The organism is Mycolicibacterium madagascariense (genome assembly GCF_010729665.1).
GTDB lineage: Bacteria > Actinomycetota > Actinomycetes > Mycobacteriales > Mycobacteriaceae > Mycobacterium > Mycobacterium madagascariense.
The window spans coordinates 1,655,270-1,711,623 of the sequence record NZ_AP022610.1 but is presented as its reverse complement, the minus strand read 5'-3'; the positions used below and the strand labels follow the sequence as shown (position 1 = coordinate 1,711,623).

Here is a 56,354-nt window from a genome sequence, read left to right as displayed (position 1 = left end):
AGGCACCTGGCGCGTACTACGCGAAAGATGGTGCTGCGCTGACGTTCTCGGAGCTCAGCCAGGCCGTCAGCTGGCTGTACGGTACGTCACCGCGCGGACTGGTCGGGCCGCTGCCCGCCACGTAGACGAGACACCCGATGGGAGTGCCATGACACTGGAGGAATTGCTCGCGCGAGAATCCGTGCGCGACACCTACGCCCGCTACAACCACGCGGGTGACCGCGGGCGCCTGGCGGAGTTGGCCGAGTGCTTCACCGAGGACGGTGTGCTCGAGGTCAAGGATCGCTTCAGCGCACACGGCAGAAGCGAGATCGCGGCCACGCTCGGCGAGGTGGCCGCTCAGTTCCCCCGCACGGACGCGCCGCCGCCGGGCACGCATCACATCATGCGGCACTACGTCGCCAACCTGCTGTTCACCTCGATCGCGCCCGACCGGATCACCTCGGACGCCTATTTCGCGGTGTTCCTGGTCGACGCGGTCGACCACTGGGGTCGCTACCGCGACGAGTTGGTGCCGGTCGATGGCCACTGGTTGTTCGCCCGGCGTCGGGTCTCGATCGACGGGAAGCGGCCGGGGTCGACGGCGTGAGTCAGGGCGCCCCGCCGGTCAGCCGCTGGCCGGGCCGAACGACACGTCGCACTCTGATGCCTGGCAGGTGACGCTCGGCAAGTTCGTAATCGTTGTCGTCATGAAGAATGACGAGATCCCGCGCCGCCGCGATACCGCAGATCAGCAGGTCGACAACGGATAGGGCACGCACTGCACCCGACCCCGCGAGTCGGTGCTGTGCTGAATCCATCCATCGCCATACCGATTTCGGCAACGGCACGTCGGGGTAGACATCGCGAAACATCTCGTTCATTTCATCGAACTCGGCACGATTCCGGGCTGACCGGCGGAACTCGGCTCGTTGCGGTTCACACGAACCAATGGCGCCACTGACGAGCGAGGAGTGCCAGGCCTCGGTGAGTTCCGGGGTGACGCTGCAGACGCCACACTGCAGATGAGTTCACCAAGAACGAGATCAAGCCCCGACGGTCTTTTCGGCGGCACGTACGGCAAGACTGCTCTCGTAATCCCAGTTCTTTGACTGCTCGCGAGACCCGGCCAGGGCCTCGATACGGCGAAAACGCTCGACGAAATCGCGCATCGCGAGGTTTACGGCATCCTTCTTGGTGCGCACACCGGCGATCCGCATGACTTCGGCCAGCGCTTCATCGTCGAGGTCGATTTGTGTCACCGCCACCTGAACACTCCAACTGTTGGCAATGTATCAACTTGGCATTCATTACCAACATACCGTGACTCCGCGTTACGGGGTTCTTCATCTCAGGGCGCCCCGCCGTCGGCGAAGATGGTCTGCCCGGTGACGAAGGCAGCGACGTCCGACAGCAGGAAGGCGATCAAGGCACCGATCTCGTCCGGCTGGCCGGGCCGCCCGAGGGCAGCGTCGAAGCCGAAGTCCTCCACCAGCGCCCGCTCCAGCGCCTCCTCGTAGGGGTAGCCCTTGCTCTCGGCGACATATCCCCGAATGGCATGCAGCGCATCGGTTTCCACTGCCCCCGGTGCCACGCTATTGGCGCGGATGCCCGCCTTGCCGTGCGTGCGGGCGATGCCTCTGGTGAACGTGGCGACCGCGGCCTTGAGGCTGGCGTACGGAAGTCGCGGCTCGTGCGGCGAGCGCGCCGAGTAGGCCGCCGTGGTGACTATCGCGCCGCCGTTGACCGTCAGGTGCGGCAGCGCGGCCTGCACGCTGCGCGTCGTGGCAAGCAACACGTCGCGGAACGCCGTCTCCCAGGCGTCGTCATCCGAGTCGATGGGCATCATGCCCGCGGTGCCCATCGTGATCGCGATGCCGTCGAGCCTGCCAAGGATCCGAACCGCCTCCTCCACCGCGGCCACGGCCGCTCCGGGTTGACTCACGTCGGAGGACAGTCCATGCGCCGCCGCGGCACCCGCGGCGGCGACGTCCTCGGCAGCCCGTTTCGCCCGGTCGGCATCGCGTCCGACCAGCACGACGGAGGCGCCCTCGCGCGCCAGTGCCCGCCCCGCCGCCAGCCCCATGCCCGCCGTTCCACCGACGACGACGTACCCCTTGCCCACCATCTGAAGATCCACCGGTCACACCCTCATCGCGCGAAGAAGCTCAGCGGGCGCTCGACGAACTCGAACACCACGCCGTCGGGTGACCGCAGGAACGAGATGTGCAGGCCCTCGATCTTCGTGCCCGGCAACGGACACCACACCGGATCACCCATGCGCTGAACGTGATTCGGCAGCTCGGCCATCGCGGCGTGGACGTCCTCGACGCGCAGCGCCGCGCGGTAGAGACCCTGGCGATTGCCACCCCACGGCACCGGATCCTTGCCACGGGTGTCGGGATGCTGAACGACGCACAGACTGAACTGCTGAGCGTCCTCGGCGAGCACATACCGTGCGACGACGCATTCCTCCGGCTCCGCTGAGCCGCCCGGTGTGAGTCGATCGGTAGCGATCTTCGCCGCGGCGGGGGCCTCGACCTCGATGAAGCCGATCGCCGTCAGGAACTCCCCCGTGGCGACGGCGTCGATGGCGGCGATGCGGATGCCGGCGAACAGCGCACCCGGCTTGTCGCTCGGCGCCTCGGCGATTTCGACGACCACGCCATCGGGATCGACCAAGAGCACCGCCTCGGCGCCCGAGATCAACCCGTCGACGGCGTCGCTCGTGGCGATGTCGCTCTCGCGCAGGGTCGCGATGGTGGCGTCGAGATCGGCGACGGTGAGCAACGCCGATCGAATGCCCGGCCGGGTCGGGTCGGTGCTCGAATCCTGCGCGAGCTTCGGATCGAAGTACTCGATGGCCTCGAGGGCACACCCGCCGCGACCGCCCCGCGAATCGTAGAGAAACGATGTCGCACAGAAGGTTTCGCCGTCGAGGCCCAGGATGCTGCCGTCGGTGGCGACGCTCGGATCGGTCCGCATCCGTGCCGAGAGACCGAGCCTGGCCGCGTAGAGACCCTCGGTCGCATCGAGCGATGCGCAGTTCAGGTTGACGTGCAGGAAGCGTCGGGCGAGGTGGTCAGACCCCACTACAGCACGACCGAGTCGATCTTGAACTGAATGATCTCGTCCTCACTGAATCCGAGTTCGGCCAGGAGCGCGTCGGTGTGCTCCCCGTGTTCTGGGGCGCGGTCCAACGTCAGCGGTGTCTCGTCGTACTGCACCGGGCTGGCAGCGAGGGCGAACTCGATGCCGCTGGTGTTGGTGGCGTGCGGCAGGTAGCCGTTGGCGATGACCTGGGGGTCACTGTGTACCTCGTGCGCCGTGTGCATGACGTCCCACACCCCGTCGAACCCGGCGAACGCCTTCTCCCAGTGGGACAGATCCTGCCCCTCGAACGCCGATCGGATCTCGGCGATGCACTCCTTGCGATTGGCGAAACGCACTGCCGCACTGGCGAAGCGCTCGTCGCCGATCAAGTCGGTTCGGCCGAGCCTGGTGCAGAAGTCCGACCAGAACCGGTCGGCCTGCAGCAGCACGAACGCGATGAAGCGGTTGTCACGGGTCTTGTAGATGCTGGCCACCGGGTTCGGCATCTCCGCGAGGTCGAACTTCGGGATGTCCTGACCGGTGACGCCCGATCCGACGATGTCGGGTCCGAGTTGCCAGATGGCGGCGTTCAGCAGAGACACGTCGACCACTGAGGGTTCACCGGTGCGCTCGCGCTTCAGCAGTGCCGCGGCGATGCCACCGGCGATGGCCAGCCCGCCGTAGGAGTCACCGAATGCCGGCCGCTGGATCGGCGGATAGGACCCCTTGCCGTCGGAGTACGCATCGGCGATGCCGCCGCGCGCCCAGTACGCGGCGAGGTCGAAACCCCCCTGGGAAGCCAAATCGCCCTTGGTGCCGTACCCGTGACCCCTGGCGTAGATGATCTTGGGGTTGCGGGCCCGCACCTGATCGACGTCGATTCCCATGCGCGCCCGGGAATCCGGGAGGAGGTTGGTGACGAAGACGTCGGCGGTCTCGATCAGCTTCATCAACAGCTCGAGACCTTCCGGGGACGAGGTGTCCAGGCCGATGCTGCGCTTGCCCCGGTTCGGCTGCTCGATGAAGTGGTTCACACCGCCCGCGCCGGTGACGAGCCCGGAGCTGATCAGCCCCCGTTGGGGGTCGCCGGTCTCGGGATGCTCCACCTTGATGACGTCCGCACCCCAGTCGGCAAGGACGGCACCGGCCGCGGGGACGAACGTCCACGCCGCCAACTCGACGACACGGATTCCGCTGAGAATGTCAGACATTGGTTCCTTCGCTTCGCAGATCGATTAGTAGGCAATGACTTTGGTCTGGAGATGCTGTTCGAACCCCTCGAGGCCGTTCTGCCTCCCGATACCGCTCATCTTGTATCCGCCGAACGGCGCGTCGGCCCCGTAGAAGATGGCACCGTTGACGTTCACCGATCCGGTGCGGATCCGCCGGGCGACGGCCATCGCCCGGTCGGGATCACCGAGCACGGTGCCCGCCAGGCCGTAGATGGAGTCGTTGGCCATCGCGACGGCGCCGTCGTCGCCGCCGTCGTACGGCGTGATCGTCACGACGGGCCCGAAGATCTCCTCTTGGAAGACCCGGTGATCCGGCTCGACGTCCGCGAGAATCGTTGGTGCGACGAAGTATCCGCGGTCCAGCCCCTCGGGCTTGCCGCCACCGACCGTCACCCTGGCACCCTGCTCCTTGGCCACCCGGATGTACTCCATGACGCGGTCGCGCTGCTTCGCCGACACCAGCGGACCGCAGAAGTTGGCGGGATCGGTCGGATCGCCGACGGTGACACCACCGAACATGGCGGTGGCCATCTCCACTGCCTCGGCGTACTTGTTGCGCGGCACCAGCATCCGCGTGGTCAGCGCGCAGCCCTGACCGGAGTGCATCAGTGCCCCGATGCACCCGGGCACCGTCGAGGTCAGGTCCGCATCCTCCAGCAGCAGATAGGCCGACTTGCCGCCCAGCTCCATCAGATTGCGCTTCATCGTCGAGGCGGTGAGTCGCTGAATCAGCTCACCGACGGCGGTCGACCCGGTGAACGAGATCATGTCGGTGCGCGGATCGGTCAGGAGGCGCTGCGCGACGTCGTTGTCCGACGCGGTGACGATGTTCACCACTCCGGCGGGGATGTCCGTCTTCTCCGCGATCACACGGCCCCAGCGCAGCGCGGTCCACGGGGTCTCGATGGGCGCCTTGAGGACCATGGTGTTGCCGGTCGCCAGAATCTGACCGACTTTGTTGCTGATGATCTCGACCGGGAAGTTCCACGGCGTGATGGCGCCGACGACGCCCATCGGCTCCTTGACCACGACGCGTTGATAGGGCACGCCCATGAGAGCGGCCTCGTCGAGCTGTCGCTCCCAGGCGAATTCGGAGATGAACGCGGCCGGCCAGCGGATCGCCTCCGCGAGCGGCCAGTCCAATTGCGCGATGTAGGTCATGCCGAGCGGAGCCCCCGCTTCGGCGACGACCTCGGCACGCATGTCCTCCTTCTCCTCCTGGAGTGCATCGTGCAGTTGCATCAGACAGTGCTGACGGAAGTCGTGATTGGTCGACCAGTCGGTCGTGTCGAACGCCCGTCGGGCGGCGGCGATCGCGGCGTCCATGTCCTCGGCACCGGCATCGGCCGCGACGCCGAGCACCTCCTCGGTGGCCGGGTTGACGTTGTCGGCGGTGGTACCGGACGACGACTCCCGCAGCTGGCCATCGATGAAGAGACGGGTCTCAGGATGGAAGCTGACGGTGGAGGCGGCGATGGGTGAAGCCGTCATTGGCGGTCCCTCTCACAGAAGTGGCGGTGTGGGCTATTGTAACCGTTTATAGATAACTGTTTAGCTGATTCGGCCGCACAGGCAGATCAACGTCCAGGAAGGGGAACTGGTTGTCCGCCCCGGTCGACAGTGCCGCAACCGGCCACCGCCACGACGAGTATGCCTCCGACGTCGCCGTGTATCGCGAGGAATTCCGACGTTGGCTTCGGGAGCTGACCTGGGCCGACGAATGGCGCTCGGCGGTGTTCGACAACGCCGAGGACGAACTCGCCCAGCACGCCGCGATCATGGGCCGCCTCCACGAAGCCGGGTGGAACAGGTACGGCTGGCCGCAGGAGTTCGGCGGACTCGGAGGCAACGAAGTCCACCGCGCGGCCTACTTCGACGAGTTGGCCGCCGCGATGCTGCCGGTACCCGAACAGCATTGGACCCTCGAGGTGATCGGGCCGGCGACCTACACGTATGCGCCCGAGCTGGCCGCCCAGGTCCTACCCAACTACCTCCGCGGCGCCGAGTGGTGGGGGCAGTGTTTCTCCGAGCCGGAGTCGGGCAGCGACCTCGCCAGCCTGCGCTGCCGCGCCTCCGACGACGGCGCGGGTGGGTTCGTCCTGAACGGTCAGAAGATCTGGACCAGCCAGGGCCCGACGGCGACGCGGTTCATGGTGCTGGCGCGCACCGGGACGCCCGAGAGCAGGCATCGCGGCCTGAGCACCTTCCTCGTCGACGCCGACACCCCAGGGGTCACCGTCCGTCCGATCACGCTCGCCAGCGGACGCCGCGAACTCGCCGAGGTCTTCTTCGACGACGTCCGGGTGCCGCGTGACCGCCTCATCGGCGACGTCGGCGCGGGGTGGGGCGTCGTGATGTATCTGATGCAGTACGAACGCGGCATGTACGGCTACGCGGTGACCACCACGGCGTTGACCGAGCTGGGCAGATTGCGCCACGAGATCGTCGCCCACGGCGCCTCGCAGGCCCATCGCGAGCGTTTCGCGCAGACCTACGTCGCCGTCCTGGCCGCTCAGGCGCGCGGCGCCACCACGGTCCGGACGCTCGCCGACGGTCGGATGGTCGGGCCGGAGAGCAGCGTGGACAAACTGTTGTTCGCCAGGGCCGAGAAGGACATCAACGATCTGGTGCTCGACGTTCGGCGTGACTGGGTGATCGCCGGGGCCGGCGAGGGCGATCACACGGAGCTCGACGCCGTCCGCGCGAAGTGGTGGTACACCCGCGCCGCCACGATCATGGGCGGCAGCGCCGAAGTGCAGAAGGGCATCATCGCCGATCACCTGCTCGGGCTACCGAAGGAGAAGCGGTGAGCACACCCGACGAATCGTGGGCGATGGTCGAGGAAGCCGTGTTCCGGCTCTTCGACGAGGTGGCTACGAAGAACCCCGGCGGCCACGTCGCGATCGGACCGCCGCTGGCGGAGCTCGGCTGGTCCGACATCGAGGCGGAGTATCCAATTGCCGCCTGCGAGTTGCTCTTTCGGGCCGAAGGTCGGTCACTCGCCCACACCGACAGCCTCGCCAAGGTGATCCTGGCCGAGTTGGCGCCAGCCGTGGGCACCGACGTCGTCGGCATCGTGCTACCCGCCGTCGCGCTGGGCTTCACACCCTCCGCCGACACGCAGCAGGTCGACGGCATCGTCCTGGGGCCGATTCCGAGCACCGGGCGACTGGTGGTTCCGGTGGCGGGCGCGTTGGGCACCGTGTCGCTCGAGGTCGTCGACGCCGAGCGGCTCGTGGGCACCCGGATGGACACCTTCGACTCGTCTGCCCATTGGACCCGGGTCGGCGGGCCGCTCGACGGGGACGTGGTCCCCGCGACCGCGGAGTGGAGCCTGGCGATCGCGGCGGCGCACCGCGCGCTGGCCACCGAACTCGTCGCGCTCGCGGACGAGGCGCTGCGCATCGCCGTCGAGCACGTCACCGTGCGCGTGCAGTTCGGCTCGCCCATCGGCGCGTTCCAGTCGCCGCGCCACCTCCTCGCCGAGGCGAAGGCGAACCTGGAGGGCGCTCGTGCGCTGCTCGACGAGACGTGGCGTTACGGCGGGGAATTCTCGGCCCTGATCGCCAAGGCCGCCGCCGGACGGGCCCACCGCACCGTCGCGGACGCGACCCTACAGGTATGCGGCGCAATCGGATTGACCATCGAACACGATCTGCACCGCTACGTGACCCGTGGCTTCCAGCTCGATGCGCTCTGCGGTTCACATCAGCAGATCGAGGCGCTGCTGGCCCAACGCCTCATCGACGACTCGTCCGAAGGCGCGCTTCCCACGCTCGCCGGTTGGTCTGACTAGAGCCCGAGCAGAGAAGGAATCACCATGCGCCGCAACATCTTCGAAGACGTCCACGACGACTTCCGCGCCACCGCACGCGCATTCTTCGAACGGGAGTGCGTGCCGAACGTCGAGAAGTGGGAGAAGGACGGCAAGGTCAGCCGCGAGGCATGGCTGGCCGCCGGCGCCGCCGGCCTCATCGGGTGGGAGTTCGACGAGAAGTACGGCGGTCTCGGCGTCAAGGACTTCCGGTTCAACCAGATCATCTCCGAGGAGATGTTCCTGACCGGGTCGGTCGGCATCGGCCTCGGCGTGCAGAACGACATCTTGATGCCCTACATGCAGAACCTCACCACCGACGAGCAGAAGGAGCGCTGGCTGCCCGGCTTCGTCACCGGCGAGCTGATCGGCTCGATCGCGATGTCCGAACCCGCAGCCGGGTCGGATCTCGGCGGCATCAAGACGACGGCGCGCGACGCGGGCGACCACTGGGTGGTCAATGGTCAGAAGACCTTCATCAGCAACGGCCTGCTGTCCAAGTTGGTGCTGACCGCCGTCAAGACCGAGCCGTCCGAGCGTCACAAGGGCATCAGTCTGCTGATGATCGAGGACGGCATGGAGGGGTTCAGCCGCGGCCGCAAGTTGGACAAGATCGGCCAGTACTCCGCCGACACCGCCGAGCTCTTCTTCGAAGACGTCAGGGTGCCCAAGGAGAATCTTGTGGGTGAGCTCAACCGGGGCTTCTACCACCTGGTCGGCAACCTGCCGAGCGAACGGGTCGGCGTGGCCTGCTACGCACTACCCGCGGCTCGTCGCGCCCTGGACCTGACCAAGCAGTACGCATCCGAACGCACCGCATTCGGGCAACCGATCGGCAAGTTTCAGGTCAACCGGCACTTCCTGGCCGAGATGCAGACCAAGCTCGACGCCGCCCAGACCTACCTGGACCAGTGCGTGCTCTCGGTGAACGACGGCACGCTCAGCGATCAGGATGCCGCGGGCCTGAAGTGGTGGACCTCGGAGGTGCAGTGGGAGATCATCGACCGCTGCCTGCAGATGTATGGCGGGTACGGCTACATCAACGAGTACGAAGTGGCCAGGCTGTGGCGCGATTCTCGGGTTCAGCGCCTCTACGCCGGCACGACCGAGATCATGAAGGACCTCATGGGACGGGCGATGGGGTACTGATGATCTTCGTCACTGACGCACACGTCACTGCAGGTTCCTGCCAGGAAGTCGTTTAACCTGACAAATAGTTAGCTGTTTCTATCGGCGTCACTCGTGGAGGTTGTCATGGAGGTCACCAGTCTTCGGGAACCGAAGATGGCCGATCGGGTGGCCACGGTCTTGCGGCGGATGTTCATCCGCGGCGAGATCACCGAGGGCACCATGCTGCCCCCGGAGTCGGAACTGATGGAGCGCTTCGGGGTGTCGAGGCCGACGCTGCGCGAAGCCTTCCGGGTGCTCGAATCGGAGTCGCTCATCCAGGTGCAGCGTGGCGTCCGCGGCGGAGCCCGCGTCACCCGCCCTCGGCGCGAGACCCTGGCCCGGTACGCCGGGTTGATCCTCGAATACGAGGGCGTCAAGGTCAAGGACGTCTACGACGCCAGGGCCGCCCTCGAGGTGCCGATGGTCGAGCGGCTGGCACGGGACCGCGACCCCAAGGCAATCGCCGAACTCGAGGAGATCGTCGAGCGCGAAGCCCAGTTGAACCCCGGCAGCGACGCCGTCGACCAACTCACCGACTTCCATGCGGCGATCGCCCGGCTGTCGGGTAACGACACCCTGCAGATCGTCAGCGACATGCTCCATCACATCATCGAAAAGGCCAACCGCTCACTGCAACCCACCGCGGGTGCGCGAGCGGAGCAGGCGGTCCGGCGGTCGTCGAAGACCCACCGCATGGTGCTGGACATGATCAAGGCGGGCGACGCCGACAAGGCCGGCGAACTCTGGAAGCGCCACCTGCAGAAGGCCGAGGAATTCGTCCTCACGGGCTCGGAGATGTCCACGGTCGTCGACCTCCTCGAATGACCGACGTCGACACCGGTGTCGACGAGGTCGACCACCGGGACCTCGAAACGCCCGACTCGATTCAGGTGCGGTTCGGGATGACCTACCTCGAATCCGACGTCGCCGCCGCGACTGCGTCGATCGCCATGGAGATGAATCGCTACCGCAATCCCTTCACGGCTGCGCCGACGGTGGGGCCGCTCGCCATCCTGGTCGACGCGGCAGCGGGGATCGTCAATCACTACCGTCGGCCGCCGGGCCACTGGACGGTGTCGAGCGAGTTGTCGATGGACGTGGGTCTCGACGGTCTCGGCGACCTCGACGGTCCCGTGCTGGCGACCGCACACGCACTCAGTCCTCTGGGCACGACATCCCTGGGCATCTGCATGCTGAGCTACGACGGAACCGTGATCGGCAGCGGCACCGTCCGTTCCTTCTTCGTGGCCGTCGAGGCCCGCTCGTCGGAGTGGCCGGCCGAGACACTGGAGCTCACCCACGAGACGCCGATCGCCGATCGCATGGCCGTGCGCGTGGCATCCGACGCCACCGGCCACGTCCTGTCGCAGCGGGTCGACCCCTGCCTCAACAACGAGATCGACATCGTGCACGGCGGCGTCGCATCGGCCGCCCTGGAGTTCGCGGCATCGGCGGCGATGAACGAGGGCCGCGCCGACACTCCCCTGCAGACCGCATCGCTGCGGGTGAACTTCCTGCGCCCCTTCGTCGCTGGGGCGCGGACCCGTTACGTGGGAGCGGCGGTGCGCGTCGGCCGCAGCAGTGGCGTCGCCGACGCGCAGGCCATCGGCGACGACGGCAAGGTGGCGCTGGTGGCGCGGGCCACCGGCTACCGCTGAGCCGAAATCTTCTCTCGGGCAACGCCACGACGTCCTCAGTAGGACTGCATGCGGATGAATGCCGCAGCCACCAGACAGTCGTCCCAGCCGGTATCGCGCAACTCCACCCGACAACCCACCGTTTCGGTGTCGACCGCGCTGAACACGGGCGTCGCAATGAACGGACCCACCCGGCCGGGCGCGACAAGGGACATGCTCAGGGAATCGACCCACAGTTGGTCGGTACCCAGCGTCTCGACGGCGTGTTCCAACGCCACCGCCTCGGCCACGACCAGCATCGGTGCGTGGTGCAGTCGCTCGGCACCTGGGTCTTGCAACCGCGGGATCTCGAGTAGGCCGTCGAAGCGGCGCCGAGCCGAGTAGGCATGCCACAGTGGCGGGAGCGCACCGGCGCCGGGAAGGACGGCAGCCGGTTCGGGAAAGCAGAATCGTTGCGGTGTCGTCCCGACCACCGCCCAGTTGGCGCTGCCGAAGCCGATCCGACGCTGCGGCTCGTCCGCGTCGGCGATCGCGGCCTCGGTGAACAGTTGCGAGCGGGCTTCGGCGGTGATCGCCCCCGCCGACAGCACCCGCTCCACGTCGAGCGCACAGTCGACGACGGTGACGTCGACCTGCGTGACGGCGCGGACGTGCATCGACTCGACGTTCACCACCGCCGCGTCCAGCATCCCTATCGCCAGCGGAGCCGCCATGACCGCGCCCGCGGACGTGCGAAGGTCCTCCCTGAGCCGCAGTACGTTCTGCGCATGCGTGCGATCGATCGCCTGGGGGCACGAGCCGAGGTAGGCGTAGCTCATGAGCACGCCCCGGCTGGGTGCCCAGTCGCCTCGCGGATCGGGCGCAGCATCGTGTCTTTCTGCAGTGTTGGTCATCGGCTGACCCCGTCCCGCAGACTGCGCCGCAGGATCTTTCCGGTCGCGGTCTTCGGAATCACGTCGACGATCTCCACTTCGCGCGGATACTTGTAGGCGGCCATCCGAGCCCGGCAGAAGTCGACCAGCTCGTGCGGCTCCACCGTAAAGCCATCGCGCAGAGAGACATACGCCTTCACCGTCTCACCGCGGTAAGGATCGGGTATGCCCACCACGCCAGCTTCGAGAATGGCGTCGTGGGTGTACAGCACGTCCTCTACCTCCCGCGGCCACACCTTGTAGCCGCTCACGACGATCATGTCCTTCTTGCGGTCGACGAGGTAGTACCAGCCGTCGTCGTCGACGTAGCCGACGTCACCCGTCAGCAGCCAGCCGCCCTTGATCGCGGCGGAGGTCTCGATCTCGTTGCGCCAGTAGCCCGGAACGATCTGAGGTCCGCGTACCGCGAGCTCGCCGAGCTGCCCGGCCGGCAGCGCCGCACCTGTCTCGTCGACCACGCGCACCTCGGCGCTCAGCACCGGGACGCCGACGGACAGCGCCTCGGTCTCCGCACCCACCGGCGCCCTCGTGCCCATCGGCACGCTCAGGACCGGCGACGTCGTCTCGGTCATCCCGTAGACGTTGTGGACGTACACGCCAAAGCGAGTCTCGAAGCGCTCCACCGTGGCGGCTGGGATCGGGGCACCGCCCGAGGCGATCGTCGCCAGCGACGACAGCGCGTCGTTCGTGACGTCAGCCGAATTGGCCAGAGCGATGAAGACCGTGATGGCACCGACGGTGAAGGTCGGCGCGTACGCACGGATCATGTCGAGTGTCACGCCGATGTCGAAGCGGTAGGACAGCACCAGTGACGCGCGCGCGGCGATCGCAACCGCGATGTGCCCGGACAGTCCGGTGACATGGAACAGCGGGGCCACCCCGAGAATGACGTCGTCGGCACCGAGACCGAACCAGTCGCGGTAGGCCGACCCGCCGGTCGCCACGTTGTGGTGAGTGTTCATCGCACCCTTGGGCACACCGGTGGTGCCAGAGGTGTAGGTGATGACGGCGACGTCGTCGGGCGTGACCATCAGGACTTCAGGCGTCTGGCCGTCGAAATGGTCGACGAGATCGGTGAGGTCGTCGGTACCCACCGGAGTCGAAAGCCGTTCGGCGGGAAGGACGCGAGCGTCGTTCGCATGCTGAAAGTCGACAGCACTCGTGGTGATCACCCGCGTCACCGACGATCGATCGAGAGTCGTGGCGAGATCGTCGGAATACAGTTCGCTCAGCGCGAGGAACGTCGTCGGGGTCGAGTCGGCGATCAGCTTGTCGATCTCGCGCGGAGTCAGCATCGGATTGATGGCGACCGCGATGCCGCCCAGCTTCCACGCTGCAATCAACGCGATGACGTACTGCGGAACGTTCTGCAGGTACAGCGCCAGACGGTCACCGCGGGTGAAGCCACCGTCGGTCAGCGCCACGGCCAATGCATTGGAGACCCGGTCGACGTCCCCCACCGTCAGGACGCCGTCGAAGTATGCCAGCATCGGGCTGTCCGGAGCGTCGGTGACGTTGCGGCGGAACATGTCCAGGACGGTCTCCGACATCTGCCGACTCAACCCGTGTGCAATGTCAGGCCTTGGGCATTGAAGAAGAATCCGCCCGCGGTGACCAGCGCCGTGCGCGCATCGGGCACCTGACGGTCGCCGGCGAGCCCCTGGAGTTGATGGACGGCCTCGCGGACGTGACCGGAACCCTGCGTCGCGCCTTCGGACAGCGACCCACCGTGCGGGTTGATCGGAATCCGGCCGTTGATCAACGCGCGCTTCTCTTCCGGAACCCAGTGCTCCCGAAGGAAGTCGCCCGCCTCTCCCGGCTTGCACCACCCCGCGTTCTCGATCCAATTCAGCGTGATGGGGGTGAAACCGTCGTAGGGGAAGTAGACGTCGACGTCGTCGATCCAGAAGTCGCCCTTGCGCTTCAACGTGTCGACCACCACCTGCTGACCGTGGTGACGCAGGCTGACGGTCTGGTCCTCTTCATTGTGTGCGACCTGTCCGAGCACCGCGGCGTTGATCAGCACCGGCGGCAGCGGCAGATCGCGGGCCCGTTCGGTCGTCGTGACGATGAAGGCGTCGGCGCCGTCCACCGGCACGTCCATGTCGAGCAAACGCAGCGGCCAGCGGATCATCCGAGAGGCGAGGTAGTCCTCCATCGTCATCGGATCACGCTTGGCCGCAGCGGGATTGCGGGCCGCGTTGGTCCGGTCGTTGATGGCGACCAGCCCGAAGTCCTCACTGGTCGCCCCGTACTCGTACATGTACCGCGATGCCCACGCGGTATAGCCCACCGCAGCGGCGACCGACTCCGGCCCGGGGTGTGGATCCGATAGACCAGGAGTGGCAATGCGGCGGAACGGGTCCTTGAGCGAGGAGGTGGTATTCCACGCCGAGCGGTAGGCGGCGTGGTACACCAGCGCCACCTCGCAAAGCCCACTGTGAACGGCCGCAGCAGCCGTCGCGACGTGGTCGACCATCGGAATCGTCGGATTACCCGACCAAGTTATTTCCGGTAGCCCCAGCGCTGCCTGCAGGATCTCCGCGTTCGGCCAACTGCCGCACAGTCCGTCGACGTCGGCCGCAGTGAGTCCGCACTTCCGGATCACGTCGATGCACGCCTCTGCGGCCAGCGAGGTCTGACTGCGTTCGAGATTGCTCGCGACGAAACCGGTGGTCGAGGCACCGGCGATGGCCACGTGGTCCTTCATGGGATTGCGCGACGAGTTGCTCACGCGCCGGCTCCGGCCAGGACGAAGACCGGCATCGGCGCACCGTTTCGCTCCCGCCAGTCGAGGCGCACGGCCTGACCAATCCGGATGTCGTCGTTGTCTGCGTCGGCCACGGTCGCGGTAAACCGCAGTCCCACCTGCTCTTCCAGCTCCACGGTCACCACCGGATACGGAGTCGAATAGTCGACGCCTGGAGCGGGGGGACCCTGGTGGAGAAAGACGTTCATGAAGATTTCGCCGTTGCCGGTGACCGGGGTGGCGGTGACGTTCGCCGACCAGCACTCGGGGCACACCGGCTTTGGCGGGGCATGCCAGATCGCGCAATCGTCGCAGCGGTTCACGAGTAGCTGCTTGCGCAACCGACCACGGTAGTGCGCCGCGTTGTCATGCGTGATCGGCTCTCCCGGAAAGCGCTGCACCAGTTCACCATTGGACGGGTATGGCTCTTCGCGACGATGCCCGGTCACGGTTAGACGATACCGCTGCTGAGTTTCATGCCGTTCTCGCGGAGGAAGAGGCGCTTGGTCTCGTCGTCGAGGCCGTCGACCTTGTTCCAGAAGTCGGCGGGCTCGCGCAGACCCTCGGCGTGCGGCCAATCCGACCCCATCAGCAGGGTCTCGGTGGAGCCAAGCTTCTCGATGAGGCCGATGGTGTCGTCCTCCGGGTAGGGCACCACCCGGACGTGTCTCTTGAAGATCGTGCTGGGCCGCTCGGTGAGCTGTCCGCCCAGCCACGGGCCGCCCCGAGCCATGCCGCGGCTCTTGTCCATGTGACGGATGAAGTGCGGTACCCATTCCGCACCGAACTCGCTGACGAGCACCTTGATGTTCGGGAAGCGCCCGAAGACGTTGTCGAAGATCAAGGCCGACAACGTATCCGTAATTGGGCGCTCACCGTAGGTGTTCTGCCACTGCCACGCCGAGAACTGGAACGGCGGCTTCAGTTCCCAACCCCAGTGGGAGGCGACGTTGTCCTGGTAGTGGAATTCAGAGATGTGGTAGCACACCACGGCCCTGGCTTCGTTGATGCGCGACCAGATCGGATCGAAGTACGGGTCGCCGGGTGAGCGGCCGTAGGCCGGGCCAGCGGGCAGCACGATGAATCGGGCGCCGGCGTTCAGGACGCGCTCGAGTTCCTCGACGGCACGGTCGAGGTCGCGGAAGGACAGCATCGCCGGAGCGTAGATGCGGTCCTGGTGCGCGAAACCCCAGTCCTCGTCGATCCACTTGTTGAACGACTCGAGGTTGTCATACAGGGGCTCGATCCCCGTCAGGTACTGCTCGGCGAACAGTGCCCAGCCACCCGGATACATGATGGTCCGCTCGATCTGCTGCTCGTCGAGTTGCTTGAGGCGCGCCTCCTTGTCCAGGTACTCGATCTGCATTGGTTCATAGAACCGGTCGGCGTCGGTGGCATCGCCGGATGCGCGCTGCTTCAGCATCTCCACCAGTGAGCCCGGGACGTAGGCCTGATCCATGTCGTTTTCGAGTGCGGTGACGAGGCGATCGTTGGCGAGCAACATCTTTCGCCCGCTCGGCGCGATGATGGTGCGCACGGCGGTGTCGAGCTTTGCCTTCGGCATGAACCGCGAAAAGCAGTCCTCGGCCTCGTAGGAGTGTTGGTCGAAGTCGGTCAGCCGATAGGGAAGTTCGCCGACGCTGTTTTCGATGAGTGCCACGGTGTTGTCCTTTCCTTGGGGCTGACTATACATGTATAGCTGAGTGTCGGAGAACGTTCAGTCGATTCGTTTTCCCTAGTGACCAGTGAACTTCGGAGCGCGTCGCTCCAGGAACGCCGCCTTGCCCTCCTGCGCGTCATCGCTGGGTCCGACCCAGAGCACCGCCTGCTGGGCATCCCCGAGCGAGGAGTCCAGGGTGGATTCCAGACCGCGTCGCATCATGGTCTTGACGGCCCGAACCGCCAGCGGTGCGGCAGCCACGAACCGCTCGGCGAGCTCGATGGAGCGCGACTCCAATTCGGCGTCGGGCACGACCTCGGTGGCCAATCCGAGGGTCGACGCGGTAGCGGAGTCGTAGATCTCCGACAGCGCCACCATGCGAAATGCCCTGTCATAACCCATGGCCCGGGGAAACAGCCAGGCACCGCCCTCGTCAGGCAGCAGACCGGCCCGGCCGCTGGTGTCACCGAGTCGGGCGCTCTCCGCCACGATCCGCAGATCACAGGCGAGCGCGAAGGCGAGTCCGCCGTTGACGGCGATCCCGTTGACCGCACACAGCACCGGTTTGTCGAGCTTGGTCAGGGCCGTGATGACCGCGTGCGAGTCCTCGCGCAGTTCGCGTGCGCGCCCCACCTGCTTGGTGAGGTCGTCGGCGAAGCCCGCGTCGGGCGAGACGTCGCCACCGGCGCAAAAGCCGCGGCCCGAACCGGTGAGGATGAGCACCCGCAGCGCGTCGTCCAAGCGGAATCGCCGGATGCCGTCGAGCATCTCGGCGCACATCCGCGGGGTGTAGGCGCCAAGCCGGTCCGGACGGTTGATCCGCAGACGAGCGATCCCCTTGCCGATCGTCTCGAAGATGGCATGCGGTTCATCTGCGTCGCTCACACTCGTACCCCCTGCGGAATGGCGCGCGCCGTCAGCAGCCCCTCGCCGAGCGCACGCATCGCATGGTGCCATCCGCCATGGAGCGCATCCAGGGTGCGCGCCCGTTTCACGTAGTTGCCCAGCGGATGCTCCGCCGTCAAACCCATTGCGCCACACACCTGTAGACAGGCGCGGGCGGTCGTCTCGACGGCCTGGCCGGCGTAGGCCTTGGCAACCGTGGCATCCCACGGGGTGCCGCTGGCCCAGGCGATCTGGACGAGTTCGGTCGCGGCCGACAATTGAACGTATGCGTCGGCGAGGCGATGGCGCGGCGTCTGATTGGCCCCGATCGGCCTTCCGAATTGCCGACGCTGGGTGACCTGGTCGACGGCGATGCCGAGCATCGCTCGCCCATTGCCGATCAGCTCGCTAGCCAGCGCCCTGCGCGCCGCCGCGGTGGCGGCTATCCCATTGTCCGTGTGGTCTTGAAAGGCGTTGGCGCTCAGACGAACTCGACGAAGCCGCGACGCCGGGTCGAAACCCCTGACCTCCGCGGCCGAGTCGTCGACGGGCACCGTGAACACCGCGTCACCGACGAGGACGACGTAGCAGGCGCCCGGTTCCGGCTCGGCCAGCGCGACGCCGTCGACGTTCAGGCGTTCGCCGATCACCGTGCTCGTCGCGCTTCCGAATGAATGTACGACGACCACCGGCCCGGACACGGGGGCAACCGCGTCGACCACGATGCGGTCGAGGGCCCCCGACGCCGCACCCGCGCGACCCTGCTCGGTGAAGAGCAGTTCGATCGCCGCGGCTGGATCGTCGGAAACCACCTCTGCCCAACCCAACTCGTCGAGTCCGGACACCACTTCGCCTGGTGACCGCAGGAGTTCTCGAATCGAGCCGGCCAGCAGCTCGCGGGTGTCAGCGTCCACCGGAACCCTCCTTCGGCAGGCCCAGGATGCGGTCGGCGATGATGCTGTGCTGGATCTCGCGGGCTCCGCCGTACACCGACGACGCCCGCGAATACCACCATTCGTCGCGCCATCGGGCGTCGTGCGGCTCGTCACCGAGCAGGACCTGGGTGTCCAACACCGCCAGCGACGCGTCGAGGACGTCCTGTTCCGCCGAGGACAGCAGCAATTTGTCGACACTGGTCTGCGATCCGACGGCTTCGTGGGCCGCGAGCTTGCGCAACGTCGACGACGTCCTGGCTCGCAACGCGGCCAGACTCAGGTATGCCCGGCCCACGGCAACCGCGGCCAGCGGGTCGGCACCGGAGACGTTCGCAGACTGCAGCATCTCCTGCAGATGACTTGCGGTGGCGGCCATGCGCATCCAGGCGTAGTTGCCGCGCTCGTATTGCAGCAGATCCATCGCCACCCCCCACCCGCCGTCCACCGCTCCAATGACGCGGTCGCGATCGACGGGAACGTCGCTGAAGAAGATCTCGGCGAGTTCCTCGCGTCCGGCGGCGAGGGCGATCGGCCTGCGCTCCACACCCGGCTGGTCGAGATCGACGAGCATCATCGTCAAACCGCGGTGCCGACTCTCGGCAGTGCCGGTGCGGGCCAGCAGCATGATCTCGTCGGCGCGCGAGCCGTAGGAGGTCCAGATCTTCTGGCCGGAGACCCGAAAGTTGCCATCGGCGTCCGCAACCGCCCTGGTACGCAACGCAGCGAGGTCACTTCCCGCCTCCGGTTCGGAGAATCCCTGGGACACAGTCGCTCACCGCGTAGCGCGGCCGGCAGTATCTCGGCGGCCAGCGTCGGGGCATGGTTGACGACGGCCGGTCCGCACACCTCGAGGACGTAGAGATGGTCCGGAATGACGTGGCCGCACAATGCCAGTCGTTCGTAGATCTGACCGCGGATGGTGGCCGAACCACCGCGGCCGCCGACCTCTTCGGGCCAGCCCCACCGCACCCACCCGCCGTCGTAGAGCCAGCCGAGCAGTTCTGCTGAAAACGCCTTCTGTTGATCGGAGTCGACGCTGGGCTCGCGAAGGTGAGCCAAACGTTCCGAGGCCGCGTCGAGCGCGTCGGCGAAGGCGTCCAGGACTTCATCTGCGTCGGTGACGGCGACGTCGACAGTTGTCACGCTGACCTCGATTCGAACGGGTGTGGAGTTCTTCACACATAGCCGGACTATACATGTATAGTCGGCTCGTCCCGAGTGAAACCACAGCGGCCGAAAAAAGCCCGTGAAGCATCGAGCGTGATGGAGTGACCATGACAACCAGCGTCGACCTCGAAGGTCGCCTCTTCATCGACGGCAAGTTCGAGGAATCCTCCTCCGGCCGCCGCTACGACGTCATCAATCCGGCCGACGAAACGGTCGTCGCGAGCGCCGCCGACGCGGGGCCCGAGGACGTCACCCGCGCGGTCGACGCCGCGGTCACGGCGATCGACACCACCGACTGGACCACCAACCACGCGTTTCGGCAAAAGGTGCTCAAGCAGTTTCAGGACGCGCTGCGCAACGAATCCGAGCTGATCAAGCACGTGCTGGTCTCCGAGGCGGGCACGCCGGCGCTAGTGCATCCCACGCACGTCGACGCCATGATCGAGGACATGAGCTACTTCAACGGGCTCATCGGAACCTGGCATTGGGAACGCGATCTTCCGCCGTACGAACTGCTTGGCATGCAGAGCAATCGGCGGGTCCGCTACGAGCCGTTCGGAGTCGTCGGCGCGATCACGCCATGGAACGCACCCTTCATGACCAACATCTGGAAGGTCGGCCACGCGCTGGCGACCGGCAACGCGGTAGTGCTCAAGAGCGCCCCCGACACCCCGCTGACGGGTGCCCTGATGGCTCGGATCGCCGCGGAACAGACCGAGATCCCCGCGGGTATCTTCAACGCAATCAGCTCCGCCGACAAGGCAATTGCCGGGGAAGCCCTGACCACCGATCGGCGGGTGGGTCTGCTGCACTTCACCGGCTCGGCCGCCGTCGGACAGCGCATCGCCCAGAACGCCGCGGTCGGGATCCGGCACGTGGTGCTGGAACTCGGCGGCAAGTCCGCCAACGTGCTGCTGCCCGACGCCGACCTGGACATGGCCTGCGGACTCGGGGTTGCCATGTGCATGAACAGCAGCGGTCAGGGTTGTGCGCTGGCCACCCGGATGGTCGTCCACGCCGATATCTACGACGACGTGGTCGGACGCCTGCAGGCGTTCGTCAGCGGGTTGCCGTGGGGCGATCCGAGAGACCCGGGCAACCTGGTCGGCCCGATCATCCGACTCGAACAGCTCGAGCGCATGGAGGGGTTGGTCAACCGCGCAGCCGAGGCCGGCGCCCGCATCGTCGCCGGCGGCAAGCGCGGTGATCGCGGCGGCAGGGGATTCTGGTTCGAGCCCACCGTCGTCGCCGACGTCGACGAGAATTCCGAGATCGCTCAGACCGAGGTCTTCGGCCCGGTCCTGTCCGTGATCCGCTACGACGGCGACGACGACGAGGCCGTGCGGGTAGCCAACAACAGCGAGTACGGCCTGTCCGGATACGTCCAGTCCCGTGACGAGGACCGGGCCTGGTGGGTCGCCGAGCGGTTGAAGGCGGGCACGGTCAACATCAACGACTCGTTCTATCTCTCGCCCGACGCCCCGTTCGGCGGCTACGGGATCAGCGGTCGCGGCGTCGAGCACGGCGAAGATGGGTTCCGGGAGTACCTGCAGGTCAAATCCATTGCCAGCCCGGCCAAGAACTGAAGGAGACACAGCAGATGAGACTCGCGGACAAGGTCGTCGTCATCACCGGTTCCGGATCCGGATTGGGCCGTGATGCCGCGCTGCTCTTTGCCTCGGAGGGGGCCACGATCGTCACCAGCGACGTGGTGGCCGGCCGCGCGCAGGCAGTGGCCAAGGAGGTCGAAGCGGCGGGCGGAACCGCCCACGGGCTCGACGCGGACGTGCGCGTCGAGGCCGACATGCAGCGGCTGGTCAGCGAGGCGATCGACCACTTCGGCCGCATCGACGTGATGTGGGCCAACGCAGGCATCCCCGAGCCCGGCTTCGGCATGAAGGGATTCATCGACTCAGAGCTGGACGACTGGAACGACATCTTCAGCGTCAACGCCACGGGCATCTACCTGGCGTGGAAGCACGCGGCACGATGGATGGTGACCAACAAGCGCCAGGGCAACCTGCTCGCGACGACGTCGGCGTCCGCGTTCGTCGCCTACCCGGGGTTCCCGATGTACACCGCGTCCAAGGCCGCGGCGAACGGGCTGGTGCGTTCTGCGGCAATGGAACTCGGCAAGTTCGGCATCCGAGCGAATGCGCTGTGTCCCACCCACGGCATGTCGGTGAACTTCGCCCTGCCGCCGGAAGCCGACGTGCTCGGCAAGTCGTATGAAGAGATGTCGCCGTGGGACCCCGACAACAGGGCGATGCCGCTGCGACTGGACCGTCCCCCGGTCATCCGGGACAACGCCTACCTTGCGTTGTTCCTGGCCTCCGACGAATCCGCCTACATGTCCGGACAGACCATCCAATCCGTCGACGGTGGACAGTTCGCCCGCACATCGATCGTCTTCCCGACCGACACCGGCGAGAGCGGCGACATCACCGCCGGAGCCATTCCCGACGAACTGCGTGAGCAGATCGATCGTTGATCTAGCGGTCGCGGCGTCCCTGCTTCTGGGCCGTACCCGTAAAGTACGGAACCGAGAGTGTCGAATCGACGAATGACGGGGGACGAATGGCGGACAAGAAGCCTTCTGCCGTCCGCGCTCCGTTGGACCGCCCGCGCATTGCGGCCACGGCAATGGAGATGATTGACGAGGTCGGCGTCGAGAAGCTGACGATGCGCGCAGTCGCCGCCCGCCTCGACGTCTCCGCGATGGCGCTCTACCACCACGTCGAGGACAAGGACGAGCTGCTGCGGCTCGTCGGAGACGACGTCCTCGGCCACGTCGAACTCCCGGATCCAGACTCCGGGGACTGGCGCGAACTATTCGTCTCCACGTCGATGGCGGCGGTCGATGCCCTGCTCGAGGTGCGGGGGCTGAGTCCGGTGCTGCTGACGTCGAAGATGCTGCCCAACGCACGACGGCTGGTCAAGTTCTGCATCCATCAATTCGAACGCGGCGGGCTGAGTCGCGCTGCCGCGCAAGAGGTTTACGCGGGTGTTCAGACCCTGGTCCTCGGGCGGCTGTTGATCGAGGAGAGTTCCAACTTCCACGTCAGCGCCACCCCTCATCCCGACGACGAAATCCGCGACTACATCGCGACACTGCGGTCACGGGCCGCCTTCTACGGCGCGCTGACGGCGCTGGCCGACAGGGTGCCGTCCTAGCGCAAGAGCGCGCGTCCCACCAACCTCGGTCGCGGTAATGGTCGCTGACGTCCGACGAGGTTGTCACGGTCTTGGTGATGGCAACTGCAGCGATGGTATACACGTAAAGCCACACCTTACGCCCTACCGTTGCGGGCGCGACAGCGAGAGAGAAGTCACGATGACGTCGAACGACACCGAAGCGATGTATGGGCTACCCGATGAACTCGTCGTCACCGCCGACGGACCGATCCGCATCGTCACCCTGAACCGTCCCAACAACCTCAACGGTGCCACCCGGGTCTTGCATCAGGCGCTCGCGCGGGTGTGGTCCGCGCTCGCCGAGGACGCCGAGGCGCGGGTGGTGATCCTGACCGGCAGCGGGTTCGCGTTCAGTGCGGGCGGCGACTTCGGATACATGCAGGAGAACATCGACGACGCCGAAATGCGTACGCAGACCATGCTCGAGGCGCGCGCCATTGTCCGCGGCATCGTCCGGTTGCCGATCCCCGTGATCGCCGCGGTGAATGGCCCCGCGGTCGGCCTCGGTTGCAGCATGGCCGTACTCTCGGATCTGGTCCTGTTGTCGGACAACAGCTTTCTGGCCGATCCTCATCTGCGGATGGGTCTGGTGACCGGTGACGGCGGCATGGTGTGGCCGCTACTCGTCGGACTGGCGCGTGCCAAGGAATACCTGTTCCTTGGCTCGAAGATCCTGCCGGACAAAGCCGTTGAACTGGGCTTGGCCAGCCGCGTGGTCCCCGCCGCGGACCTGATGACCGAGGCGCTCACCCTTGCCCATCGCTTGGCCGAGGTGCCGCAAGCTGCGCTGCGGGACACCAAGCTAGCGCTCAACGGTTACGTCGAGGCGCAGCTGGAGAACGCCTTCGAGAAGGCCTTCAAGGGCGAGGAGGCGAGCATGGGTTCACCGGAGCACGCCGCAGCGGTGACCGCCGCGCGCACGAAGTCCTCGTGACGCCGAGCGTGAGCTCAGCGCCTGCGCTCGCGCAACACGTACTTCTGAACCTTTCCCGATGCGGTGCGTGGAAACGCGTCGACGATGCGAAGTTCCTCCGGCCACTTCGGTTTCGCCAGTCCGATCGCCGCGAGGTGCGCCGTGAGATCGGCCAACGCCGGCGTGCCCGATCCCCTGGGCACGACGAACGCGACGGCCCGCTCGCCGGTGTTGGCATCGGGAACCCCGACGACGGCCACCTCCCCCACTCCCTCGCACGTCAACAGCGCATTCTCCACCTCGGCGGGCGAGACGTTGTAGCCGTTGCGGATGATGAGATCCTTCGTCCGTCCAGTGATCGCGAGATGACCTGCGCTGTCGAGGATTCCGAGATCGCCGGTCGCGAGCCAGCCATCTGCGTCGAACGTTCCATCGTTCTCCCGCGCGTCGAGATAGCCCACACAGCGGTCCGGCCCCCGGCTGTAGATCTCACCCTCGACACCCGTGGGCGCGGGCGAACCGTCGGGCCGCCTGATGACCACCTCCACACCCGGCAGCACCCGTCCGTCGGTGCGGCGAAGCTGCTCCGCGCTGTCGGTGATCAGACCGCTGCTGATGGTCGGGTGCTCGGTGGATCCGTAGGACCGCAGCACGGTGATACCGCGTCGAGCGGCCTTGTCCACCAACACCTCCGGCACGATCGATCCGCCGAGGACGACGTAGCCCATGCGCTTGGCGATCTCATCGGTGAAACCGGGATGATCGATGAGGGCGGAGAGGAAGACCACCGCGCCGCCGCCGGGGGCGAGTCGCTGGCGCGCACAGACGTCGAGGATGAAGTCGATGTCGAAGGCGTCGACGTAGTTGATCGGCTCGCCGCGCAGCAGCGGCCCGAGCAGCCCCATGGTCATGCCCGCGGCATGAGCGATCGGCGATGCCATGATCTGCGGCGTCATTCCGCGAGGCACGATGGCCGCCAAGTGCAGACGCACCTCGGCCCCCAATGTCCGATGGGTGTGCAGCACGGCCTTCGACCGGCCGGACGTTCCCGACGTGAACGCGAACAGACAGGGACCGTCGGGTTCGACGCCGGTGATCGTTGGCAGCGGCGCGGCGGTGCACAACTCCTCGAACGCGATGGCGTCGGGGACGGGCGGGCTGCCGCACAGCACCACCGTCGTCAGGCCCGGCATCGCGGACCGTGAATCACGAAGCTCGTCAAGGTAGTTTCGGCTGCCGTGTCGGGCGGTCGTCACGAGCACCGAGGCGTGCACCGTATTGACGATGTCGATGAGTTCCTTGCGGCCGTAGAAGCCGGCGACCGGCACCAGGACCGCACCCAGCGCCGCCAGACCGAGAAACGTGGCGGCGGCCTCCACGCCATTGGGTAATTGGTAGACGACACGGTCACCGGCACGCACGCCGAGCGTTCGCAGACCCGCCGCGAAGCGCCGCGACAAGTCGTCGAGGCCCCCGAACGTCGTCACCCGCGGCGACGTCTTCGACCACACCCGCACGGTCTGATCGGGTCGAGCCCGCAGATAGGTGGCAAGCATCGAGCCCAATGACGAATCTTCCCAATAACCTTCGTCGAGATACCGGCGACGCAACTCCTCCGGGATTGGTACTCCTGCGACGCCGTCGGTCACGGGGATTAGGCGGGCGCGGTGATGACGTCGAGCTCCTCGAATTTGGTGACGTCTCCGTCGCTGTAACCCAACTCCGACAGGATCGACCGGTTGTGCTGCCCGCGCACGCAGGGCGGTGCCACCCGACCCGGAGTCTCTGAGAAGCTGACCGGCGGAGCGGTTCGGACGATCTCGCCATAGACGGGATGCTCGACGGTCACCGTGAGACCCGTCTCGCGCAGCACCGGATCGAAGGAGGTGAAGACGGGTTGGCCGAGCAGGTTGACCTCAACGCAGCCCACCCGTGCGGCACTGAGGGTCGATTCCCATTCCGCTGCAGGCTTTTCCGCGAACGCCTTCCCCAAGAGATCGACCAGATCGTCGTCGTGCTCGGTGCGCTTCGGTGCGGTCGAGAATCGGTCGTCCGCCTCGAGACCCATGGCGTTGCACAGCGCGGCGAACTCGGCGTCCGACCGCACCGTGAGCGCGACCCAGCTGTCGCCGGCGGCTTCGTAGAGTCGGTCGAGTGCGCTGGTGCCGTAATACTCGCTGTCGCACAACGGCGTTCGCGGCTTACCGGCGTAGCTGCAGAAGTCATCGGAGTATGCCCACGCGTTGCCGCCGATCATCGAGGTGCCGAGGAATTGGCCCTCACCGGTTCGCTGCTGGTGGTACAGACCGAGCGACAGGGCAGCCAAGAGCGTCAGCGCTGCGTTGCTGTCACCGTCGACCAGCTGGTTGAGGTGCGGCATCACGACGGCCTGTAGCTCCAACACGCTGAAGCCGTCACTCTGCGCCGGGTCCGTCCAATAACCCACCTGGCGACCGAAACTGCCCGCCACCGACTGCGCGGCCTGCGCGTACAGCGCGCGGTTCGCGTACGGTCCATCCGTGCCGTAGCCCGCGGCGTGCACGTAGAGCAGGCGCGGGTTGAGCTCCCGGAGTTCGTCGTAGCCGAGGCCCATCTTGTCTGCGACACCCGATCGGAAGCCGGTCAGGAACACGTCGGCCTTGGCGATGATCGACTGCGCGATCGCGCGGCCCTCCGCGCTCTTGAGATCGATCGAGACGCTCTCCTTGCCCGCCGTCGTCTTCGTGCTGGCGACCTCGGGCCCGAACGAATTGCGGTGCGGATCGCCCTTCCCGTCTTCGATCTTGATGACCCGGGCACCCAGCGCAGCCAGCATCGCGGTGGCATAGGGCATGGCGTAGAAGTAGCCGAACTCGACGACGGTGATTCCGGCGAAGGGATGTGGCGGCGCCTCCCGGCCACCCTTCGGGAAGTCATGTGCGCCAAAGCCTTCGGTGGCCGACCCGAGTTCCGGAGCCGATCGCTCGATGACGATGGGGGTCTGCGAGAAGTGGCCGACGGGGCCGATCTCGCGAACCTCGCCAAGCCTCGGGTCGTCGACGGTGATGACGTCACCATTGTGGACGATCTGCGGGTGGTCCAGCCCCTCCTCACTGGTCACCGCGACCTCGAAGGCAATGTCCGGGCTGGCCTGCAGGAGCGGAAGCCAGTGGTCCAGGTCCTTCGCGCGGAACGCCTCCATGAGCAGGTCCTCCCACTCCTGAGCGTCCTCGGGGTTGGCGAAACTCGGCAGCCCACCAAAGCGCGGGTCCTTCGCGACGACCTCACCGATCCCGGCGACCTCGCACAGCGCCCTACCCTGGTGCGGCAGCATGGTCGACGTCTGAATGAACCGCCCGTCCCTGGTTGCGAGCAGCACGCCGAAACGACTGGCGCCGGTGAGGGAACGTGAATCCCCGCTTGCTGCTTCACCTTTCTTGGCCATCAACTGAACGATCGTCGAGACGAAGTAGTCGATCGGGTCGAGTCCGGCGACCAGGGTGGAGTCGAGGGCCTGACCCCGACCCGTCTTCTCTCGCACCAGGAGTGCACCGATGATGCCGGCCACCGACTGCATCGCAGCCCCAAAGCTGGCCCACGGCACGGGAAACATGATCGGCCCGTCGCGGTGGCCCCAGCTGCCGCGCGCCCAGAGGCCCGCCTTCGCGGCGACCAAGGAGTCGTAGGACTTGAGGGCTGCATATGGGCCGGTCTTGCCGAAACCGGTGATGGACAGGTGGACAAGGGCCGGGTTGATCGACCGTAGGGTGTCGGCCCCGACGTCCCACTGATCGGTCACGCCCGGCGCGAAGCCCTCGATGACGACGTCCGCGCCGCGCGCCAGATCCCTGAGCCGGTCCTGACCGTCAGCGGTTCGCAGATCGGCGATCGTGCTGTCCTTGCCGCGATTCCAAACCAGAAAGCCGCTGGGATTGTCGACGCGCAACCGGTCGCCGTCGGGCGGCTCGACCTTGATCACCCGCGCCCCTGCGTCGGCCAGGACCACGCCGGCAATGGAGGCGGCCACGCTGCCCGAGCCGAGCTCGAGCACGTTGAGGCCGTCGAGGATGCGGTTCATCGATCTCTCCCTGTCCCAGGTCAGGCCGAAGCGCCGACCCGCGGCTTGAACGTGATCGGCAGGTACGTGACGTTGCGGACCGAGATGTTGTCGTAGACGAGCTCTTCGCCTTCGGCTATGGAGTACTCCGGAATCCGGGCCAGCAGTTCTTCGACGGCAAGTCGCATCTCCAACCGAGCGAGGTGTGAGCCCAGGCAGCGATGCAGTCCGCTGGCGAACACGATGTGATTGGCGCGTCGGCTGAAGTCGACCTCCAGGGGGTTCTCGAAGGCGTTGGGGTCGACGTTGGCCGCCGCCCACAGCGGATACATGGCCTCACCCTTCTTGATCACCAGTCCGTCGCCCAGGTCGATGTCCTCCTGGTCGGAGTACCTCATGCCGCCGGGTACCGGCGACTCGAAGCGCATGATCTCCTCGACCGCGGCGGGGATCAACGACGTGTCCTCGACGAGTCGACGGCGTTCCTCCGGATGCTGACCCAGCCAGGCAAGCGTGCACGACAGCGACGAGGTGACGGTGTCGAGGCCGGCGAACATGAGCAGGAACAGGATGTTCAGCAATTCGAGGTCGGTCAGCGCCTCGCCCTCCACCTCCGAATTCAGCAGCCGGGCGATGACGTCCTCACCCGGTTCGGTCTCCGCGCGGCGCTTGGCCAGGAAGTTGGAGAAGTACTCGAGCAGCTTGCCGCCGGCCAACGCCATGTTGGCGTCCATTTCCTCGACCGTGTCACCCTGCGGGTGGATCACGCCATCCTTGAATTCGAGGAAGAAGTCGAGATCCTCTACCGGCGCTCCAAGGAGTCGCAGGAAAGTCAAGCAGGGCAGGGGAACACAGAATTCCTCGGCCAGATCCACCTTGCCGTCGTCGGCGAAACCGTCGATGAGCTCGGCGGCGAGGCTGCGAACCGAATCCTCCATGCGGCTCACCTGTTTCGGGGCGAATAGCGGGTCCAGCAGGCGGCGCCACTTCTTGTGTTCATCGCCGTCGATCTCCAGTGGGATTAGTGCACCGGCATTGCCGAAACTGCCGCCGCGCCCACCCGTTCCGGTGACGGCGGGATGGCGATTGATGGCGACGATGTCGGCCATCCGATAGAGGTGGACGACGCCTTCGATGCGCTCGGCGCGGACGTTCTTCGCCTTGTCGTAGTAGACCCTCTGAGGGTCCGGTAGGTCTTTGACCGACTGCGAGAACGGCGCGATCCGTGGGTCGAACCGGGGGGGCTGCTCCATGACTACCTACTCCCAGAGGGCTGTGACGACCGACACTGTACGTGTAAAGGTGAAGTTATCACATCGAGCTGATCGGCCATCGCAAATGAGGCGAGGGGTGCCGTCTGATCAGACCTTCGTAGCCCCCATGTCGATGGTGAGCTGCGTGCCCGTCACCGCCCGCGACAAATCCGAGGCCAGGTAGACGACGCCATCGGAGATGTCGTCCGGCTCGGCCAGCGGCAAATTGGGTAACGCACTCGCGAACGACATTCCGAAGTTGGGGTGTTCGGTGAACAGCTTCGCCATGTTCGCGTCTTCGGCGGCCATCGGGGTGGCGACCCCCCAGGGATGAATCGAGTTCACTCGAATCCCGTATTCGCCGAGTTCGATCGCGGCGGTCTTGGTCAGCCCCACCACCCCGTGCTTGGCCGCACTGTAATGCGCCTGCCCGGGAAGCGACTTGATGCCCGACACCGAGCTGATGGCGATGATGGAACCACCATTACCCGCGTCGATCATGTAGGGGGCCGCGGCCTTCATCGTCCGCCACACCCCGGTCAGGTTGACGTCGATCATGGTCTGCCACTGCTCTTCTGACATCTCCCAGAATCGTCCCCAGCTCACGATGCCCGCGTTGGCGACCACCACGTCGAGGCGCCCGAACCTCGTTGATCCCTCGGCCAGGATGGCGTTCATGCCATCCGAGTCCCGAACGTCCACCACACGGGCGAGGATCTCGCGCCCCTCGGCCTCGACCATCGTCACGGTCTCGCCGAGATCGGCCCGCGTGGCCGGCGGGTAGCCGTTGTCGGGCGACACGTCGGCAGCGACGTCGATCGCGATGATCGACGCACCTTCGCGGGCCAGCCGCACCGCGTGACTGCGACCCTGTCCGCGGGCTGCTCCGGTCACGAAGGCGACCCTGCCGTCCAGGAGACCCATGCTCACTCTCCCTCGGTGGCGTCTGCCTCGTCCTGCTCGGCCAACCATTTCTCATAACGCGCGAAATGCGAAGGGTCCCGGGCGATCCAGATGCCGGTAGCCGTCGCCAGCACGCTCTGCCTCGGCGGCAGCAGGAGCTCACCGGAGATGAACCACTTCGAGCCCTCGACCTTGTCGATCCAGGCACGAGCCACCAACGGCCGCTCGACGGGCACGGGCTTCTTGAAGTCGACGGTCAACGTCGCCGTCACCGACATCTGGTCATGCAGAAGTGGGACGTGCCCGAGCATCTCGTCCATCACCCCGGCCGTCCAGCCACCGTGCGCGACGTTCGGGCCGCCCTCCTGATCGCGCGGGCAGGTGACCTCGAAGTGCGCGCCATGCTCCTTCTTAGCGTCGTCTTCCAACCACTCGCGCGTCACGCCCAACCGGCAGTTCCGAGACGCCCGGCACGAGCCGCACAACGTCACCCCGCCGTCGGTCATCGGGCGTCCCACCGAATCCGACCCGATCCAGGCCAGAAGGTCGGAAGCCGTGTCGTCCTGCGTCATTTCGTCGCCCGTCCGTCGTAGAGGCAGCGCGATCAACCACTGTAGTATCGAAACTATACGCTGTACGGTAAAAACTTGACGAAGGAGTTGGTCATGAAGCGCGACATCTTCGAACCCGAGCACGACGAGTTCCGCGCCACCGCCCGAGCCTTCTACGAGAAGGAGGTCGCTCCGCACACCGCGGAGTGGGAGCACGCCGGAATCACCGATCGCGAGGTGTGGCTCAAGGCGGGTGAGACCGGCCTGCTCGGCTGGGAGGCACCCGAGGAGTTCGGCGGCCAAGGCATCACCGATTTCAAGTTCAACGCCATCATGACCGAGGAGTACTACGCCACGGGTAGCACCGGCGTGGGCTTTGGACTCCAAAACGACATCATGGCCTCGTATCTGGTGCACATGACGACTGACGAGCAGAAGGAACGATGGCTACCGGGGTTCGTCTCCGGTGAGCTCATCACCGCGGTGGCGATGTCGGAGCCGGGGGCCGGGTCCGATCTGGCGAGCATCCGGACGACCGCCGTTCGCGACGGCGACGACTACGTCATCAATGGCGCCAAGACGTTCATCAGCAGCGGCATCCTGGCCGATTTGGTGGTGACGGCGGTCAAGACCGATCCGGAGAAGGGTCACAAGGGCGTCAGCCTGATCGCCGTCGAGGCCGATGCGCCGGGGTTCACGAAGGGTCGCAAGCTGGACAAGATCGGTGCGCGCGCAGCGGATACCGCCGAGCTGTCCTACACCGACGTCCGCGTGCCTGCCACCAACCTCATCGGCGAGGAGAACCGCGGCTTCTACCACCTGATGCGCAACCTACCCGCCGAACGACTCGGCATCGCCATTCATGCGGTGGCCCAGGCCCGGCGGGCGCTCGAGTTGACGAGAGTGTATGCACAAGAACGCAAGGCGTTCGGCCAGGCGATCGGCACGTTCCAGGTCAACCGCCATGCCATCGCCGACATGAGCGTCCTGCTCGACGTCATGCAGGTGTACGTCGACCGCTGCATCGCGGGCGTCAACAACGGCACGTTGACGGCCGAGGAGGCCGCCGGGGCCAAGCTGTGGACCACCGAACAGCAGTGGCAGATCATCGACCGGTGCCTGCAATTGCACGGCGGCTACGGCTACATCAACGAATACGAGATCGCCAGGCTCTGGCGTGACGCCCGGGTGCAGCGCATCTACGGGGGCACCAGCGAGATCATGCGCGATCTGATCGGCCGCAAGATGGGGTTTTGACGCCTAGATCGACACCGCCACCGAAACTGATTCTGGCGACGCAAGACTCGCGCCTTGCGTCGCCAGATTCAGTGTCGAGCCAAAAGACCTAGCGGCTCAGGTCGACCCGCTTGTCCTCGCTCATGGTGGGCACCTTGAAGAGTTCCTCGAAGGTGCCTCGCAGCACGCGATCCTGGATCCGGGGATCGACGTCGTCGAACAGGTCGTGCAGTGTCTGCTGCGTGTGGCCGTACGTGCCCTCGAGATGCGGGTAGTCATCACCCCACATCACGTTGTCGTAACCGGTGTCCTCGATGATTTGCACGGCGCTCACGTCGTGCTGGAAGGACGCATAGACCTGGCTACGGACGATCTCGCTGGGCAGCCGGCTCAGCCGTGGCCGGACGAACATGCCGTGCTGGCGGTACGCCTCGTCCATCCGATCACCTACGGCGGGAACCCATCCCGCACCGCCCTCGGCGATCAGGACCTTCAATTCGGGATGGCGATCGAGCGCGCCACTGGCCACCAGGTGGGTCACCACCCGCATGCCCGGGTACGTGGTCTCCATGTAGTTGACCACTGCGCCACCGGGTCCGCGGTAGACGACCGTCTCACCACCGGTGCCGATGTGGAACGCCAGCCGCATGTTGCACGCCGCGGCCGCTGCCCATAGCGGCTCCCAGATGTCGAGCCCCCAGTCCTTGTTGGCGGGCATCGTGCAGGGCAGGAAGACCGACTGAAAACCCCGACCGGCGGCCCATTCCAGTTCTGCCGCAGCGTCTTTTGGCTCGACGAGTGGAATACATGCGGGGGTGAAGATGCGGTCCTGCTTGGCCATCAGGTCGTCGATCGCCCATTCGTTCCAGGCTCGGTTGCAGGCCTGCGCCAAGATTGGATCCTCGATGTCGCACATCCAAAATCCGGTCGAAGGGAACGCGAGCTGGCTCCACACCCCCTCCTGGTCGAGGTCCTGCAGACGGATCTTCAGGTCCTTGAAACCCGGCGGCCGCATGGCGTCCATGAAGTCGTTGAGCTGACGGCTCTTCTGCTTGCCGTCGACGAAGATCAACTCGTACTTCTCGCCGCGTTCGGTGCGCGGTGCGCGGTCCGCCAGGTTCTTCGGCAGCCGCGAGGTCCACAGATCTTCCGGCTCCATGGCGTGCGAATCTCCGGAGTGCGCCCAGATCTTCTTCACCTCCGAAGTGGACGCGTCGGAATCTACGGGACGTTCTTGAGCTTGCGTCACGGTCGGCTCTCCTCTAAGTGCGAAGTCCCCTAGCCACGGGGCTCGGAATTGAGTTTACACTGTAACGTTGAGCCACGCATAAGGGTTTCTCGGACTCGCGAAGCCATCAATCATCAGAGGAGGTCCCGGCGATGAATTCTCCGACCGCACAGATCGCATTCGACGAACTACTCACCTCCGACACCCTTTCCGCGCTGATGCGCTCCACGTGGACCTGGGACGACCGGGCGCTACGTCGAGACCTGGCGATCCTCCTGGTAGACATCGACGCCGCCCGGTCGGCGTCATCCGATGAGGACCCCACTGCGGTGGACACCCTCCGGGCGCGGGCCCATTCGTCTGCCGCCCGCTTCGTGGCGGCCGTGCTGGGACCGAAGCTCATCGCCGACACCGGTAACCAACTCCGGCCGCACTTCCTGAACGAGGCGATCGATCCGGCCCGATTCGATCGCGCCGCCGCTGCTTCATTCGCCGACGTGCGGGCGCACGCCTCCCAGTACGTCGCAGACCAGACACGAGAACTCGACTACCCGGCCGAGTCGACGTGGATGAACCTCGTCGCGCAGGATGGGGTGCAGGGCCTCGGCGCGGCGATGCGCGGGTACGGCAATGCACTCAGCGCCTCCCCGTTCTACGGCAACATCGGGTTGGCCTGGCAGACCCTGCGCGCCGTGATCGGTGACCGAACCGCAGCCGACGATTATGCGGACCGAATCGCCAACGGCTCCATCAAGGGCGCACTTGCAGTCGCCGAGCAGACGGGATCGTGGGATCCGGCGATGGTCAAGACCCGCGCCACCAATGTCGAAAATGGTTGGCAGATAACGGGAATCAAGCAGTTCGTGCCGGCAGCCGAGGGTGCCGACGTCTACTTCGTGATCGCCCGATCCACGGCGGGCCCCTCGCTCTTCGCAGTCGACGGCTCTGCCCCCGGCGTCACCGTGACACCGCTGGAAGTAGCGGACCCGAGTCGGCCGCTGGCGCAGATCGAGTTCTCCGACGCACCCGCCACCCTCCTGGGCACCGAGGGCGCTGGCGGCCGATTGATGTTGCGGGTGATCGATCTCGCGACGACCGCCCTTGCCGCAGAACAGGTCGGCCTCATCGAGAAGGCGATGAGCATGCTCGTCGCACATTCGAAAGATCTCGTCGATGCTCCGGCACTCGAGAGCCGACTTGCCGGTGTCGCGCTCGACCACGTCGCGGCCGCCGCGCTGTGGCGTCGCGCCCTCGCCGAGGACGCGGCGGGCTCCCCGGATGCCTCGACGGCTGCGGCTGCTGCGCACGTCGGGTGTTCGGCCGCCGCGGTGCGGGCCGCCACCGCTGCCGCCGAGCTACTCGGACCCGACGAGGCTACCGAGGCCCTCCTGCTCAGGGCGCTGTCCGGGTCCCTCCTGTTCGGCGGGCCCGCGCTGTCCCACGAACGGCTGTTGGAACGGCTCGGTCTCTAGGGCCCGATCCTGGGGAGTCGTCGCGTTAAGATGACTCCCCTGATTCCCCTGTGACGAACGGAGCGTGAATATGCCTCGCAGCGAGGCGTCGTCCACGTCCACTCCGGCCAAGCGCGGAAAACCGCCCAACCTGACCGAGAAGGAAATCGTCGACGCCGCACTCGAAATCATTCGGAGCGAGGGTCTCGAGGCGCTGTCGATGCGACGCTTGTCCCGCGAACTTGGCAGGTCCGCGATGGCGCCCTACTGGTACGTCGCCGACAAGCAGCAGTTACTCGACCTCGTTGCAGGAGAAGTGCTTTCGGAGGTGTCACTACCCTCGGCCGAATCGGGTTCCTGGGAAGACCGCCTGCGGGCCGTCGTCGAAGCCATCGACGCTAGGCTCCGCCAGCATCCCGGTATTGCCGAAATCCTCTTCGCGCGCATGCAGAGCACGGACCGACGACTGATCCGCGGCATCATGGGAATCCTGCTGGACGCGGGTTTCTCGGATACCGATGTGCTGCTTGGCTACGCGATGATTCACACCTACCTCTTCGGGCGCTATCAGGTCGTCATGCGAGCCGAATGGGAGGAACCCGAGGAGATGGACGAGACCCTCGCCAGGCTGCTGCCCTTGATCCCCGGACTTGGGGGGCGCGACTTCTTCAGGTTCGGCGTCGACACCATCATCGACGGTCTGCGGGTTCGCTTGGCACGCAAGGGCTGAACTGACTCAGCGGCTGAGGATCGACACCGCCGAGGCTGCGGAGATTCGACTCTGCACACAGGGCGGCCCGGGCTCACGCTCTCTCGCACGTCTGCACCATGGACGCAGAGTCGGAGCAATTCGCAACTCGACACCGCCTATACACGTATAGTCCGCAGAGTGAGTACAGATCAGGCCTCGGTCCTCGACGAGTCCAAGCTGGCGCTGCTGGTGGACCGCGCCGCCCTCGAGGTGGCCGAGGGTCGACTGCCCAGCGCGCAGGTCGCCGTGGGGCACGCCGGTCAGCTCGTCCGATTCGAGACCTTTGGTGACGCCGACCCCTCGACGCGGTACCGACTTCAGTCAGTGAGCCGACCTTTCGTGGCCGGCGTGCTGTGGAAGGTGGTCGACGAGCATGATCTCGACATCACTGCACCGGTGTCGACGTGGATTCCGGGGTTCTGCGAAGGCATCACCCTCGAGGACGTCGCAACCCATCGCGCCGGGCTGGCCTATGCACCACTCGGCGCCAAGCGGATGGGCACCCGGCAATCCCGGCTAGAGGCCATGCTGCGCTGGCAGCCCGACCCCAAGACGCGCGGCCGCATTCAGTTCGCGCTCACCTCGACGGGGTGGGTGATTTGGGAGATCGTGGAGGCCGTCACCGGGCTATCGCTACCGGACTATTTGGCGCAGCAGATTGCCACTCCCCTCGGATTGACGGTGCAGGATGCCGTTCCGATCGAGGAGCAGGGTGATGTCGCCCCCATGGTGCTGCTCGGCGACGGCGCCGATGAACTAGACGTGTGGGGTCCGTGGTACCTCGAATCGGCCGAAGTGCTTGAGCGAGGCGAACCTTCGCACAGCATCGTCGGCACCGCGGCAGATGTCGCCATGCACTATCAAGGCATGCTGCACTCCGACGTGTGGTCGCGGAAAGCAGTCGCCGAGGGCAGCCGAGCACGCTACCGCGAACCCGCCTACGGTCCGCTGGAGCACGGCGGCACCGACCACCCCATCTCGATGGGGCTGTTCGTCACCGTGCGCGGCGAATCCTGGCAGCAGGGCTGGATGCCTGCCACGGGTTCACCGGAGACCTTCGGCCATGGCGGAGCGCCGTGTCAGCAGTCGTTCTGCGATCCGGTGACGGGCGTCAGCTTCGCCTTCCTCACCAACGGCTACCCCGCGTCGGGTTACGCGCTGGACCGCTGGGGAAAGAATCTGTCGATCGTATTGCTAGATCTCGCAGGCGATCTCGCGTAGGAAGGACTCATGACCGCCCCGCTTCGCATCGAACCCCGCTGGACTGACCTCGACCCCGCCGGGCACGTCAACAACAGCGTATTCCTCGTCTATGCCGAGGAGGCACGAAATCGTCTGCTGCACGGTCTCGTTCCTGAGGCGTGGAGCTCGATCGTCGTCGTGCACAACGGGATCGACTACCACCACCCGGTCCTGCTCGACGACCTCGTCGAGGTCACCTCGGCCATCGAGAAGATCGGGACGAGTTCCTTCACCTCGGTCAGCGTCATCAGTACGGCGACCCATCGCTGCGCCACGGTGCGTACCGTTCAGGTGGTGCTCGCCAAGGATCGCGCCGGCGCGCGCCCATGGACGACAGAGGAACGCGCTTCCCTTGCGAATGAACTGGTCAGCTCCTGACGCGTCCCGACGTCACTTCTTCGACCGCGCCCGGAACGCCGCGACCCGCTCTTGGAACTCCGGCGTCGAGAACGACACCAGCTCCTCGGCGAGCGCATACTCCAAGACACCCTGCGCGGCCCGGCTCAGGTGCATGTTCAAAGCCACCTTCGACGACCGAAGTGCTTGCGGTGGAAGGGCGGCCAGGCGTTCACCGAGTGCGAGTGCCTCGTCGAGCACGGTCTCGTCGGGGACCACCTTCGTCACCAGATTCAGCTTCTCGGCGATGGGCGCGGTGATCCGATCGCCGAGCAGGACGAACTCCTTGGCCTTCATCATGCCGATCAGCAGGGGCAGCATCGCCGCTCCGCCGTCACCGGCGGTCAGACCGATCGCCACGTGCGGGTCGGCCAGGTAGCTCTTCTCCCCCATCACCAACAGATCCGACAGCAGCGCGATCGAACAGCCCAGCCCGACGGCGGGTCCGTTGACGGCCGACACCAGCGGCTTGGGGAAGTTGATCACCTCGAGGAAGACCGTCCTGGCCTCGTGGATCTGGAACGTGCGTGCCACCTGATCCTCGATCAGGCGGCCGAACATCACCATGTCGCCACCGGCCGAGAATGCCTTGCCCACACCGGTGGTCACGACGGCCTTCACGTCGTCGTCGGCGTCGAGCACCTTCCAGATGGTCGCGAACGCGTGGTGCACCTCTTCGGTGACGGCGTTCAGCGCTTCGGGCCGGTTGATGCTGACGACGTGGACGTTGCCGCGCTTCTCCACCAGCAGCCACGGGGCGAACTCCTCGTAGCCCGCGAGGGTCGCCATCTCGGAGGTGGTCATGTCAGCCCTTCTCGTTGGACAGGATGGTGACGGCGGATACCGCCGTCGGCCCACCGATGTTGTGCGCCAGGGCTATTCGCGCCCCGTCGACCTGATTCTCGGACTCGCCGCGCAGCTGATTGAACAATTCGTAGCACTGCGCCACACCGGTCGCGCCCGGGGGGTGTCCCTTGGCCTTCAGTCCACCGCTCGGGTTGATGGGCATCGACCCGCCGACGTAGTGCTCGCGGCCCTCTGCGAGTTTGTATCCCTCGAAGCGCTCGGCGAAGCCGAGATCCTCGTAGCTGATGAGTTCGACCCCGGTGAAGCAGTCGTGCACCTCCGCCACGTCGACGTCACGCGGCGTCACCCCGGCCATCGTCATCGCCGCCCGCGCGGCCTTGACCGTCGGGGGGAACGTCGTCATGTCGGTCTTGTGCTGGTGCATGACCCGGTCCATGCCGAGCCCGACGCCACGTACCCAGACCGGCCGATCGGTGTAGCGATCCACGACGTCCTCGGCCGCCAGGATCACTGCGGCCGCACCGTCGCTCTGCGGCGTGCAGTCATAGAGGCCGAAGGGTTCGACCACGATCGGTGCGGCCAATGCCTGCTCGACGGTGATCTCATATCGCAGTTGGGCTTTCGGGTTGTTCAACGCGTGGAAGTGGTTCTTCACCGCCACCATCGCCATGTGCTCCTTGGTCGCGGGCGACTCGTGCAGATACCGCATGACGTGCAGGGCGAAGTTCGCGGGCGCCACCAACCCCAGTGGGTAGTCCCAGGCGTTGTCGCGGGTCATCGCCGCCCAGTCCCAGAACGTCGTCGTCGACGAGGTCTCCCGGACCTTGTCGGCGCCGACGACGAGCACGACGTCGTAGAGGCCGGACGCGATGGCCATGACTCCGTTGCGGATCGCGTCATTGCCGGTGGCGCAGGCATTCTCGACACGGGTGACCGGAATGTCGGTGAGATCGAGGGTATCTGCGAGGATGCCCGACGGAAAGCCGTCGGTGGTGGACAGCTCGCCGAACCAGGCCGCTTGGATCTCGTCCTTCTGAATGCCCTTGTCGACGTTCCCGACGGCCTCGGCATACGCCATTGGGATGAGGTCCTTGATGCCGAGTTCGAAGTGCTCGGCGAACGGGGTCATGCCCGCGCCGACCATCGCGACGTTCCTCATGCGCTGACTCCCTCCGAAACCGAAGCGCGTCCCGGCCAGAACGCGTAGCCGTAGTCGGGAATGCCCGACCGCATGGCGACCCTGCGCAACACCACCGCACCCTCCTGTCCGACGGTAGCCTCGCCCGCGGGCACGCCGGTCACTTTGAGCAACACTCGGACCGGACTGTCGTCGAGCTGAACCACGGCGATCGAGTACGGACTGGGCAGATCGGGCACCGGGATGCGGACGGTGGTGTGGGTGTAGACGGTGCCGGTACGCGGCAGGGCTTCGAGCCGGTACTCCGTGGCGAGCGTCCCCGCGTCGTCGACGCGCAGCCGCGGCGGAAACTGCGGCGCGGAGTCGATACCCGGACTCTCGTCGAATACCGCTGCCTCCCAACGGATCTTCGGCTCGAAGGCGCGCGAATAGGCCGGCATCGAGATGGGAATGCCGATGCCGTCGGTGGTGCGGAACGTCGGCAGCTCGCGGGCCGGAACCTCGTCGCGCACGATCCTCGGTACCCCACCGTCGATGGTGAGTTCGGCGGCGCTGATGCTCGACTGTTCGACCGCGAGCAGGAGCCCCGACGTGCCCGCCTCGACCACGTCGGCCAGCAGGCGGATGACCGCGGCCGCCGCGTCGGTCTCGTCGGACAGTGCACCCGAGGCGTCGAAGCCCCTGCCGAGTTGGGCGACGGGAATGCCGGCGACGGCAGCCACCGCGGGCGTACCGCTCAAGCCGAGGCGGTCGAGCGTCGAATGCACCCCCACTTCGCGCTGCAGCCGGGGATCGGCGTAGACGTGGCGACCGCCGTCCTGACCGCGGGCGGTCAACGGCAGACTCCGGGTCTGGCGGGCCGCCGGTGCCAGGTCCACGCCACCGGCACCGGCCAACACCGCGCCTGCGCCCGCCGCGCGTTCGTGGTCGTCGGCCGCGATCACCAGCGTGCCGTCGCCGGCAGCGCCGATCTGGTCGAGCACCGCGGGTGCGCCGCCGAGCACCTCGGCCACCGGGGTGTCGGCGGGCAGGGAGAGAGCTGCAAGGAGGACGGCGCCGTTGCCGCCCTCCAAGAGTGGGAAGTCCCGCGACACCACGACCACGCGCTGCGCGGTGGCGTCCGGGTCGGCGGCGCGTCCAGCGGCGACCGCCATCGTCAACGCATCCTCGTCCGGGCCGGCGACCCGGCGGCCGCGCACCGTCCACGGGGGCAGGTAGGTCCCGATGGAGACGACCTGAGTCATGAGCCCTCGCTTTGGTCGGTGGTGGGTACGGACTGACGTTGAATGAGCTATATAGTTATAGCATTCGCGTGAGCGGGCCAACGACGGCGGAAGGTGCCGACCAACCATGAGCAGAACCGATCCTCGGACTCTGCAGGATCGTGTCGTCGTCGTGACGGGCGCCAGCCGGGGCATCGGCGCCGCCGTCGCCGTCCGCGCCGCCGCCGACGGCGCCAAGGTGGCGCTGCTGGCCAAGACCGAGACGCCGAACCCGAAGATCGCGGGCACGCTGGGCGAGACGGCCGACGCCGTGCGGCAGGCAGGCGGGCGCGCGCTACCCGTGGCGTGCGACGTTCGCGATGCCGACGCGGTCGCGGCGGCGATCGCCGAGGTCGCGCAGGAGTTCGGCGGGATCGACGTGGTGATCAACAACGCTGGCGCACTTGACCTTCGGCCGACCGCGACGCTGCCACCCAAGAACCTGCGACGGCTACTGGAGATCAACGTCGAGGGGCCCTTCGCCGTCGTGCAGGCTGCTCTGCCCCATCTCCGGCAGTCACGACACGCGCACATCGTCAACGTCTCTCCCCCGCTGAGCCTGGAGCCGCGATGGGTGGGTGCCCACGTCGGGCACACCGTGGGCAAGTACGCCGAAAGCCTGCTGACCCTCGGCTGGGCCGAGGAATTCGCCTCCGTGCCGATCGCGGTGAACTCCGTCTGGCCGGCCACCACGGTCGCCAGTACGGGAATGCTGGTCGCCATGGGTGAGGCGACCGTGAACGCGACGGCGCGCACCCCGCAGATCATGGCCGACGCGGTACACGCACTCGTGACGCGGCCGGCATCGGCGTGCACCGGCCACTTCTACACCGACGAGGAGATCCTGCGCGACGAAGGCGTCGACGACCTCTCGGGGTACCGCCTCGCCGACCGCGAGGAAGACCTCGTGCCGAACTTCTATCTCCCGGCAGCCCCGCTGCCGACCACCTAGGAGTCATGCGTTGAGTTCCTACGACGAGCTGACCGCCCGAGCGCCCGAGCTGCTCAAGCTGCGAGCGCAGGTGCGGGACTTCCTCCGGGCCGACCGCGCGGAATTCGGATGGAAGCCCGCCGTCGACTCCTGGCTCGGCCAGTGGGACGAAGACTTCTCGGCCCGCTTGGGCGCCGCGGGATTCCTCGGCCTGACCATCCCGAAGCGCTACGGCGGCCACGAACTCGGCCACCTCCATCGCTACGTGGTGACCGAGGAATTGATCGCGACCGGCGCGCCGGTCGCGGCGCACTGGACCGCCGACCGTCAGGTCGCCCCCGGCCTGCTCACCTACGGCAGCGAGGAACAGCGGGAGCGACTGCTGCCGCGCATCGTCGCGGGCACGCTCCATTCGTCGATCGGCATGAGCGAGCACGGCGCCGGATCCGACCTCGCCGCGGTGCAGACCAGGGCCGTGCGCGACGACGGCGGATGGCGGCTGTCCGGATCGAAGGTCTGGACCAGCGGCGCGCACCACGCCCACCAGATCGTCGTCCTGGCCAGAACCAGCCCGCTGGACACCCAGCACCGCCACGCCGGGTTCAGCCAGTTCCTCGTCCCGTGTGACGCCGACGGCGTGCGCATCGAGCCCATCGTGTTGATGTCGGGCGCACACCACTTCAACGAGGTCCTCTTCGAGGAGGTCTTCGTCCCCGATGCCGACGTCCTCGGCGAGGTGGGCAATGGTTGGCATCAGGTCACCGCGGAGCTGTCCTTCGAGCGCAGCGGCCCGGAACGCATACTGTCCACCGGTCCGCTGCTGCTGGCGGCGATCCGGGCTCTCGGCGCGGGACCCGAATGCGACGACCGTACGGCCGCCGACGTCGGGGACCTCCTCGCGAGACTCATCTCCCTGCGCCAACTCTCGCTGTCGGTGGCGAGCGCCCTCACCGAGGGCGGCGACGCCGCGAACCTGGCCGCACTGGTCAAGGATCTGGGGACCAGTTTCGAGACCGAATCGGTGGCGTTGATCTCCGACCTCGTCGAGACGCTCCCGCCCGATCCCGAGCTGGCGGCGATGTCGACGACGGCCTGGCTGCACAAGCCGATGTTCACGCTGCGCGGCGGCACCAACGAGGTCCTGCGCGGCGTGGTGGCGCGGGGAATGGGTCTGCGATGAGCATCCTCACCGGTGGCGTGTTCGCCACGAAGGGCAGCGGGGACGATATCGCCGAATTGCGTTCTCTCGTCGACGATCTCGGGCGGCGTTCCTTCGACGCCCAGCTCGGACGGCGTGGCCTGCCCGACCGGTTCGACGCCGAGCTGTGGCGCAACCTCGACGAGACCGGGTTGGCCCGGTTGACCAGCGCGCCGGATGCCGATGCCGGCCCCCGCGAGCTGGCGGTGACGTTCTACGGGCTCGCCCGCCACGCGTGCGGCGTGCCGCTGGCTGAAACCGACGCCCTCGCAGGGTGGCTCGGAAGGCGGGCGGGCATCGAACTGCCCGACGGCCCGTTGACGCTGGCCCGCGCCGACGGCGAGTTCACCGGCGGTCGGATCCGCGGTACCGCCGTCGGCGTGCCATGGGGACGAGCCGCCACCCCCGTGCTTCTGGTCCGCGGTCCCGACGGCCCGCTCGTCGGCCTGCTCGACGCGAGCACCACGACGCTCACCCAGCACCACAACCTCGCCGGCGAGCCCCGCGACACCCTCCAATTCGACGTGCTCGCAGCGCAATTGAACGCGGTCGAGCACACCGTCGACGACGAGCTCACGACCCGCGGCGCGTGGTCGCGGTGCGTGCAGATCATCGGGGCACTGGACTCGGCTGCGATGCTATCGGTGGAACACACCCGCCAACGTCAGCAGTTCGGTCGCTCGCTCAGTGCCTTCCAGTCGGTTCAGCAGTCGCTGGCAGGCATGGCCGGCGAGATCGAAAGAGCCCGCGCCTCAGTCGAACTCGCCGTGGCCGCGGCTGATGAGCACGGCTTCGACTCCGTCGTGACCGACTACGCCGTCACGGTCGCGAAGGTCTCGGTCGGACGTGCCGTCGGCCCCGTGACGACGACCGCCCACCAGCTGCACGGCGCCATTGGCGTGACCAGTGAGCATCCGCTGTGGCTCTCCACCCTGCGCGCGCAGAGCTGGGTCGACGACTTCGGTACGACCAATCACTACGCCCGCCGCCTCGGCCGGCTGGCGCTGGCCGCGCACGACCCGTGGGACCTGGTGACGGGTGATTTGGCCCAGTTCGACGTCAACGCTAGATAAGGAGAAGAAGTGACGGTACAGCAGTTCGAAGGTGCATCGGCCATCGTCAGCGGCGGCGCTGGTGGTCTCGGCGAGGCCACGGTCCGGCGGCTCCATGCCGACGGTCTCGGCGTGGTGATCGCCGACCTGGCCGCCGACAAGGGCAAGGCGCTGGCCGACGAACTCGGCAGTCGGGCCATCTTCGTCAGCACCGACGTGACGAGTGAGGACAGCATCAACGGCGCCATCGAGCAGGCCAACCAGCTCGGTCGGCTGCGCTACGCCGTCGTCGCGCACGGCGGGTACGGCGTGGCCCAGCGGATCGTCGGTCGCGACGGCAGCCCGGCTGACTTCGGTGCGTTCACCAAGACCATCGACCTGTACCTCAATGGCACGTACAACATCGCGCGGCTGGTCGCGGCGTCGGTGGCCGCAGCGGAGCCCCTGTCGAACGGTGAGCGGGGCGCACTGGTCCTGACCGCGTCCATAGCCGGCTACGAGGGACAGATCGGCCAAACCGCCTACGCCGCAGCCAAAGCCGGCGTCATCGGATTGACCATCGCCGCGGCCCGCGACCTGAGCTCGGCGGGCATCCGCGTCAACACCATCGCACCGGGCACCATGAAGACACCCATCATGGAGTCGGTCGGCGAGGAGGCGATCGCCAAGTTCGCCGCCAACGTCCCCTTCCCCAAGCGCCTCGGCGCCCCGGACGAGTACGCCGACGCAGCGGTCTTCCTGCTCACCAACGGCTACGTCAACGGTGAGGTCATGCGTCTCGACGGCGCGCAGCGCTTCACCCCGAAGTAAGGCGAACGCGCCGACCGTGTGGGCAATCGTCGACGGATCGAGGAATTCTCGACGACGACCTACACGGTCGGCGGCCAGGCTAGAGGCGGCCCTCGGTCTGGAGTTCCGGGTGCACCCACGTCGGTGAGGTCTTCGTCTTGAACGCCCGGAAGCCCTCCCGCGCCTCGGGGCCGAACAGACTGGTCTGCATGCCGATTCGGTCGAACAGGCCCAGGTAGTTGTCCAGACTCGCCTTGACGGTGCCGCGTGCCGCGGGCGCCGTCCGGCAGCATTGGGCGAGAAGCTCTTTCGCGGTGCTCATCAGCTCGTCGTGGGGCACCATCCGCGCCACCATGCCCCAGTCCACGGCTTCTTCGGCGGTCAGCGTCCGCCCGGTGAACATCAGGTCCTTGGTGCGGACGGGTCCGATCATGCGCGCCAACACCTGGCTGTAGTAGGTGTCGGCGATTCCGCGGTACAGCTCGGGCACCCGGAACGTCGCCCGGTCGCTGACCACGGCGAGGTCGCTGCACATGGCGATCTGAAGTCCGCCGCCCTGACACAGTCCGTTGACGGCGGACACCACCGGTTTCGGCGACTGGCGCAGGACGTCGAAGGGCGTGACGTCCATGCCCATGGTCGACGCGAAGTCCATCCAGTTGTCCTCGGCCTGTTGACCCAGATCACCACCCGGCGCGAAGACGTCTCCGGTGCCGGTGAGGAGGAGACCCGCGAGATCGGGGTCGGCGTTGACGCGGCTGATGGCGTACCGGATGCCGAAGTACATCGCCGGCGTCATGGCGTTGCGCGCCTGCGGTCGGTCCAGGGTGCAGATCGCGAAGGCGCCCTCCCGTTCGAATCTCAGGTAGGGCGTTCCCAACCAGTCGCCGTCGGGTGGACGCGGGCCGCCGTTGAGGCTTGCGGACATGTGTGGGATCTCCTCCATTGCATTGGTGACAGTCGACTGTCATAGTATGGCCCCTAATCAGCCATATAGTTGTACGATTTCAGCCGCCTGGCGTAGCATCCGACGTGGTGCACGTCACTACGCATACCCGATAGCCCGCCCGATCCGGCGGCCGATGGTGATCTAACACGGAGGTAGTAAATGGGTTCTCTCGATGGCCGGGTCGTCTTCATCACCGGCGCTGCCCGCGGACAGGGTCGATCGCACGCCGTCATGTGCGCCGAACAGGGTGCGAACATCGTCGGGCTCGACATCTGTGAGGACCTCGACGTCGTCCCCTACAAGCTCGCGACCTACGACGACCTCGAGGAGACCGCCCGCCTGGTCGAGAAGACCGGCCAGGAGATGCACTTCGAGAAGGCCGACGTCCGCGACTTGGCCGCAGTGCAAAGGGTTTTCGACGCGGGCGTCGAGCGGTTCGGCCACATCGACACCGTGCTCGCCAACGCCGGGGTGGTCCTGACCAACGCCGACGAACGCGACGCGTCCGAGGCGCTGCGGCTGGGCCTGGACATCATGCTGATCGGCGTGTGGAACGCCTTCCAGGTCGCGATTCCGCACCTGAAGGAGCGCGGCGAAGGCGGCAATCTGGTCGCGACGAGCTCCATGATCGCGCTCCTGGACCTGACCGACGGCCGCGGCGGCAGCGACTCGTACCTGATGTCCAAGGTCGCGATCGTCGGCCTGGTCCGCGCCTACGCGGCCATGCTCGCGGCCGACCGCATCCGCGTCAACGCGGTGGCGCCGACCAACTGTGCGACGCCGATGATCCTGGAGAATCCCGCACTGTTCAAGGTCATCGAGGAGAGTCCCCACATCGTCAACGCGGTGCAGACGGCGCTGCCCGACATCCCGCTGATCGAACCCCGCGACGTCAGCAACGCGATCATCTTCCTCATCAGCGATGCGGGCCGCTCGTTCACGGGAAGCATGCTCAAGGTGGATGCGGGCATGGACGTGCGGCGCGGTTAGCCGGCACCCCGCCATGCACTACGGGATCGAGGACCGGTCGGCGCTGATCGTCGGTGGCAGCAAGGGAATCGGCTTCGAGGTCGCGAAATACCTTGCCGCCGAGAGCGCTCGGGTCGCGGTGATGGCCCGCACGAAGGCCGACGTCGACGCTGCGGTCGAGACCATTCGCGACTCGGGCGGCTCCGCGATCGGCGTCGTCGCCGACGTCGGCAATCCTGACCAGGTGGGTGATGCGGTCCGCGAGGTGACCGCCGAGCACGGCCCGCCCCTCATCGTGATCGGCCAGGCGAAGTACCAGCGGCCGGGAGACTTCGCCGACATCACCGACGTCACCGTGTATCGCGAGTCCTTCGAGTCGCACACGATGAGCCAGATCGTGCTCCTGCAGGCGGTACTCCCGGCGATGAAGGACGCCGGCTGGGGCCGCTTCGTCCACATCGGGTCGGCGACCGCCAAGGAGCCGGCGGGAAACATCCACCATGCGGTGGCCAACACCAGTCGACCGTCCACGATCGGCCTGCTGAAGACCGTGGCCGACGAATACGCCCGCTACGGCATCACGGTCAACACCGTGGCACCCGGCTGGATCGAGACCGACAACGCGCTGGCCTACCTTCAGCAGCATCTGGGCGCCAGCAGTGACGAAGAGCGGCGCGACTTCATGCTGACCCAGGCCCGGGTACCCGCGGCCCGCATGGGCAAGCCCGAGGAGATCGCGTCGCTTATCGCCTATCTCTGCTCGGAGCCTGCGGGATACCTCACCGGCAGCTGGATCGAGGTCGACGGTGGACTGCACCGCTCGGCGTTCTAACCCTAGGAGAACACGTGAAAACCCTTGACGCACCCGAACTCGCCTTCGCCAGCCTTCCGATGGCCGCCGACCGGGGCGAGGGCTGGAAGGTGCTGCGCGACGCGGGTCGGGTCGTGCTGGTCGACGGAATCGCCTACCTCACCCATCGCGAGGACGTCCTCGCCGCGTTGCGAGACCCCGGGCTGTTCTCGTCGAAGAAGGCCTTCGACGTGCTTGGCAGCCCACTTCCCCTGGTACCGATTTCGTTCGACCCCCCGGAGCACACCCGGTTCCGAAAGATCCTGCAGCCCTTCTTCAGTCCCAGCACGTTGAAGGCCATGCTGCCGTCGCTGCAGGAACAGGCCATCGCGATCGTCGACCGGGTCGCTGCGCAGAGCGAGTGCGAGGTCGTCGCCGACATCGCGATCCCCTATCCCTCACAGGTGTTCCTCACGCTGTTCGGGTTGCCGCTGGAGGACCGCGACCGGCTCGTCGCGTGGAAGACGTCGGTCATCGCGATCTCCGAGGCGCCCTCGCTCGAGGACGCGGACCTGACGCCGGCGCTCGAACTGGTCACCTATTTGACCGAGGCGATCAACGCGCGGCGGGCGAACCCGGGGCCGGACATCCTGTCGCAGTTGCTCACCGGCGACGAACCCCTCGACGACGCCGAGATCATGGGCCTGGCCTTCCTCTTCGTCCTCGCCGGCCTCGACACCGTCACCGCGGCGATGAGCTCGGCCTTCCTCGAACTTGCCCGCAATCCGGAGCTGCGGGCCAGGCTGCGCGACGACCCCGACCAGATGGGGGTCTTCGTGGAGGAGATCGTGCGGTTGGAGCCGCCCGCACCGATGGTGCCCCGCGTCACCACCGCAGAGGTCACCATCGGTGACGTCACGCTGCCACCCGACACCATGGTGCGGCTGTGCATCGCCGCGATCAACCGCGACGACAGCGACGAGATCTCCACGAACGACGTCGTACTGGACGGAAAGGTACACCGGCACTGGGGCTTTGGCGGCGGCCCGCACCGCTGCCTCGGGTCGCACCTGGCGCGTCTGGAACTCACGCTCGTGGTCGAGGAGTGGCTCAAGCGCGTTCCCGAGTTCTCCGTTCAGCCCGGCTACGAACCGCACATCGTCTTCCCCGCCAACACCTTCTCCCTGGCAGCGGTGCCGCTCACGCTGGGCTGATCGTCAGCCCGAGTACTTGTCGACGAGCGATCGCTTGTAGAGCTTGCCGGCATCGCTGCGCGGCAGCTGCGACTCGAACGAGATCGATCGCGGACACTTGTAGTGCGCCAGCCGCTCACGCAGCCATGCGAGGAGTTCGGTGCCGAACGCCTCGGTGGCGTCGGCGGGGTCGACGGTCTGCACCGCGGCCTTGACCGACTGCCCCATCTCGTCGTCGGGAATGCCGAACACAGCCGCGTCCAACACCTTTGGATGACCGATGAGCAGATCCTCGGCCTCCTGCGGGTAGATGTTCACGCCGCCGGAGATGATCATGTGGTGCCTACGGTCGGTGAGGTAGAGGTAACCGTCCTCGTCGAGGTAGCCGACGTCGCCGACCGTCACCCAGCCGTGCGGGTCTCGGGCCGCGGAGGTCTTCGCCTCCTCCCTGAGGTACTCGAAGGGATGGCCTCCCTCGTAGTAGATCTCGCCCGGCTGGCCCGGTGGCAGTTCCTCGCCGTTCTCGTCGAGGATGTGCGGGATGCCGACGAGGGGTCTGCCGACCGAGCCGGGATGCTCGAGCCAGTCCTCGGCGCGGATGAACGACGCGCCAACGGCTTCCGACGAGGCGTAGTACTCGTCGATGATCGGCCCCCACCACTGCATCATCTGCTTCTTGACGTCCACCGGGCATGGCGCGGCCGCATGCACCACTCGCTGCAGACTGGAGACGTCGTAGGACGCGCGCACGGACTCGGGCAGTTTCAGCATTCGAACGAACATCGCGGGTACGAACTGACCGTGAGTGATGCCGTGGCGCTGAATGCAGTCCAGTGCCGCCTCGGGGTCGAACTTCTCCATCACCACCGTGGTGCCGCCGAGGGACTGTACCGCCATCGACCAGAACGACGGTGCGGTGTGGTACAGCGGCGCCGGGCTCAGGTAGATCGAATCATTTGTGATGCCAACGGCGCTCAGCAGCGGCGCGATGATGTTGGGGGCCTCGGCGGGTGTGAGACCCGTCAGCTCGCGGCGGATGCCCTTCGGGCGTCCGGTGGTTCCCGACGAGTACTGCAGCAGATCCCCTTCACTCTCGTCGGAGATCGGCGTAGCCGGTTGATCGGCAACGCGACATGGTTTACTAGGTCAACCTAGTGAAGGAGTGTGGCCGATGGACTTCGGATTGACCGAGGAGCAGGATCAACTCGCCGAGGCCGAGCGATCCTGGTTGACCCGTCACGATCCGATCGCCCGGGTCCGGGCGACGCTGGACGGCGCCCCGATCACCGTCGACCCCGACGCGCGTGCCCATGCGGCCGAGTCGGGACTGCTGTCGCTGCTCACTCCCGAGATGGGCGGCACGCACGTGGATCTCGCCGTCGTGGCCGAGGCACACGGCCACGCCGCGAGCTCGCTGCCGATCGCGGACGTGGCCCTCGCCACGTGGCTGCTCAACGAAAGTGGGCTGCCGCGCGGTGAATTCGTCGGACTGGCCCGCTGCGCCGACGCGACGGCCGACGGCGGCTCGCTGCGCCTGACCGGAGCGAGCAGCCCGGTGCCGATGGCGGCCGACCTCGACGCCGTCGCCATCGTCGGACTCGTCGGTGACGAGGAATTCGCCGCCGTCTCGACCGCGCCCACGACGACCCCCATGGCCACCCTGGATCTCACCCGATCGTGGGCCAGGCTCACATCCGACGGGGTGATCGACGAATGGCACACAGTGCCCACGGGCACAGTCGGTTTCGTCAGGGACGCGCTCGCCGTGCACCGGGCCTTCGACGCACTCGGCGCGGCCGAGCGGCTGCTGCAGATGACGGTGGAATACGCCGGACAGCGCGAGCAGTTCGGCGTGCCCATCGGATCGTTCCAGGCCGTCAAGCATCACTGTGCGGACATGCTCCTCGCCGTCGAGGCCGCCAGGGCGGCGCTGTGGGCCGGTGCCCTCGCGCTGGACACCGCGACGGGCGCCGCTCGGACGCGTGCCGCCAGCGCGGCGGCGGCCTATGCGAAGTCGGCCGCGGCGCGGGTCGCGGGCACCGCCCTGCAGGTGCACGGCGGCATCGGATTCACCTGGGAGCACGACCTGCATCTGCTGCTGCGCAGGATCAAGGTCGACGAGGCCTTCGACGGCACGGTCACCGAACACCGCGCAGCGCTCGTCACGGCCTGACATCAGCTGCGCCTCTCCCGCGGCAGGCCGAGTCCGCGTTCGGCGATCAGGTTCCGCATGATCTCCGAACTGCCCCCGGCGATCGTGTAGGCGCGGGCGTAGAGCCACTCGTCCTGCCAACGGCCGCCGTCGGGCACGTCGGGGTCGCCCTCGACCAAGACGCCCGTCTCACCGCCCATTTCGAGGGCGAAGCGGGCCATCTCGAGGTTGAGCTCGCTGAACATCAGCTTGGCCATCGCGCCGTCGTGCATGCGCTCCCTGCCGCGCTGCCAGCGGGTGAGGTTGGCGTAGGTCAGCGCCGAGAGCGCTTCGACCTCGGCGCTGAATTCGCCGATCCGGTCGCGCACCCGGTCGCTGTCGATGGCGGGGCGACCGTCGAGTTGGGTGCGACGGGCGAGATCGATGAGCCCATCGATGGCCAGTCGCAACTTGACCACCGCGGCGCCGACTCCGGTCCGTTCGTGCCCGAGGGTGGCGTTCGCGATCGCCCAGCCCTGCCCCGGCGCGCCGATCATCGCCGTGGCGGGCACCTCGACCGAGTCGAAGAAGACCTCGTTGAAGTCCGACGTGCCGGTCAGCTCGCGCAGCGGGCGAACCGTGACGCCGGCGCTGCGCATGTCGAGGATGAACGCACTGATGCCCTTGTGCTTGGGAGCCTCGGAGTCGGTGCGCGCCAACAGATATCCGTAGTCGGCCCAGTGGCCGTCGGTGGTCCACACCTTTTGACCGGTCACGGTGTAGGTGTCACCGTCGAGCACGGCCTTCGTGCGCAGCGAGGCGAGATCGCTACCGGCACCCGGCTCGCTGAACAGCTGGCACCACTGCTGTCGTGCCGCGCGGATCTCCGGTAGGTGTGCGGCGCGCTGTTCATCGGTGCCGTAGTGAATGAGCGCATGGGAGGCAAGGGCATTGCCGCTCGGGACGCCGGGCACGCCGGCGCGCGCCAGCTCCTCCCCGACGACGATGGCGTGTTCGGCGGAGCGGCCGTCACGGCCCCCGTACTCGGGGGGCCAGTCCGCGCCGACGTAGCCCGCCTCGAAGAGTCGAGCGGTCCAGTCCTGCAGCGCCTTGAACTCCGCCTCGTTCTCGGCACTGCGCACCCCCGCCCGCGGCGGTATCGGTGGCGCGAAATCCTCGACGAACGCGCGCACCTCGGCGCGGAAGGCCTCCAGCTCCGGGCCCATGCCGTATTCCACGTCTGCGTCTTCCTCTAGAAGGTGAACTCGTCAACGACTCAACAGGACGGCTGCGGCGTTGTCGCGCAAGACGTCCGGGCTACCGACCAACACGGCGTTGGCGCGGGCCCGGCGCAGCAGCAGGTGAACGGGGTGCTCCCAGGTGAAGCCGACACCGCCGTGGACCTGCAGGGCGCCCTCGGTGACGACGATGCCGGCCTCGAGTGCGGCCGCCGCGGCGAGCTCGGCCAGGTGCGCCGATCCCTCGAGGTCGGCGTCGGCGGCGGCGAGCACCTGACTGCGGGCCCCCTCCAGCGCCACCAGCATGTCGGCGCAGCGGTGCGAGACCGCCTGAAAGCTGCCGATCGCCCTGCCGAACTGACGGCGCTCACCCGCCCACTGCACCGCCATCGCCAGCGCGCGCGCAGCCACGCCGACCGAGTCGGCGGCGACTGCCAGCAGCGCCTGACTTCTGGCCCCGCGCAGGACGTCGAGGACGTCGGAACCGTCGGCCACGACCTCGCCCGCGGCACCGGTGAGGGTCACCGCACCGATCGTGGCGGTGAGATCGAGTGGCTGCTCGGCGGTCACCTCGACCCCGTCCGCGGACGTCTCGACTGCCACCAGGACCGGACCATCCGCGCTGCGCGCCAACACGACCAGCACCTCGGCACTGGGCGCACCCGCCACGATCGGTACCGCGCCGCTGACGACCGTGCCGTCCCATTCGGGCAGCTCGGGTCCCTCGACCGTCCACCCGGCGTCCGACAGCGGCACCGCGAAGGCCGCCGTCGCGCCCGCGGTGATGCGCCGAACGAGATCCTTTGCGCCACAGTGCACGGCGACGTCCAACGCCGTCACCGTCGGCACCAGCGGTGCGGGCGCCAGGGCCTTCGCCGCCTCCTCGATGGCGGCGTAGAGCAGGCGTGGCCCGGCCCCGCCCCCGCCGAGGGACTCGGCGACCGCCAGACCGGGCAGCCCGAATTCGACCAACGCCTGCCACACCGCGGGTTCGGTGGCATCGATCGGGCGCGTGCGATCCAGCAGCGCCGTCACGTCGACCGTGGCGGCCAGGGTCTGCGCGAGCACCTCACGGAGCTCGCGCTCGGCGTCCTCGGGGACCGCGAGCGGGGCACCGGGGGCGACCGTGGCCACACGCGTGCCCTCGCCGCGGTGTGACGGCAGCCCGAGAACGCTCTCGGCGATCGTATTGCGTTGGATCTCAGCGGTTCCCGCGCCAATCGTGGTGGCGCGACTCATCAGGTAGCCGAAGGTCCACCGGCCGCCGTCGATGGCACCGCGGGCCCGACTCCCCAGCGCGGCGTGCGGACCGACCGCCCTCAGTGCGAGCGCATGCATGTGCTGTTCGAACTCGGACTTGACCAACCGGTTCACCGACGCCACCCCGCCGGGATCCTCGCCGCGGAGCACCGCCGCCAAGGCGCGAGCGCTATTGGCGGCGATCGTGCGCACCCCGGTCTCCAGGCGCGCGACGTCCTGGCGGATCAATGGATCGTCGGCGAGCCCACGCGACACGACGAGGTCGATGACCCGGTCCGCGGTCTTGCGGTACTTGAATTCGTCGGCCAGGAACGCCGTGGCGCGCTCGTGGCCCAGCGACGTCCGCATGATCGACCAGCCCTCGCCCTCGTCACCGACGCGGTAGGCGACGGGCACCTCCACGTCGTCGAGGAACACCTCGGCGAAGTGCGCAGCCCCGCTGACGTCGCGCAGCGGCCGGACGGTGACGCCCTCGGCCTTCATGGGAATCAACAGGTAGGTGATGCCGTCGCTGGGCTTGTCGCCGGACCCGGTGCGCACGAGCGCGAACATCCAGTCGGCGCGATCGGCCATCGTGGTCCAGACCTTCTGGCCGGTGACCCGGTAGACGTCGCCGTCGCGGACGGCCCGCGTCGAGAGCGACGACAGGTCGCTGCCCGCGCCGGGTTCGGAAAACCCTTGGCACCAGAACTCATCCGCGCGCAGCAGGGGTCGAAGAAACCGCTCCTTCTGCTCGGAGGTGCCGTGCGCGATGAGGGTGGGGGCCACGATGAACGACAGCGGGCACGGGTGCGGCGGTGCGCCTGCATCCGTCGTCATCCGGTAGTAGTCCAGCTGATCGGCGAGCGGCAGCTCCAACCCACCGACGGCGCGGGGCCACCCCGGTGCGGCCAGGCCGTGGTCGACGAGCTCGGCGTGCCACGCGCGGCCCGCCTCGATGCGGTCGGGCTTGGCACCCGACCGAGCCGCCTCGGAGCGCCGCACGACGAACTCGGACAGCAACGCCTCGAGTGCGGGACGCCATTCACATGACTGCATCAGACCTCACAAAGTCAACCTGGTTAACTATGTTGCAGTCTGCCGGGTTCGGCCGCCCGTTGGCAAGAGCGGGCGTCAGCTCTCCTCGAGAACGAGCGCCAGTTCGGGGCAGGCGGCGACGCCGTCCCGGGTGGCTTGTTCATCCCCCGGCGCAACGTCGTGCGCCTCGAGGATCGAGTAACCCGAATCGTCGATGGGGAACAAGTCGGGGTCGACGGCATAGCACTGCGCATGGCCCACGCACTTCGACTGTTCGAGACGAACCTTCACGAATCCTCCTCCACTGCACCGCCGGACGACGGCGACGGCCTTCCGCCACATCAGCTTAGTGAGAATAAGGCAAATGATTAGCTATTTTCGTGGCGGGTGGTCGCCACCATGACCCACTGGCTACTGTGCCGCAGCTTCCACGTCGTCATGCGCGCGGTGACCATGGCCAGGGCGCCGGCCAACGCGACCAACCCCGCATCGGGCCAGTCCCCGGCGATGGCCACCGCCACGCACCCCACCGCGCACAGGACGACAACCGCTTGCGCGACCCGACGCAAGACCAGGTTGCCGTTCATCCCGTCACCCCCCCGACGATGGCCGCTAGACGGCGGCCAGGGTCCGATCGTCTGCGGTGACCCGCGGGAAGTGGAGCATCCGACGGGCGTTCTCCTCGACGATCAATGCGCACTCGTCGTCGGGAACGTCGGCCAGCACCTCCGCGGCCCGCTTGCGCGAGTTCGGCCAGTTGGAATCGCTGTGGGGGAAGTCGATTTCGAGCATGATGCGGTCGATCCCGATCGCCTCGCGGTTCGTCAACCCGTGCTCGTCGTCGATGAAGCAGCCCCAGAAGTGCTTGCGGAACAGATCCGAGGGCCGGGTGTCGAAGTCGATCTTCTGGTAGTAGCGGTGCCGCTCCCAGACGTAGTCGGTGCGCTCCAAGATGTAAGGCACCCAACCGATTCCGCCCTCGGCGAGCGAGATCTGCAGACCCGGGAACTGCTGGAGCTTGCCCGAGAACAGCAGGTCCACCGTCGACCACATCAGGTTCGTGGAGAACAGTGCCGTCGCCACCGCGAACGGGGCGTCCATCACGGCCATCTGCCCCGGCACCGGCTTGATCGTGGAGAACGAGAAGCCCGGCACGAACGAGCCCGAGCCGAAGTGCAGCGACACCGGCATCTGCGCGTCCGAGCAGACCTGCCACAGCCCGTCCCAGTGATCGGAGTGGAACGACGGCAGACCCAGCGGCACCGGGCTGTCCGGGAACGAGATCGTGCGGGCGCCCTTGGCGGCCACGCGCTCGGCCTCGGCCACGCAGGCATCGATGTCCCAGGTGGGCAGGATGGCCAGCGGGATGTAGCGCTCCGGCGCGACCGCGCACCACTCGTCGATGTAGAAGTCGTTCCAGGCCTTCACGCACAGCAGCGCGAGGTCCTTGTCGTTCGCGCGCTGGAAGGTGCCGCCACCGAACCCGGGGAACGACGGGAAGCACAGCGCCGACTGCACGCCGTCGAGGTCCATGTCGGCGACGCGGGCCACCGGGTCATAGCAGCCGGGGATCATGTCCTCGTACCGGACCGGATCCATGCCCCACTCCTCCGGCGGCTTCCCGGCGACGGCGTTGAGCCCGATGGTCGGGAACACCGAACCGTCGTAGTGCCACAGGTGCATGCCGTTCTCCTCGACGATGCGAGGGCCCTGCTCCAGGTACTTCTGGGGCAGCCGGTCCTGCCATACCCGCGGGTGCTCGACGAGGTGGTCGTCGACGGAAACGATCTGATGGTGGTCCTGAAGCGGCATCGTGCGCTCCTTCGTCTCGGCTGATTTTCTGACACAACGTCTTGTTTTCTGACGCTTCGTCTCACAGACTATATGGCGTAGGCCACATTCGTCTATAGATTGAGAGCCCTGACATGAATTCCCCCACCCCGCCCACGAATGGTGCAGCGCGAGAGACCGTCGACGAGGACGATCACGACCTCCTGACGTTCGGCGAAGCAGGAGAGCGACTGCGGCTCGAAGTCGCCGCGGCAAGAGCCGAGGTCGAGCGGTTGCGGGGGTCTGGTTCGGCCGAGGAACTGGACAAGGCGAGCGCCCGCCTCGACGCCCTCAGCGCGGCGGCGGCGCGCAACACCGCCCAGCCGATCAACGACGCCAACTTCGAGAAGTTCTTCGGTTATCCGGGCAAGGCCAAGCGCAACCTGCCGGGACCGTCGCCGACGTGAGTGCGGCGTCGGCCTGGGTCTACCGGGATAATCCTCGTATGGGCGCGACTCCGGACAAGCTGCGGCGTCCCGGATATGCACCCCCCGCCAACGTCGGCGTCGGTCGTCGCGGTCTGCACACGCGCGAACGCATTCTGGCGAGCGCGGCGAAGGTGTTCCTGGCCAATGGCTTTCACGGGACGTCACTGGACACCATCGCCAAGGCAGCCAAGGCCTCGCGCGCGACGGTCTACCAGTACTTCGCGGGCAAGGAGGACATCTTCCGGGAGCTGAGCGCGACGTCGGAGCGCGAGGTGCTCGCACACGGCGAGCGACTCGGCGCCCTCGGCCCGACCGCCGACGGGGTCGAAGCCCTCCACGAGTGGCTGGCGGAATGGGCCGACCTCTACGACGCGCACGCGGCCGTCTTCGCCGAGTTTCCCGGCATCGGCACGCCCACCGGGCTATCCGTCATCGACGCCGGCGCGGTGGCCGAGGCCTACCGCCTCGAGGTGACCGATCGGCTTCGCCGGGTGGACCTCGGCGGCCTCGACGTGCACGATGGGGCCGCCGCTCTCGGCCGAATCCCCCACATGGTCAACCTCTACCGGTGCCGCGCGATGCTTCCCCTGCCCGAGCGCTCGGTGCTCACGTCCTCACTGACCGTCGCTTTGCAACTGATGCTCTTCCCCGACACCCCCGACGACGCGCTGCGGGCCCTTCCCGACGCCGCGCCGCCGACGTCCGACGTGACGGACGATGACCCTGCCCCGGTGCCCGCCGACGTCGTGCCACTGTCCCCGATCGCGCACGACGTCCTCTCGGTCAGCTCGACGCTGTTCGCCGAACGCGGGTATTACGCGGTCGGCATGGAGGACATCGCCGCGGCCGCCGACGTCAGCCGCGCCACGCTGTACCGCTACTTCAGCACGAAGGAGAACATCCTCGCCGAGCTGACCCGCCGGGCCGTGCTCGAGATCGAGGCGCACGCGGCGGCGCTGCCGGG

53 protein-coding genes and 3 pseudogenes (2 of these 56 running past the window's edge) are annotated in these 56,354 nt (G+C 67.0%); 26 read left to right on the top strand and 30 right to left on the bottom strand.

What is annotated here, in order from left to right; translation table 11 throughout:
• Positions 1–125 carry the final stretch of an SDR family NAD(P)-dependent oxidoreductase gene (locus G6N60_RS08065; protein ID WP_163735012.1) on the top strand. The gene continues 787 nt to the left of window position 1, outside the view, so only the last 125 of its 912 coding nucleotides appear in the window; its start codon lies beyond the left edge, outside the window; the stop codon is at positions 123–125.
• 23 nt (positions 126–148) lie between these two features.
• Positions 149–589 (top strand): nuclear transport factor 2 family protein, encoded by a 441-nt coding sequence (locus G6N60_RS08060; RefSeq protein ID WP_163735010.1) that lies wholly within the window; start codon positions 149–151, stop codon positions 587–589.
• A 1-nt stretch (position 590) separates the two neighbouring features.
• Here the strand turns inward: G6N60_RS08060 and G6N60_RS08055 are convergent.
• From G6N60_RS08055 to G6N60_RS08030, 6 genes and pseudogenes are all read right to left on the bottom strand, one after another.
• Positions 591–990, bottom strand: a pseudogene (locus tag G6N60_RS08055) (VapC toxin family PIN domain ribonuclease).
• Positions 991–1,094: 104 nt separating this feature from the next.
• Positions 1,095–1,247 (bottom strand): annotated as a pseudogene (locus G6N60_RS08050) (type II toxin-antitoxin system VapB family antitoxin); the annotation flags it as partial.
• 83 nt (positions 1,248–1,330) lie between these two features.
• Positions 1,331–2,107, bottom strand: a complete 777-nt coding sequence (locus G6N60_RS08045) for an SDR family NAD(P)-dependent oxidoreductase (RefSeq protein ID WP_163743635.1) — start codon at positions 2,105–2,107, stop codon at positions 1,331–1,333.
• A 23-nt stretch (positions 2,108–2,130) separates the two neighbouring features.
• Complete coding sequence (locus tag G6N60_RS08040) at positions 2,131–3,072, bottom strand: VOC family protein (RefSeq protein WP_163735004.1); 942 nt, start codon at positions 3,070–3,072, stop codon at positions 2,131–2,133.
• Positions 3,072–4,283 carry a CaiB/BaiF CoA transferase family protein gene (locus tag G6N60_RS08035; protein WP_163735001.1) on the bottom strand — a complete coding sequence of 404 codons (1,212 nt, stop codon included), beginning with the start codon at positions 4,281–4,283 and terminating at the stop codon, positions 3,072–3,074. Before G6N60_RS08035 ends, G6N60_RS08040 begins: the two co-directional genes overlap by 1 nt.
• A gap of 24 nt (positions 4,284–4,307) precedes the next feature.
• Positions 4,308–5,795, bottom strand: a complete 1,488-nt coding sequence (locus G6N60_RS08030; protein WP_163734997.1) for an aldehyde dehydrogenase family protein — start codon at positions 5,793–5,795, stop codon at positions 4,308–4,310.
• Between the two features lie 110 nt (positions 5,796–5,905).
• On the opposite strand from G6N60_RS08030, the gene G6N60_RS08025 reads away from it, so the two are divergent.
• The 5 genes from G6N60_RS08025 to G6N60_RS08005 all read left to right on the top strand — a co-directional run bounded on the left by G6N60_RS08025 (position 5,906) and on the right by G6N60_RS08005 (position 10,946).
• Positions 5,906–7,114 (top strand): acyl-CoA dehydrogenase family protein, encoded by a 1,209-nt coding sequence (locus tag G6N60_RS08025; RefSeq protein WP_163734994.1) that lies wholly within the window; start codon positions 5,906–5,908, stop codon positions 7,112–7,114.
• Positions 7,115–7,137: 23 nt separating this feature from the next.
• Positions 7,138–8,100, top strand: coding sequence for an acyl-CoA dehydrogenase family protein (locus tag G6N60_RS08020; RefSeq protein ID WP_163743633.1), 963 nt, complete (start codon positions 7,138–7,140; stop codon positions 8,098–8,100).
• A 24-nt stretch (positions 8,101–8,124) separates the two neighbouring features.
• Positions 8,125–9,267, top strand: coding sequence for an acyl-CoA dehydrogenase family protein (locus G6N60_RS08015; RefSeq protein WP_163734991.1), 1,143 nt, complete (start codon positions 8,125–8,127; stop codon positions 9,265–9,267).
• A gap of 105 nt (positions 9,268–9,372) precedes the next feature.
• The gene (locus G6N60_RS08010; protein WP_163734988.1) at positions 9,373–10,113 is read left to right on the top strand and encodes a FadR/GntR family transcriptional regulator; all 741 of its coding nucleotides are present in this window, start codon (positions 9,373–9,375) and stop codon (positions 10,111–10,113) included.
• Complete coding sequence (locus G6N60_RS08005) at positions 10,110–10,946, top strand: PaaI family thioesterase (RefSeq protein WP_163734986.1); 837 nt, start codon at positions 10,110–10,112, stop codon at positions 10,944–10,946. The genes G6N60_RS08010 and G6N60_RS08005 overlap by 4 nt, the downstream gene beginning before the upstream one ends.
• Positions 10,947–10,981: 35 nt before the next feature.
• Here the strand turns inward: G6N60_RS08005 and G6N60_RS08000 are convergent, their stop codons facing one another.
• From G6N60_RS08000 to G6N60_RS07965, 8 genes are all read right to left on the bottom strand, one after another.
• Complete coding sequence (locus G6N60_RS08000) at positions 10,982–11,818, bottom strand: hypothetical protein (protein WP_163734983.1); 837 nt, start codon at positions 11,816–11,818, stop codon at positions 10,982–10,984.
• Positions 11,815–13,407, bottom strand: coding sequence for a class I adenylate-forming enzyme family protein (locus tag G6N60_RS07995; RefSeq protein WP_163734980.1), 1,593 nt, complete (start codon positions 13,405–13,407; stop codon positions 11,815–11,817). Before G6N60_RS07995 ends, G6N60_RS08000 begins: the two co-directional genes overlap by 4 nt.
• Positions 13,408–13,415: 8 nt before the next feature.
• Positions 13,416–14,591, bottom strand: coding sequence for a thiolase C-terminal domain-containing protein (locus G6N60_RS07990; RefSeq protein WP_246240437.1), 1,176 nt, complete (start codon positions 14,589–14,591; stop codon positions 13,416–13,418).
• On the bottom strand, positions 14,588–15,055 hold the full coding sequence (locus G6N60_RS07985) for a Zn-ribbon domain-containing OB-fold protein (protein ID WP_163734977.1): 468 nt from the start codon (positions 15,053–15,055) through the stop codon (positions 14,588–14,590). The genes G6N60_RS07990 and G6N60_RS07985 overlap by 4 nt, the downstream gene beginning before the upstream one ends.
• Before the next feature lie 2 nt (positions 15,056–15,057).
• Positions 15,058–16,266 (bottom strand): amidohydrolase family protein, encoded by a 1,209-nt coding sequence (locus G6N60_RS07980; protein ID WP_163734974.1) that lies wholly within the window; start codon positions 16,264–16,266, stop codon positions 15,058–15,060.
• A 75-nt stretch (positions 16,267–16,341) separates the two neighbouring features.
• Entirely contained in the window at positions 16,342–17,151 is an 810-nt protein-coding gene (locus G6N60_RS07975; RefSeq protein WP_246240435.1) for an enoyl-CoA hydratase/isomerase family protein, read from the bottom strand.
• Positions 17,148–18,065, bottom strand: coding sequence for an acyl-CoA dehydrogenase family protein (locus G6N60_RS07970; protein WP_163734968.1), 918 nt, complete (start codon positions 18,063–18,065; stop codon positions 17,148–17,150). Before G6N60_RS07970 ends, G6N60_RS07975 begins: the two co-directional genes overlap by 4 nt.
• A complete protein-coding gene (locus tag G6N60_RS07965; RefSeq protein ID WP_246240433.1) occupies positions 18,055–18,852 on the bottom strand; it encodes an acyl-CoA dehydrogenase family protein in 798 nt (265 codons plus the stop codon). Before G6N60_RS07965 ends, G6N60_RS07970 begins: the two co-directional genes overlap by 11 nt.
• Positions 18,853–19,360: 508 nt before the next feature.
• Between G6N60_RS07965 and G6N60_RS07960 the strand changes: the two genes are divergently transcribed.
• From G6N60_RS07960 to G6N60_RS07945, 4 genes are all read left to right on the top strand, one after another.
• A complete protein-coding gene (locus G6N60_RS07960; protein ID WP_163734966.1) occupies positions 19,361–20,839 on the top strand; it encodes an aldehyde dehydrogenase family protein in 1,479 nt (492 codons plus the stop codon).
• Between the two features lie 14 nt (positions 20,840–20,853).
• The gene (locus G6N60_RS07955; RefSeq protein ID WP_163734962.1) at positions 20,854–21,744 is read left to right on the top strand and encodes an SDR family NAD(P)-dependent oxidoreductase; all 891 of its coding nucleotides are present in this window, start codon (positions 20,854–20,856) and stop codon (positions 21,742–21,744) included.
• A 152-nt stretch (positions 21,745–21,896) separates the two neighbouring features.
• Positions 21,897–22,427 carry a TetR/AcrR family transcriptional regulator gene (locus tag G6N60_RS07950; protein ID WP_163734959.1) on the top strand — a complete coding sequence of 177 codons (531 nt, stop codon included), beginning with the start codon at positions 21,897–21,899 and terminating at the stop codon, positions 22,425–22,427.
• 160 nt (positions 22,428–22,587) lie between these two features.
• Positions 22,588–23,382 carry an enoyl-CoA hydratase/isomerase family protein gene (locus tag G6N60_RS07945; protein WP_163734955.1) on the top strand — a complete coding sequence of 265 codons (795 nt, stop codon included), beginning with the start codon at positions 22,588–22,590 and terminating at the stop codon, positions 23,380–23,382.
• Between the two features lie 14 nt (positions 23,383–23,396).
• Here G6N60_RS07945 and G6N60_RS07940 read toward each other — a convergent pair whose 3' ends face one another.
• The 5 genes from G6N60_RS07940 to G6N60_RS07920 all read right to left on the bottom strand — a co-directional run bounded on the left by G6N60_RS07940 (position 23,397) and on the right by G6N60_RS07920 (position 30,125).
• Positions 23,397–25,010 (bottom strand): AMP-binding protein, encoded by a 1,614-nt coding sequence (locus G6N60_RS07940; protein WP_163734952.1) that lies wholly within the window; start codon positions 25,008–25,010, stop codon positions 23,397–23,399.
• A 5-nt stretch (positions 25,011–25,015) separates the two neighbouring features.
• Positions 25,016–27,418 carry a CaiB/BaiF CoA transferase family protein gene (locus G6N60_RS07935; protein ID WP_163734950.1) on the bottom strand — a complete coding sequence of 801 codons (2,403 nt, stop codon included), beginning with the start codon at positions 27,416–27,418 and terminating at the stop codon, positions 25,016–25,018.
• Positions 27,419–27,438: 20 nt separating this feature from the next.
• Complete coding sequence (locus G6N60_RS07930; RefSeq protein ID WP_163734947.1) at positions 27,439–28,650, bottom strand: cytochrome P450; 1,212 nt, start codon at positions 28,648–28,650, stop codon at positions 27,439–27,441.
• 108 nt (positions 28,651–28,758) lie between these two features.
• The gene (locus G6N60_RS07925; protein ID WP_163734944.1) at positions 28,759–29,574 is read right to left on the bottom strand and encodes a mycofactocin-coupled SDR family oxidoreductase; all 816 of its coding nucleotides are present in this window, start codon (positions 29,572–29,574) and stop codon (positions 28,759–28,761) included.
• Between the two features lie 2 nt (positions 29,575–29,576).
• Positions 29,577–30,125, bottom strand: coding sequence for a PaaI family thioesterase (locus tag G6N60_RS07920; protein WP_163734942.1), 549 nt, complete (start codon positions 30,123–30,125; stop codon positions 29,577–29,579).
• 93 nt (positions 30,126–30,218) lie between these two features.
• Between G6N60_RS07920 and G6N60_RS07915 the strand changes: the two genes are divergently transcribed.
• Positions 30,219–31,361, top strand: coding sequence for an acyl-CoA dehydrogenase family protein (locus tag G6N60_RS07915; protein ID WP_163743628.1), 1,143 nt, complete (start codon positions 30,219–30,221; stop codon positions 31,359–31,361).
• An 88-nt stretch (positions 31,362–31,449) separates the two neighbouring features.
• Here G6N60_RS07915 and G6N60_RS07910 read toward each other — a convergent pair whose 3' ends face one another.
• Positions 31,450–32,538 carry an amidohydrolase family protein gene (locus tag G6N60_RS07910; RefSeq protein ID WP_170312547.1) on the bottom strand — a complete coding sequence of 363 codons (1,089 nt, stop codon included), beginning with the start codon at positions 32,536–32,538 and terminating at the stop codon, positions 31,450–31,452.
• Positions 32,539–32,720: 182 nt separating this feature from the next.
• On the opposite strand from G6N60_RS07910, the gene G6N60_RS07905 reads away from it, so the two are divergent.
• The 4 genes from G6N60_RS07905 (at position 32,721) to G6N60_RS07890 (ending at position 36,390) form a co-directional block, all read left to right on the top strand.
• Complete coding sequence (locus G6N60_RS07905; protein WP_163734940.1) at positions 32,721–34,040, top strand: acyl-CoA dehydrogenase family protein; 1,320 nt, start codon at positions 32,721–32,723, stop codon at positions 34,038–34,040.
• Positions 34,041–34,110: 70 nt separating this feature from the next.
• The gene (locus G6N60_RS07900) at positions 34,111–34,749 is read left to right on the top strand and encodes a TetR/AcrR family transcriptional regulator C-terminal domain-containing protein (RefSeq protein ID WP_163734937.1); all 639 of its coding nucleotides are present in this window, start codon (positions 34,111–34,113) and stop codon (positions 34,747–34,749) included.
• Between the two features lie 159 nt (positions 34,750–34,908).
• A complete protein-coding gene (locus G6N60_RS07895) occupies positions 34,909–35,991 on the top strand; it encodes a serine hydrolase domain-containing protein (protein ID WP_163734933.1) in 1,083 nt (360 codons plus the stop codon).
• 9 nt (positions 35,992–36,000) lie between these two features.
• A complete protein-coding gene (locus G6N60_RS07890; RefSeq protein ID WP_163734930.1) occupies positions 36,001–36,390 on the top strand; it encodes an acyl-CoA thioesterase in 390 nt (129 codons plus the stop codon).
• Positions 36,391–36,402: 12 nt separating this feature from the next.
• Here the strand turns inward: G6N60_RS07890 and G6N60_RS07885 are convergent, their stop codons facing one another.
• Genes G6N60_RS07885 through G6N60_RS07875 form a run of 3 tightly spaced genes read right to left on the bottom strand, consistent with a single transcriptional unit; the run spans position 36,403 to position 39,597 of the window.
• Positions 36,403–37,212 (bottom strand): enoyl-CoA hydratase/isomerase family protein, encoded by an 810-nt coding sequence (locus tag G6N60_RS07885; protein ID WP_163734927.1) that lies wholly within the window; start codon positions 37,210–37,212, stop codon positions 36,403–36,405.
• A 1-nt stretch (position 37,213) separates the two neighbouring features.
• Positions 37,214–38,374, bottom strand: coding sequence for a thiolase C-terminal domain-containing protein (locus G6N60_RS07880; RefSeq protein ID WP_163734924.1), 1,161 nt, complete (start codon positions 38,372–38,374; stop codon positions 37,214–37,216).
• A complete protein-coding gene (locus G6N60_RS07875) occupies positions 38,371–39,597 on the bottom strand; it encodes a Zn-ribbon domain-containing OB-fold protein (RefSeq protein WP_163734922.1) in 1,227 nt (408 codons plus the stop codon). Before G6N60_RS07875 ends, G6N60_RS07880 begins: the two co-directional genes overlap by 4 nt.
• 106 nt (positions 39,598–39,703) lie before the next feature.
• On the opposite strand from G6N60_RS07875, the gene G6N60_RS07870 reads away from it, so the two are divergent.
• From G6N60_RS07870 to G6N60_RS07855, 4 genes are read left to right on the top strand one after another with little or no spacing between them, the layout of a single operon-like run.
• Entirely contained in the window at positions 39,704–40,567 is an 864-nt protein-coding gene (locus tag G6N60_RS07870; protein WP_163734919.1) for an SDR family oxidoreductase, read from the top strand.
• Positions 40,568–40,577: 10 nt separating this feature from the next.
• The gene (locus tag G6N60_RS07865) at positions 40,578–41,726 is read left to right on the top strand and encodes an acyl-CoA dehydrogenase family protein (RefSeq protein ID WP_163734915.1); all 1,149 of its coding nucleotides are present in this window, start codon (positions 40,578–40,580) and stop codon (positions 41,724–41,726) included.
• Positions 41,723–42,817 carry an acyl-CoA dehydrogenase family protein gene (locus tag G6N60_RS07860; protein ID WP_163734914.1) on the top strand — a complete coding sequence of 365 codons (1,095 nt, stop codon included), beginning with the start codon at positions 41,723–41,725 and terminating at the stop codon, positions 42,815–42,817. The genes G6N60_RS07865 and G6N60_RS07860 overlap by 4 nt, the downstream gene beginning before the upstream one ends.
• 9 nt (positions 42,818–42,826) lie before the next feature.
• On the top strand, positions 42,827–43,606 hold the full coding sequence (locus G6N60_RS07855) for an SDR family oxidoreductase (protein ID WP_163734911.1): 780 nt from the start codon (positions 42,827–42,829) through the stop codon (positions 43,604–43,606).
• A 79-nt stretch (positions 43,607–43,685) separates the two neighbouring features.
• Here G6N60_RS07855 and G6N60_RS07850 read toward each other — a convergent pair whose 3' ends face one another.
• Positions 43,686–44,513 (bottom strand): enoyl-CoA hydratase/isomerase family protein, encoded by an 828-nt coding sequence (locus G6N60_RS07850; protein WP_163734906.1) that lies wholly within the window; start codon positions 44,511–44,513, stop codon positions 43,686–43,688.
• A 180-nt stretch (positions 44,514–44,693) separates the two neighbouring features.
• Here G6N60_RS07850 and G6N60_RS07845 point away from each other — a divergent pair, with 180 nt between their 5' ends.
• The 3 genes from G6N60_RS07845 to G6N60_RS07835 are packed head-to-tail and all read left to right on the top strand — an operon-like array spanning position 44,694 to position 47,507.
• A complete protein-coding gene (locus tag G6N60_RS07845; protein WP_163734903.1) occupies positions 44,694–45,524 on the top strand; it encodes a mycofactocin-coupled SDR family oxidoreductase in 831 nt (276 codons plus the stop codon).
• A gap of 13 nt (positions 45,525–45,537) precedes the next feature.
• On the top strand, positions 45,538–46,335 hold the full coding sequence (locus G6N60_RS07840; protein WP_163743624.1) for an SDR family oxidoreductase: 798 nt from the start codon (positions 45,538–45,540) through the stop codon (positions 46,333–46,335).
• Positions 46,336–46,394: 59 nt separating this feature from the next.
• A complete protein-coding gene (locus tag G6N60_RS07835) occupies positions 46,395–47,507 on the top strand; it encodes a cytochrome P450 (protein ID WP_246241184.1) in 1,113 nt (370 codons plus the stop codon).
• Between the two features lie 3 nt (positions 47,508–47,510).
• Here G6N60_RS07835 and G6N60_RS07830 read toward each other — a convergent pair.
• A pseudogene (locus G6N60_RS07830) lies at positions 47,511–48,614 on the bottom strand (AMP-binding protein); the annotation flags it as partial.
• A 43-nt stretch (positions 48,615–48,657) separates the two neighbouring features.
• Here G6N60_RS07830 and G6N60_RS07825 point away from each other — a divergent pair.
• Complete coding sequence (locus G6N60_RS07825) at positions 48,658–49,659, top strand: acyl-CoA dehydrogenase family protein (RefSeq protein ID WP_163734897.1); 1,002 nt, start codon at positions 48,658–48,660, stop codon at positions 49,657–49,659.
• A 2-nt stretch (positions 49,660–49,661) separates the two neighbouring features.
• On the opposite strand, the gene G6N60_RS07820 is transcribed toward G6N60_RS07825, so the two are convergent.
• The 5 genes from G6N60_RS07820 to G6N60_RS07800 form a co-directional block, all read right to left on the bottom strand.
• Complete coding sequence (locus tag G6N60_RS07820) at positions 49,662–50,855, bottom strand: acyl-CoA dehydrogenase family protein (RefSeq protein WP_163734894.1); 1,194 nt, start codon at positions 50,853–50,855, stop codon at positions 49,662–49,664.
• A gap of 30 nt (positions 50,856–50,885) precedes the next feature.
• Positions 50,886–53,153, bottom strand: a complete 2,268-nt coding sequence (locus G6N60_RS07815) for an acyl-CoA dehydrogenase family protein (RefSeq protein WP_163734891.1) — start codon at positions 53,151–53,153, stop codon at positions 50,886–50,888.
• A gap of 75 nt (positions 53,154–53,228) precedes the next feature.
• Positions 53,229–53,423: a ferredoxin FdxE gene (locus tag G6N60_RS07810; RefSeq protein WP_163734888.1), complete on the bottom strand. Its 195-nt coding sequence runs from the start codon at positions 53,421–53,423 to the stop codon at positions 53,229–53,231.
• A gap of 77 nt (positions 53,424–53,500) precedes the next feature.
• Positions 53,501–53,719 carry a hypothetical protein gene (locus G6N60_RS07805; RefSeq protein ID WP_163734885.1) on the bottom strand — a complete coding sequence of 73 codons (219 nt, stop codon included), beginning with the start codon at positions 53,717–53,719 and terminating at the stop codon, positions 53,501–53,503.
• Positions 53,720–53,744: 25 nt separating this feature from the next.
• Positions 53,745–54,944, bottom strand: coding sequence for an amidohydrolase family protein (locus G6N60_RS07800; RefSeq protein WP_163734882.1), 1,200 nt, complete (start codon positions 54,942–54,944; stop codon positions 53,745–53,747).
• Positions 54,945–55,057: 113 nt separating this feature from the next.
• Between G6N60_RS07800 and G6N60_RS07795 the strand changes: the two genes are divergently transcribed.
• Positions 55,058–55,369 (top strand): acyl-CoA synthetase, encoded by a 312-nt coding sequence (locus G6N60_RS07795; protein WP_163734879.1) that lies wholly within the window; start codon positions 55,058–55,060, stop codon positions 55,367–55,369.
• Positions 55,370–55,407: 38 nt separating this feature from the next.
• Positions 55,408–56,354, top strand: the 5' portion of a protein-coding gene (locus G6N60_RS07790; RefSeq protein WP_163734876.1) for a TetR/AcrR family transcriptional regulator. It continues 337 nt past the right edge of the window; 947 of the gene's 1,284 nt are visible here — the first part of the coding sequence; it begins with the start codon at positions 55,408–55,410; its stop codon lies beyond the right edge, outside the window.

What these genes read in the sequence shown, in the direction of transcription:
- G6N60_RS08060 (WP_163735010.1), top strand. Translation starts at nt 149, where the DNA reads ATGACACTGGAGGAATTGCTCGCGCGAGAATCCGTGCGCGACACCTAC.
- G6N60_RS08045 (WP_163743635.1), bottom strand. Translation starts at nt 2,107, where the DNA reads ATGGTGGGCAAGGGGTACGTCGTCGTCGGTGGAACGGCGGGCATGGGG.
- G6N60_RS08035 (WP_163735001.1), bottom strand. Translation starts at nt 4,283, where the DNA reads ATGTCTGACATTCTCAGCGGAATCCGTGTCGTCGAGTTGGCGGCGTGG.
- G6N60_RS08030 (WP_163734997.1), bottom strand. Translation starts at nt 5,795, where the DNA reads ATGACGGCTTCACCCATCGCCGCCTCCACCGTCAGCTTCCATCCTGAG.
- G6N60_RS08020 (WP_163743633.1), top strand. Translation starts at nt 7,138, where the DNA reads ATGGTCGAGGAAGCCGTGTTCCGGCTCTTCGACGAGGTGGCTACGAAG.
- G6N60_RS08015 (WP_163734991.1), top strand. Translation starts at nt 8,125, where the DNA reads ATGCGCCGCAACATCTTCGAAGACGTCCACGACGACTTCCGCGCCACC.
- G6N60_RS08010 (WP_163734988.1), top strand. Translation starts at nt 9,373, where the DNA reads ATGGAGGTCACCAGTCTTCGGGAACCGAAGATGGCCGATCGGGTGGCC.
- G6N60_RS08005 (WP_163734986.1), top strand. Translation starts at nt 10,110, where the DNA reads ATGACCGACGTCGACACCGGTGTCGACGAGGTCGACCACCGGGACCTC.
- G6N60_RS08000 (WP_163734983.1), bottom strand. Translation starts at nt 11,818, where the DNA reads ATGACCAACACTGCAGAAAGACACGATGCTGCGCCCGATCCGCGAGGC.
- G6N60_RS07995 (WP_163734980.1), bottom strand. Translation starts at nt 13,407, where the DNA reads ATGTCGGAGACCGTCCTGGACATGTTCCGCCGCAACGTCACCGACGCT.
- G6N60_RS07960 (WP_163734966.1), top strand. Translation starts at nt 19,361, where the DNA reads ATGACAACCAGCGTCGACCTCGAAGGTCGCCTCTTCATCGACGGCAAG.
- G6N60_RS07955 (WP_163734962.1), top strand. Translation starts at nt 20,854, where the DNA reads ATGAGACTCGCGGACAAGGTCGTCGTCATCACCGGTTCCGGATCCGGA.
- G6N60_RS07950 (WP_163734959.1), top strand. Translation starts at nt 21,897, where the DNA reads ATGGAGATGATTGACGAGGTCGGCGTCGAGAAGCTGACGATGCGCGCA.
- G6N60_RS07945 (WP_163734955.1), top strand. Translation starts at nt 22,588, where the DNA reads ATGACGTCGAACGACACCGAAGCGATGTATGGGCTACCCGATGAACTC.
- G6N60_RS07935 (WP_163734950.1), bottom strand. Translation starts at nt 27,418, where the DNA reads ATGAACCGCATCCTCGACGGCCTCAACGTGCTCGAGCTCGGCTCGGGC.
- G6N60_RS07930 (WP_163734947.1), bottom strand. Translation starts at nt 28,650, where the DNA reads ATGGAGCAGCCCCCCCGGTTCGACCCACGGATCGCGCCGTTCTCGCAG.
- G6N60_RS07925 (WP_163734944.1), bottom strand. Translation starts at nt 29,574, where the DNA reads ATGGGTCTCCTGGACGGCAGGGTCGCCTTCGTGACCGGAGCAGCCCGC.
- G6N60_RS07920 (WP_163734942.1), bottom strand. Translation starts at nt 30,125, where the DNA reads ATGACGCAGGACGACACGGCTTCCGACCTTCTGGCCTGGATCGGGTCG.
- G6N60_RS07915 (WP_163743628.1), top strand. Translation starts at nt 30,219, where the DNA reads ATGAAGCGCGACATCTTCGAACCCGAGCACGACGAGTTCCGCGCCACC.
- G6N60_RS07905 (WP_163734940.1), top strand. Translation starts at nt 32,721, where the DNA reads ATGAATTCTCCGACCGCACAGATCGCATTCGACGAACTACTCACCTCC.
- G6N60_RS07900 (WP_163734937.1), top strand. Translation starts at nt 34,111, where the DNA reads ATGCCTCGCAGCGAGGCGTCGTCCACGTCCACTCCGGCCAAGCGCGGA.
- G6N60_RS07890 (WP_163734930.1), top strand. Translation starts at nt 36,001, where the DNA reads ATGACCGCCCCGCTTCGCATCGAACCCCGCTGGACTGACCTCGACCCC.
- G6N60_RS07885 (WP_163734927.1), bottom strand. Translation starts at nt 37,212, where the DNA reads ATGACCACCTCCGAGATGGCGACCCTCGCGGGCTACGAGGAGTTCGCC.
- G6N60_RS07880 (WP_163734924.1), bottom strand. Translation starts at nt 38,374, where the DNA reads ATGAGGAACGTCGCGATGGTCGGCGCGGGCATGACCCCGTTCGCCGAG.
- G6N60_RS07875 (WP_163734922.1), bottom strand. Translation starts at nt 39,597, where the DNA reads ATGACTCAGGTCGTCTCCATCGGGACCTACCTGCCCCCGTGGACGGTG.
- G6N60_RS07870 (WP_163734919.1), top strand. Translation starts at nt 39,704, where the DNA reads ATGAGCAGAACCGATCCTCGGACTCTGCAGGATCGTGTCGTCGTCGTG.
- G6N60_RS07860 (WP_163734914.1), top strand. Translation starts at nt 41,723, where the DNA reads ATGAGCATCCTCACCGGTGGCGTGTTCGCCACGAAGGGCAGCGGGGAC.
- G6N60_RS07850 (WP_163734906.1), bottom strand. Translation starts at nt 44,513, where the DNA reads ATGTCCGCAAGCCTCAACGGCGGCCCGCGTCCACCCGACGGCGACTGG.
- G6N60_RS07845 (WP_163734903.1), top strand. Translation starts at nt 44,694, where the DNA reads ATGGGTTCTCTCGATGGCCGGGTCGTCTTCATCACCGGCGCTGCCCGC.
- G6N60_RS07840 (WP_163743624.1), top strand. Translation starts at nt 45,538, where the DNA reads ATGCACTACGGGATCGAGGACCGGTCGGCGCTGATCGTCGGTGGCAGC.
- G6N60_RS07835 (WP_246241184.1), top strand. Translation starts at nt 46,395, where the DNA reads ATGGCCGCCGACCGGGGCGAGGGCTGGAAGGTGCTGCGCGACGCGGGT.
- G6N60_RS07825 (WP_163734897.1), top strand. Translation starts at nt 48,658, where the DNA reads ATGGACTTCGGATTGACCGAGGAGCAGGATCAACTCGCCGAGGCCGAG.
- G6N60_RS07815 (WP_163734891.1), bottom strand. Translation starts at nt 53,153, where the DNA reads ATGCAGTCATGTGAATGGCGTCCCGCACTCGAGGCGTTGCTGTCCGAG.
- G6N60_RS07805 (WP_163734885.1), bottom strand. Translation starts at nt 53,719, where the DNA reads ATGAACGGCAACCTGGTCTTGCGTCGGGTCGCGCAAGCGGTTGTCGTC.
- G6N60_RS07800 (WP_163734882.1), bottom strand. Translation starts at nt 54,944, where the DNA reads ATGCCGCTTCAGGACCACCATCAGATCGTTTCCGTCGACGACCACCTC.
- G6N60_RS07795 (WP_163734879.1), top strand. Translation starts at nt 55,058, where the DNA reads ATGAATTCCCCCACCCCGCCCACGAATGGTGCAGCGCGAGAGACCGTC.